Here is a 57671-nt window from a genome sequence, read left to right on the forward strand (position 1 = left end):
GCCTGATGGTGCGCCTGTTCGATGAGATCGCCGAGGCCAACATGCCCTGGATGCTCGCCGCCAGCGAACGCCTGCGGGCGGTGTTTGCCGAGGATCTGATCGACCTGGTGCCGTCCTATACCACGTTGATGATGCACTACGATTTGCTCGCCCTGACCCCGGCGCAGGCGCGTGATCTGGTCGGCGAGGCGCTGAATAATCTTTCACCGGATGCCCAGGCTGCCGGCCAGTGTCACGTGCTGCCGGTGTGGTACGACCCCCGTGTCGGACCTGAGCTGGACCTGCTGGCGAGCCGCAGTGGCTTGACGGTCGCCCAGGTGATCCGCCGCCATAGCGAGCGCGAGTACCAGGTGTTTGCCTTGGGTTTCGCCCCCGGCTTCGCCTTCATGGGGCTGGTGGACGAGGAACTGGCCGCACCGCGCTTAGGCACGCCGCGCAAACGCGTGGCGGCAGGCAGCGTCGGCATCGCCGAGCGCCAGACTGCGGCGTATCCGGTGGTGTCGCCCGGCGGCTGGAACCTGATCGGTCGCACCCCGGCCAAACTGTTTGATCGCGAGCGCGACGGCTACAGCCTGATGCAGCCGGGGGACACGGTGCGTTTTGCTCCGGTGGACCATGGCGAATTCATCGCGCTGGGTGGCGACGACACACCGTTGGAGGCCCAGGCATGAGCCGCTTGTTGATCGAGGCCAGTACCCCACTGTGCCTGTTGCAGGACGCCGGTCGTTTTGGCGTGAGGCATCTGGGCGTGACCCAGGGCGGCGCGGCGGACTGGTTGTCGATGGCCTGGGCCAATTGGATGCTTGGCAATGCCCTGGGGGCGACGGTGGTGGAAATTACCCTCGGCGGCTTCACCGTAGTGGCCGAAGAGGATTGCGTGCTGGCGCTGGCCGGTGCGGACCTGGGTGCACGGATAGACGGCCAGGCGGTGGCGTCCTGGCGCTTTTTCAGCTTGCGCAAAGGCCAGGTGCTGGCGCTCACCCAGCCCGTGCTCGGTGCCCGGGCCTACCTGGCAGCCCCCGGCGGTTTCAACGCGCCGGCGGTGCTGGGCAGCCGGGCGACGGTGGTGCGTGAGGAACTCGGTGGCCTGGATGGACGAGGGCGGGCGTTGAGTCGCGGTGCGCACTTGAGCTATTCAGGCTCGGCGATGCCTCGGCCCATGCCGCACGCGCTGATTCCGGATTTCCAGCCAGCACAGCCGCTGGACCTGATCCTGGGGGCGCAGAACGGGGCGTTCAGTGGACGGAGCCTGTTCGATGCGTTTAACGCGCCGTGGACGCTGGACAGTCGCGCCGACCGCATGGGCATCCGCTTGCTGGGCACGGCCCTGGAGTATCAGGGGCCGGCGATGATTTCCGAAGGCATCCCCCTGGGCGCTGTGCAGGTGCCGCCGGACGGCCAGCCGATCGTGCTGCTCAACGATCGGCAAACCATCGGTGGCTACCCACGTCTGGGTGCCTTGACCCCATTGGCCCTGGCTCGGCTGGCGCAATGCCTGCCGGGGACGCAGGTGCGCTTGCGGCCAGTGATGCAGGAGGTTGCGCATCGGCAGCAGGTGGAGTGCCTGCGGGGGCTGTTGAAGAGCTGAAAAGCTTCGCGAGCAGGCTCGCTCCCACACTGGATCTTCGTCGTACACAAGACCCCTTGTGGGAGCGAGCCTGCTCGCGATGAGGCCCTGAAGGGCACCAATAAATCTTATTTGGAAAGAAACCGCATTCCTTCCTCCAACCCCCGCAAGGTCAGCGGATACATCCGGTCTTCCACCAACTCGCGCACGATATTGGTCGAGGCGGTGTAACCCCAGGTGTCCTTGGGATAAGGGTTGATCCAGATAAGCTTCTTGTACTTTTCCATGAAGCGCTGCATCCACACATAACCGGCTTCTTCGTTCCAGTGTTCGACGCTGCCGCCGGCCTGGGTGATTTCATAGGGCGCCATGGCGGCGTCACCGATGAAGATCACTTTGTAGTCGGCGCCGTATTTGTGCAGCAAGTCCTGGGTCGAGGTGCGCTCCGAAGTGCGGCGCAGATTGTTCTTCCACACCGATTCGTAGACGAAGTTGTGGAAATAGAAATACTCCAGGTGCTTGAACTCGGTCTTGCAGGCCGAGAACAGTTCTTCGCAGATCTTCACGTGGGCATCCATCGAGCCGCCGATGTCGAACAGCAGCAACAACTTGACCGTGTTGCGTCGCTCCGGGCGCATCTGGATGTTCAACAAGCCGGCGTCCCGGGCGGTGTGGTCGATGGTGCCGTCGATGTCCAGCTCTTCGGCCGCACCCTGGCGGGCGAACTTGCGCAGGCGGCGCAGGGCGATCTTGATATTGCGTGTGCCCAGTTCCACCTGGTCGTCGAGGTTCTTGTACTCACGCTGGTCCCAGACCTTCACGGCCTTGCCCTGGCGCTTGCCGGCGTCGCCGACACGAATGCCCTCGGGGTTGAAGCCGCCGGAGCCGAATGGGCTGGTGCCGCCAGTGCCGATCCACTTGTTACCGCCGGCATGGCGTTCCTTCTGTTCCTCCAGGCGCTTCTTGAATTCTTCGATCAGCTTGTCCAGGCCACCGAGGGACTGGATCTGCGCCCGCTCTTCATCGGTCAGCGAGCGCTCGAACTCCTTGCGTAGCCAGTCTTCGGGAATCAAGGCCTGGAGATGATCGTCGAGTTTTTCCAGGCCATTGAAGTACGCGGCGAAGGCCCGGTCGAACTTGTCGAAATGCCGTTCGTCCTTCACCAGGATCGCCCGGGACAGGTAATAGAACTCATCCATGTCGGCGAAGGTCACCCGCTGTTTCAGCGCGTTGATCAGGTCCAGCAGTTCACGCACCGACACGGGCACCTTGGCGGCGCGCATCTCATTGAACAGGTTAAGCAGCATGGCAATCGCCCTCGCTCTTGTTAAACGAAGAGGATCAGCGAGTGCCGCGACGGCTCATGAACGCCAGGCGCTCGAGCAATTGCACGTCCTGTTCGTTCTTGACCAGGGCACCGGCCAGCGGCGGGATGGCCTTGGTCGGATCTCGCTCGCGCAGTACCGCTTCACCGATGTTGTCGGCCATCAGCAGCTTGAGCCAGTCCACCAGTTCGGAAGTGGAAGGTTTCTTCTTCAGGCCCGGCACTTTGCGCACGTCGAAGAACACGTCCAGCGCTTCGCTGACCAGGTCTTTCTTGATGTCCGGGTAATGCACATCGACGATTTTCTGCAGGGTGACGCGGTCGGGGAAGGCGATGTAGTGGAAGAAGCAGCGGCGCAGGAACGCGTCCGGCAGCTCTTTTTCGTTGTTGGAGGTAATGATGATGATCGGCCGCTGCTTGGCCTTGATGGTTTCGTCGGTCTCGTAGACGTAGAACTCCATCTTGTCGAGTTCTTGCAGCAGGTCATTGGGGAATTCGATGTCGGCCTTGTCGATTTCGTCGATCAGCAGGATCACCCGCTCTTCGGACTCGAAGGCTTCCCAGAGCTTGCCCTTCTTCAGGTAGTTGCGTACGTCGTGGACTTTGTCCACGCCCAACTGCGAGTCCCGCAGGCGGCTGACCGCGTCGTACTCGTACAGGCCCTGGTGGGCTTTGGTGGTGGACTTGATGTGCCAGGTGATCAGGCGCGCGCCGAAGGACTCGGCCAGTTGTTCGGCCAGCATGGTCTTGCCGGTGCCCGGTTCGCCCTTGACCAGCAACGGCCGCTCCAGGGTGATGGCGGCGTTCACGGCCAGTTTCAGGTCATCGGTGGCCACGTAGGCGCTGGTGCCTTCGAACTTCATCTGCAATTTCCTCGAACGTGTCGCCGGCCCGGCGAGGCGGGGCGCGCGAAATAAATATCGTGCCCGACTATAACGCGACGCCCCGCCGACTGTGAACGCAGACGCTGTATTCAGTCTCTGACTGATCGGTACACTTGCAAACTGTCGAGTCCGTTGGAAGCCTTGTAGAATAAGGTTCGCAGCGGTTCTGTCCTGTGACACATGCCCGAGCATTCAGCGCTTGGATGCGTCCCGCGCCACCACCACACGACCGTACCACGTGCCCCGGAGAATCCTGCATGTCCTATTTGTCCCGCCGCGATGGTCGCTACCACTACCGCCGCCGCTTCCCCGCCGATGTAGCCGAACTAGTGGGGCGTGCAGAGTTTCGCAAGGCGCTGGGTACTGCTGATAGGACCGAGGCTCTGCGGCTTGCTCGGCAGGTATCAGTCGAGTTCGACCGCATCTGTTCTGATGCCTTGGTACCCGTCTCCCGGATGCTACAGGGGCAAGCCAACCCTACACCGCCCATGGACGCTCGGTCCGTTTTGAGGGGCTTGCAGGACGTCGTGGACAGGGTGACTACCGTCGCCGTTGAGGCGATGCACCCAAGAGGGCGACGGGTAGCTAAGGACTGGAAGACGGAGTTCGATTGGCAGGAGAGGGCGCTGCTAGCGATCATCGACGGCACGCACCCAGGCGCCGCAGAGACTCACGTGCTTGAAGCAATGACCGCTTTAAAAGCGTTGCGGGCTGTACGTGACGGTTCGCCTTTGGTTGTGACGACAGATGCACACGCGCCAGTTGAACCGAAGTTGCCGCAAGAAAGCCCCGCTACCCCCGGTCCTGATAGCCGTACTGCTGCTGAGTTCGCGGAGGCACTCGACGGTTACTGTGAGCGGGTCAGCTCTGGTCGCGTTGCAATCATGCGCAAGCTTTGCAAGGACGTGTTGCGCTGGCCGAGTACCCAAGCGGAGCAGGTCGAAAGGATTATGCGGTACGCCGAGGGTAAATTATCCGGCGGTGGTAAGGCGTCCTCCGTGCATACCCAGGCTGCGGGACTTATCACTATTCTCCGGGAGGTGCCCGGCTGGTCTGGTATCAGCTTGCCAAAGACTGGCGCGGTAGCACGAGCGGTACGCGCTGGTGGTGCGTTATCCAAGGAGGCCCGCGACCCTATGCCGTTGGATGTGGTGAAGGTGGTACAGGCAAGCCTTGATGCTCGCGGCGATGTTGTAGACGCGACGGCAGCCAAGCTACTGGTTCGGTACGGTTTACGCCCCATTGAGTTATTGCAGGAGGGGCAGGCAGCATTAACGGAGAGGGTGGATATCCTCGGCAAGCGGGAGCTAGTGTTTCGTGCGGGATTGTCCGGCGCAAAGAACGCAGCCAGCCGCCGCGATTTGCCAGTACATGCGGATGATGTGAAAGCCTTCGAACTGGTGCTTGGTGGTATCGGCATTCCCGACTCGGCAACTAAAACGGAGCGCGAGCGAAGGGCTAGGCAACGAGTCTCACGACTGAGCGCAGCGGTTCGTATCGGATTGCGCGGCCAACCTGAGCGGTTGAGCTTGTACAGCCTTCGGCATACCTGCGCTGATCTTCTGCGCGCCGTGGGTGCATCTGGTGAAGAGGTCGGCGGCATTCTTGGGCATACCGCTGGAGGATCGAAGGCCACTAGCATTTATGGCGGAACTGCACCGCTTGACCGGCCACGGGCATTACTCTCGGCGGTTCGTGACCTGCTGCCCTGAGTTGGGAAGTGGAGTTCTATACGCGGCCTAAAAATGCTGACTCCGTGCGCTAGGGCTTCTCCGATTCAATCACGTGTTTCTCCCCCGTAGGGGTGTTGGCGCCATGGGCAGCTCAGCGACTGCCGGGAATATCCACTGTGGCAAAGGCCCATCCAGAGCCGCAATGGGCCAAACAGCGGTTACGGTCTCAATCGGTCGTAATCATCGTCGCCGATAACTGGGCCACTTGGTCCTTGTTCCTTGAGCAATTTAACAGAGTGCTCACAGTCCACTAGGTTGTTATAGCCCTCAGAGCTCACGGCGATAATCTTTTCATTCTTGGCCGTGAATCGCCAACGCCACTCGCTGCTCTTGTCCTTGTAGATGTAGAAGTACGCGACATCTGCCATGCGATTTCTCTCCTTGGATTATCGCTACCGGGTGTAGCGATGGCGACACGCTATCAGTCGCGTTGAAGACGTGTCTATGGATCGAAAGTCGCAGGGCTCGATATGGCTCATAAGGTACACCCTGTGAACTATTAGTAAATCATCTGCGTAACATGGCTCATAGGTGTTGACATGCATTGAGCTATGTATGATTATTTGAGCTATAGGTTCTGAGCTATTCAGGCCAACCACTCAGGTATTAGGCATGGCTACCATCGGATATGTACGCGTCTCCACTCACGACCAAAGCGTCGATGCTCAAAAGCACGCACTGACCGAAACATACAACGTTGATGAATGGTATGAGGACAGTGGTGTATCTGGCGCTGTGAAGGCGCTAGAGCGTCCTGGCTTTGCTGCCCTGGCTGCGTACGTCCGGCGCGGCGATACGCTCGTGGTCAGCGCCGTAGACCGCTTGGGGCGCGATACCCTGGACATCCTACACACCGTCGAGGTATTGCAGGGTAAGGGCGTAGGCATCATTTCCAAGCGCGAGGGTTTCGACCTAGGCACGCCCATGGGGAAAGCGATGTTGACCATGCTGGCCGCTGTGGCGGAGCTGGAGCGTTCGAATATCAAAGCCCGTCAGATGGCGGGTATTGAACGTGCAAAGGCCGAAGGTAAGGCCCTGGGGCGTGAGAAAATTATCAACGACGCGCAGGTCAGCGAGTGGCGTAAGGCCAATAGCGCCAGCATCAAGGCCACTGCGGAGCACTTCAATATCTCAGTAGCGTCGGTCAAGCGTGCCTGTGCAGCGGTTTGAGGTTGGCAATAAGCACTCGATACACCCTGTATGGTTTGAAGTTACATACAGTGGTAAGGACGCAAGCGCTATGAACTGGGCCGGATGGTCTCACGAGGCTTCGACGAGACGATGAACGTAGCCCAGCGCAAAATGGATGGCACCTTCTTGTTCGGGCATTAGGGAAATGTCTCATACAGCGGAGAGGGGAACCCAGCCTCGACCGCCGTCCAAGTTTAGGTGCACCGCTGTCATGGGTGGTTAAGCAGCAGTCGTTGTACGTTCGGCTGCTGTCGCACCACCTAATCCTAAGCCCGATCACGTGACCGTCTGCACTCGCAAGCTCTTTCGCTCGTGTCGTGAACGCGTCAGCACCAATCCTCGCACCACCCCGTAAACAAGCCGTTCCTGTACTGCTACATCTCTCGTCCGCGCCCTGTGGACAACCTGCATTGAACCTATCACCACTCGCTTGGAGGACCCAGCCTGTCTGGTGATTCCCTTTTGCCGTTTCTGTAGCTCACGTATTCCAAGGAGTACAACAAGATGAAAGCGAACTACCTCGCTGGTGGGCGCAAACCCATCGGCCAAGCAATGATTATCCGGGCGTTGCGTGCTTTAAACGCACGTCAGGAACCAGCAACAGCCGGTGCCATCCGCCGCCAAGAACCAAGCTTGTCCCGCAGCACACTTATGGCCGGGCTGGCCTCGTTGGTTCGTACCGCTGGCCTGATCCCCAATCCGTTGGATGGGGCACCATCAATCAACACGTACACCCTGGCGACGTATGCCCACCGGGTAGGTGTCAATCTCAGCGATACCGATCTGCGTTACTACACCAAAATGGAGAACACCGCCTTGCTGATGCTCTCCGAACATGAACAAGCTAAGGCGGTATTAACTAATGGCGCGTAAACGGAAGGTGACGACCGAGACAGTAAAGACAAGCGCATTAGAGCTTCTAGACTTAACACTTCGGGCAACTAATAAGCGGTTTGAGGATGCCATGCGAGATGACTATCCGTGTGAAGCTGCCCTTATCAGTGCGTCGGTGTCATTGCTAAAACTTGTCGAGGCGAAAGGCTCTTTGACCGAGGATGATCAAACATTAGATTTGGCTGCCCAGCGCAAAGCATTTACCGAGCGCAGGTCGATTGGCACAACACAAACTCCCGAAGATATCGCTGCGTTGTACGGGAATGGTAACTGATGGATTGATGATGACAAAGCTAGAAGAGTTACAACAGCAAGCCCACGCTGCGACACCTGTACTCCCGGCCTGTAAGTGGCACGAACAAACTGATGTCTCTTTTGTAATACGGGCATTGAAAGACGCGGGTATCTCACTGGCGCAGCTCAGTCACTACGTAGCGAAGGCTGAACAGTACAAACTCAAGCATGGCGAATTGGCGGGCTGGACAGCGCGCGGTGGTGGTGATGCTCAGTCCGTTTACCGCGAACATTTCAAGCGCGAGCAGGCGTCACGTAGACAGGCACAGAAAGAGCTGACTGCCATTGGGCACAAGGCGTTGTATCCGACCTACCATGCAGTTAAAGACATGTTGACGGCAGCCCACGATAGCGCGTTCGAAGCGGTGCGCCCAAGTGGTCGCGAGATACTGCGTGGCTTGCACACTGATCAAGAGGTAGTTGTCACGTTTGCCAAACGTGTCCCTAAGAAGCACACCCGGCGCGCCCTGAGTGAACTACAGAGCCACCCCACGAGTAAGCGTCTAGAGAAGCAGGGGTTACGTGGCGCACGTGATATTGCCGCGATTACCGGAGCGTCTATGGCAGGCAGCGTTGCAGAACTATACCGGCGCGCAGATGTAGCCAAGCGTCTGGAGCAACAGGATGTACTGGTACTGGAGGTGGCCGACCTCAAGGCTCGCTTGGCCGCACTGGAAGCCCGTGCAACCGCATCTGAGGCTCGACATGAAATAGCCGAGGCGGGTGGTCATTGGCATGAGGTAGCGGCCCGTATGCGTGCTGATGGCGCTTCCTATGGTGCTATCGCCAAATCTACTGGGCAGGGCCGCAGCACTGTTAGCCAATTTATTCTTCGCCAGCAATCGGCAAAGCAAGGGTGAGGCTTTAAGTACGTAGTACTAGAGGAATCCGCCCAGATCGGCTGTACACATATGTACACCTGCCGTGTACAGCCTTAATAAAACAACGCCAATAGTTACCACCCATCCGGGAGGTGGCACGGTGGGCAACATAAAGGAAATATATGGAAGCCTCTTATCCCTTCTTGACTGCTGATCAGCGCCTTGTAGTTGTACTCAGTCATTATCTCCGTGAACAGCCCTATCGAACCGCCCACTACGCATTGAAGAGTGCGAACAAGTGGGTGGGGCGAGGGCGAAAGTTCGAAGACTTACCTTTGCTCCGATAACCGACCTTGACTTGATGTAATCGCTGTACTCCCGATTCAAATACTCCCGAACTTTATCCGCGCATCTTGCGCCAATCAAAATGGAACCCCCCATGACTATCAAAAAGAACTCTACCGTAACCGCTATCGACAACGAACGTGCTCGCGCACTCGTGGCGTTGATGTCCACCACCATCGAACTGACCCGCGATACAGCTCCTGATATTGTCGTGCCGGATATGCCTGCTTCATATCCTGATATCCAACGCGGAGTCGAGCGCATGACGGCCCAGTTCACCGACCCAGCACGAGCAGAGGGGCGCCGCACCAGCGTCGACGATGTGGAACACGAACTGTTGCAGGTTCTTTCCAGTGCGCAGGATGCCGGCTTTGACTTCGCGGAATTGGCAAAAGTGCTGACGTACCGTAAGGAGCGCGACCGCGCCCGTAACATGCAGGACAGCTACGTTCGCTCGTCCAGCGCCAGGGCAGAACGCCTCGGCGAACAGGTCCGCGAGTGGCTGCAAGACCTACTCGACGTACTAGCCATCCGTGATGTTGTCGGGGTTGATGCTGTTAAAGACGCTGCCGAGGCCAGCAACAAGACCTTGGCGGCTGTGGCCCTGGACTTGATGGTACGGGAGACCGTCAACGCTGCTGCCGCATCGGAGTTGAACACCGTAGCTGCTGGCCGTGGGTTGATGACCTTGGCGCAGGCTGGTATCCCGCCGGCTGACCTTGAACATCGGGACCTTGAACAAGTCGCCGCCCTGGCAGGGTTCGCGGTCTATCCCGAAGGTCTTAAAGGCTTTGGACAGCGCCACGCCCCGCTGAGCATTCGCGTGGGGCGTAGCCTTATCCAAGTGGATACCCAAGCCGCTGTGCTTTGTACCGAGGCAACAACACCGCAACAGGGAACTACGCTCCTGGCGCGGCTGGCGTTGGTGGCAGGTTCGGAGGCCGCGCTTATGAGCGCGCAGGCGATTATTGACGAGCGCTTGGCCGGTATTCCTCACCGCTTCCACGACGCCGTAGACGACGGTTCCAGCAGCTTGGACGCTGCACGCCGCCGTACCATCTAACAAACACTTTCAGGCGGTCGCCATCACCCTACATGCTGGGAGGCAAGCGGCTGCCCGAGATTTGAGGCAAACCAATGAATCATCATCCAATCCCATTGGACTGGGTGCGAAGGTACCTCACCATCGACACCACATCACCTACCGGCCTACGTTGGAAGGCTCGGCCAAATAATAGCGTCAGGTTGGGGAGTGTTGCGGGCAGCTCAAACGGGCGCGGTTACTACCAAGTGCGATGCGGCGGAGTTTCCCTGCGGGCCAATCGGGTCTTGTACACGCTGCACTATGGCGTAGACCCTGGCCCAGCTTTGGTGGACCACCGAGACGGCAACCGGGCGAACAACTGTCCGTTGAACCTGCGGCTATCCTCCGTCGCTCAGAACACCCAGAACCAGACACTTGCCCGACACAATCGGAGCGGCATCAAGGGTCTGAGCTACTGGGCAGTGCGCAACCGCTGGCGCTGTGAGGTAGGTATCAATGGCGAACGTGCTACCCGGTCGTTCCCCGCCGATCAGAAGGCTGAGGCTATCCAGTGGCTACGCACCACTCGTGAAGCATTACACCATGAGTTCGCCAACCACGGTGACAGGCTGACGGCGGCCTGAATCACCGCCTACACCCCGCTTTGGGCCGCTTTACTTCTAGCCCTGGCGCGGAGCTTGCCACCACCCCAGATTGATAGCCAAGCTAGGCCAAGGGTTAGTGAGCCCGTTATGAGATGTACGCCGCTGCTGCCGGGCAATGCTCCAACTACAGCGGCAATGATGCGTACCACACCTGAAAAGGCCCATAGCCAGCCTAGCGCTGTCAGTATCCATCCCATTATTCGCATGCTTTCCCCTGTTTTAATTGCTTAGATTGGTGCGCCAATGTAGCTGAGGTGGCTAAGTGCTGCCATCTAAATGACAACAGGGCGAGGCCAACCATCCACGCACTATTGGGGCACATGCAGCGGGCGCAAGTGTGCAGCGCCAGCCCTGAACACGTCCGAAAGCCCCGGTTTAGAAGGGCTCCACGAATATCCCTTGTTCAGTCTCTGAATGGAGCGTCACATGTTGACTCAGTCTTGTGGCGAGGGGATTTATCCCCGTTGAGCTGCGCAGCCCAACGGGGATAAATCCCCTCGCCACAAAAAAGCCACGGACACCTAGTCGGTCGCCGGCGGTGGTTGTTCATAACGGGCATTGAAGGCCTGGACGAAACCGTTGCGCAAAATCTGCAGGAAGGCTTCGAAGGCGCTGATGTCCTGCTGGTGAACATTGCCGCTGAGTTCCACCCGAGTGGCGAATTGGTTCTTGCGCTGGTTCTTGAGGGCCGTTTCGCCTGTGCCGACCAGCGCTTCCCAGACCGAGCGGAAGATGTTTTTGTTCTGGTTTTCCACGTCCTGCTGCCAGTCGAACACATCGACATCACGCAGCAATGGCTTGATGTAGCCGCTGAGCCGGGCATTGTCGGCTTCGGCCTCGACCACCAGGTCGCCGCGGCCGGCGTTGAAATCGAATTTGCCATAGGCCGCGGCGAAGTCGTTAAGGCGCCTGAGTTCGATGTTCCTGGCCCGCAGGCGAAAATCGAAATCTTCGAAATTGCTCAAGGGGTCGAAGGTGGCCTGCATTTCCAGGGGCGCATGTTCGGCCACCAGGGCCTTGCCTTCGAAACGGGCGTCGCGCTTGCCTTTTGTGTCGACCACGTTGGTCAGGTTGTAGAAGCTGGCGTTGACGTCGGTGGCCCGCAGGTTGACCGGTGGCTTGGAATTGAAATTGCGAAAGGTGACCTTGCCATCCCTGATGCGCACTTCGTTGAAGGTGATGGGCAGCAGTTTTTCCAGTTGCTCGCGCCAGTTGGTGCCTTGACCGGTCTGGGAGTTCTGTCGGTTGGCCCCACCGTCGACGAAGTTCACTTCGGGACGGGCAAACTCCACTTCGGCCACCACCGCATGGTCGTACCACAGCGAATGCCAGCTCACGGACAAGTCGATCAACGGCGCATCGACGAACGGCACCGGGACCTTGCCGTCGACCTTGACGATTTTCAGGCCATTGATCCGGTAGGCCCCGCGCCAAAGCGCCAGGTCTACATCGAGAACCTGGCCGCGGTAGTCGCCCATGTCGGCCAGTTTGTCGTTCAGATAGTTGCGCACCAGATAAGGCAGGGTGAAATGCAGGGCCACCAGCACCGCGACGATGGTGGCGAAAACCCACAGTGGCCAGCTGTATCGACGCTTCATGTCAGTCAGTCTCCAGCGTTTGTTGGGGGAGCGCCTTCTACTGCCATTGACTGTCGCAACAATGGGAACGTTCGGTGAAACTGGACGCCCATGGGCAACAGGCATACCTTTAAAGGCTTAAATTCCCGCCGCATTAAGGACCCAGCCATGAGCCGTATATTCGCTGACAACGCCCATTCCATCGGTAATACGCCACTGGTACAGATCAACCGCATTGCGCCGCGCGGTGTGACCATCCTGGCCAAGATCGAGGGGCGTAACCCGGGGTATTCGGTCAAATGCCGGATCGGCGCGAACATGATCTGGGACGCTGAAAGCTCGGGCAAACTCAAGCCTGGCATGACCATCGTCGAACCGACTTCGGGCAACACCGGTATTGGCCTGGCGTTCGTCGCCGCCGCCCGTGGCTACAAGCTGATGCTGACCATGCCCGCTTCCATGAGCATCGAGCGGCGCAAGGTGCTCAAGGCCCTGGGTGCTGAGCTGGTGCTCACCGAGCCGGCGAAGGGAATGAAGGGTGCCATCGAGAAAGCCACCGAGATCCTGGCCAGCGATCCATCCAAATACTTCATGCCGCAGCAGTTCGATAACCCGGCGAACCCGGCGATCCACGAAAAAACCACCGGACCGGAAATCTGGAACGACACCGATGGCGCGGTGGATGTGCTCGTCGCGGGCGTGGGCACCGGCGGAACCATTACCGGGGTTTCGCGGTATATCAAGAACACCTGTGGCAAACCGATCCTGTCGGTGGCGGTAGAACCCGAGGTTTCGCCGGTGATTACCCAGGCGATGGCGGGCCAGGAGATCAAGCCCAGCCCTCACAAGATCCAGGGGATCGGTGCCGGGTTCGTGCCGAAGAACCTCGATCTGTCGATCGTCGACCAGGTCGAGCGGGTCTCCGACGACGAGTCCAAGGCGATGGCCCTGCGCTTGATGCAGGAGGAGGGAATCCTCTGCGGGATCTCTTGTGGCGCGGCGATGGCCGTGGCCGTGCGCCTGGCGGAGAAACCGGAAATGCAGGGCAAGACCATCGTCGTGATCCTGCCGGACTCGGGCGAGCGGTACTTGTCGAGCATGTTGTTCAGTGATCTGTTTACCGAGCAGGAGATTCAGCAGTGACGGTGGATTCACTGCGGTGGTGAGTGGACCTTTGCGGTGGTGAGTGGATCTTGTTGTGGCGAGGGGATTTATCCCCGTTGGACTGCGTAGCAGTCCCTCGGAGGACCAGTTACTCTCAATAGACGAGGTGTCAGGTTTGGGGGCTGCTTCGCAACCCAACGGGGATAAATCCCCTCGCCACAGGGTAATACAAGGTCTAAGAAGAGGGTTGTTTGACCCGGCGTCAGCCAAGGTTCAGGCGGCCCCTGTTAGAAAGTGATTGTTGCGTTTCACTCAACAGAAAATGTTGCGTCAGACGGTTTTTACCTGGGCCATGAGGCTTTACCATGGCCCTCGGCTACGTCGGGCAGTTGGCGTTGCGTAAGTTGTTTTTGGACAAGGAGTTGTAAAATGACCGTTTCGTTTGCCGCCAAGGCCTCAGTGTTGCTGCTGTTTTTGGGCAGTACGCTTTATGTGCATTTGCGTGGCAAGGCGCGTTTGCCGATGTTGCGCCAGTTCGTCAACCACTCGGCGCTGTTCGCCCCCTATAACACCTTGATGTACCTGTTCTCCGGCGTACCCTCGAAGCCTTACCTGGACCGCAGCAAGTTTCCCGAGCTGGATGTGCTCAAGGATAACTGGCAAGTCATTCGCGACGAGGCCATGCACCTGTTCGACGAGGGTTACATTCGTGCCGCCGAGAAGAACAACGATGCCGGTTTCGGCTCGTTCTTCAAGAAGGGCTGGAAGCGTTTCTACCTCAAGTGGTACGACAAACCGCTGCCGTCGGCTGAGTTGCTGTGCCCCAGGACTGTCGAGCTGGTCAACCGGATCCCCAACGTGCGGGGCGCGATGTTTGCCCTGCTGCCGGGTGGCAGCCACCTGAACCCACATCGAGACCCCTTCGCCGGTTCGTTGCGTTATCACCTGGGGCTGTCCACGCCCAATTCCGATGATTGCCGGATCTTCGTCGACGGCCAGATCTACGCCTGGCGCGATGGCGAAGACGTCATGTTCGATGAAACCTATGTGCACTGGGTGAAGAACGAAACCCCGCAGACCCGCGTGATCCTGTTCTGTGATGTCGAGCGGCCCTTGAAAAGCCGCTTGATGACCCGCCTCAACCGTACCATCAGCGCTTTCCTCGGCCGCGCCACCGCGCCGCAGAACCTGGACGATGAACACGTCGGCGGCATCAACCGGGCGTATGCCTGGAGCAAGTCGTTCAGCGACGGCATCAGTGGCCGGGTCAAGCAATTCAAGCGCAAGCATCCCAAGGCGTACCGGGTGATGCGGCCCGTGTTGGCGGTGGTGGTGCTCACGGCGCTTGGTTATTGGTTGTTCGTTTAAATATTGCATAGTCCCTCGGGCGCTGGTTATAGTCAGCGCTCTTCGGGTTTTCGAACCCACTCTTCAAGAGATCGGCTCATGCCTGCATCCCCTGTCATCGCGGTCGTGGTTCCAGCGTTCAACGCTGGCGTCGTGCCGTGTGGGAATCAGCAGCCTGCGCAGATCGGTCAATACCCCCCACCTGTCCGTAGCTCATCGGTGTACGCCGTCGTATCACCGCCGGGTGTTGGCATTCAGGGCTGATCGGCAACTGTTGCCATCCCCTGTGCCCGCCTGAAAAAAACTACTGGACTTCAGCCTCGGCTGAGTTGGCTTTTTGCCTGACTACAGGTGGTATCCATGTTTTCCCTTTCCAAAAACGCCTTATTGGCGGCGGCTTCCACGAGCCTGTTCGTTTTGCTGTGGAGCAGTGGGGCGATCTTTTCCAAGCTGGGCCTGGCCCACGCTTCACCCTTCGCCTTTTTGCTGATCCGTTTTGCCATTGCGCTGTTTGCGTTGGTGCTGTTGATTCCGTTGCTCAAGTTCAAGCTGCCCAAGACCGGCAAGCCGATGCTGTACGCGGCAACCACCGGGTTGGTGCTGCTGGGCGCCTACCAGATTTTTTATCTGCTGGCGCTGCAAATGAGTGTCACGCCCGGGGTCATGGCAACCCTGATGGGCGTGCAACCGATCCTGACCGTGGTGCTCATGGAACGTCAGCGATCCTGGTCGCGGATGTTCGGCCTGGTGCTGGGGTTGGTCGGATTGGTCATGGTGGTGTACCAAGGCATTGGCCTGGCGGGCATGTCCCTGGCGGGGATGGTGTGCGGGTTGCTGGCACTGGTGAGCATGACGGCCGGTTCCATCATGCAGAAGCGCATCATCGACAACCCACTGGGTACGCTGCCGGTGCAATACCTGGCCGGATTGTTACTGTGCGCGGTGTTCGTGCCGTTCCAGCCGTTTCACTTCGAATACAGCACGGGGTTCTTCGTGCCGGTGTTGTGGATGGGGCTGGTGGTATCGGTGCTGGCGACGTTGCTGCTGTACCGACTGATCGCCCGTGGCAACCTGGTGAATGTCACCAGCCTGTTCTACCTGGTGCCGGCGGTGACGGCGATCATGGACTACCTGGTGTTTGGCAATCGGCTGGCGTTGTTGAGCTTGCTGGGGATGGTGCTGATCATCGTGGGATTGGTGTTTGTGTTTCGTAAAAGTCGCTGAGCCTTGGATGCTCGCTGACTGAACAACCGCTATCGCGGGCAAGCCTTGCTCCCACAGGTTATGTACAAGCCTGCTCCCACAGGTTATGTGTAGTCCTTGTGGGAGCAAGGCTTGCCCGCGATGGCATTTTCAGCCACACCGATGAACTACCGGGCAGACACTTCAGCCGGTTTCGCCGCAGCGGGCTTGAGCACCAACCACAACGCCGCCGCAATCAACACCCCGCCATACAAATGCGCCATCCCCAACGGCTCATCCAGCAGCAACGCCCCCCACAACACGCCGAACGGCGGAATCAGGAAGGTCACGGTCATCGATTTGACCGGACCGATGGAACTGAGCAAGCGGAAGTAAAGAATGTATGCCAGGGCGGTACACACCAGGCCCAGCCCCAGCAGTGACAGCCAGACGCTCCAGCCACCCCAGCTGGCCGGTGGCTGGCTGATGACGCTGTACCCAAACAGCGGCAGCAAGAACACCGTGGCACCGAACATGCTGCCCAGGGCCGAGAGACGGCTGTCCAGGCCTCCTTGGTGATCGAGCCAGCGCCGGGTGAGGAAACCGGCAAAGCCGTAGCAGGTCGTGGCCAGCAGGCAGGCGAGGGCGCCCATCAACAGCTGCAGGTCGAACGCCACCGGGCCGGCGCGGGTCAGGATGCCAACACCCAGCAGCCCCAGGCAGACACCGCTGACCTTGGCCAGGGTGAGTTTTTCGCTGAAGAACAGGCCGCCGATCAACACCCCCATCAACGGCGTGGTGGCGTTGAAGATCGCCGAGTAACCGGCCGGCAGCACCTGGGCCGCCACTGAATAGAACGTTGCCGGAATGCCCGAGTTGATCAGGCCCAGCCCCATCACGACTTTGAGCTTGCCGCGAAAATTCCAGTCGACGCGCATCAGGGCCAGGATCACCAGCAACCCGACGAAGGCGATGGACACGCGAAAAAAAGCAGTGGGGATTGTGCCAATGACGGGGGCGATAATGCGCATGAACAGGAAACTGGCCCCCCAGATGGCGGCCAGTGACAGTAAACGCAGGATATCGACGAGGTTCACGAGTCATTCCTTCCTTGATCGGGCGGCAAGTGTCGCCGTCCTGAATAGCGATGGCAATGGTTGCGTTGCCGCCTGATTGGCCTCTAAGCTCAGTCGCCAATAACAAGCATGACCCGCCGAGGTTTACCTATGCCGCAGCCATGGCCCGCCATTGAAATCGCCCGTTCGATCCTCGACGGCTTCGACGATTATCGTGAGCATTTCCGGCAGATTACCGATGGCGCCCGCGCCCGGTTCGAGCAGGCCCTGTGGCTGGAGGCGCAAGCGGCTTCGGCGGCGCGCATCAACTTGTATGAAGAAAAAGTCTTCGAAACCGTCGCCAAGCTGCACAAGGCCTTCGATGCCGAAACCCTGATGGATGTGGGCTGCTGGCCGCTGGTCAAAAGCGCCTACATCAGCCTGATCGACCTGCGCTTCGACGATGAGCTGTCGGAAACCTGGTACAACTCGATCTTCTGCGGGTTGTTCAGCCACGACCTGATCAGCGACGGCACCATGTTCATCCACACCACCCGGCCCAGCCTGCGTCGGGCCCGCGCTGCCCAGACCCGCACCTACAAGCCTCAGGGGCAGTTGGACCGGATACTGGCGAGCGTGTTCGCCGACTACCGTTTCAGCGAGGACTACGCCGATTTGCCGGGCGACCTGCAACGCCTCGAAGCGCAGTTGCGCGAGAACCTGCCGGACTGGGTCTGCAAGGATCCGGAACTGACGGTGGAGCTGTTTTCTTCGGTGCTCTATCGCAACAAGGGGGCCTATCTGGTGGGGCGGATCTACACCCGCGACGATCAATGGCCGCTGGTGATCCCGCTGTTGCACCGTGAGGGCCGGGGTATCCAGATCGATGCGCTGATCACCGACGAGGCGCAGGTCTCGATCATCTTCTCGTTCACCCGCTCGTACTTCATGGTAGACGTGCCAGTGCCGGCGGAATTCATCGGCTTTCTCAAGCGCATCCTGCCGGGCAAACACATCGCCGAGTTGTACACCTCCATCGGTTTCTACAAGCACGGCAAATCGGAGTTCTACCGGGCACTGATCAATCACCTGGCGAACACCGACGACCAGTTCATCATGGCCCCCGGTGTGCGTGGCATGGTCATGAGCGTGTTCACCCTGCCGGGCTTCAACACGGTGTTCAAGATCATCAAGGACCGGTTCTCGCCGTCGAAAAACGTCGACCGGGCCACGGTGATCGAGAAGTACCGATTAGTGAAAAGCGTCGACCGGGTCGGGCGCATGGCCGATACCCAGGAGTTCGCCGATTTTCGTTTTCCCCTGAGCAAATTCGAGCCGGCGTGCCTTGAGGAACTGCTGGAAGTGGCGCCGTCCACGGTGTCGGTGGAAGGCGATACGGTGCTGATCCGTCACTGCTGGACCGAACGCCGGATGACACCGTTGAACCTGTACCTGGAAAACGCCAACGACGCCCAGGTGCGCGAGGCCCTGGAAGACTATGGCCTGGCGATCAAGCAACTGGCGGCGGCGAATATCTTCCCCGGCGACATGCTGCTCAAGAACTTCGGCGTGACCCGCCACGGCCGCGTGGTGTTCTACGACTATGATGAAATCTGCTTCCTCACCGAAGCCAACTTCCGCCACATCCCCCAGCCCCGCACGCCGGAAGACGAAATGGCTTCCGAGCCCTGGTATTCCATCGGCCCGCTGGACGTGTTCCCCGAAGAATTTCCGCCGTTCCTGTTCGCCGACGCCGGGCAGCGCAAGCTGTTTGACCAGTTGCACGGTGAGTTGTACAACGCCGATTACTGGAAAGGCCTGCAGGAGGCGATTCGGGCGGGGAAGGTGATCGATGTGTTCCCGTATCGGCGCAAGGATCCGGACAACGAATAATCCGGTAAGGGCCCTCAAAAAACCTGTGGGAGCAAAGCTTGCTCGCGATGCAGGCGCCTCGGTCCCCTGGGAGACCGCGTCATCTTCATCGCGGGCAAGCCTTGCTCCCACATGTGCGCAAATCTGCGACAATCGGCCCCCTGCACAAAACCGACGACCCTTGCGTACCTGATGACTGACCAAGCCCCCGCTATCGACAAGCTGCTGAAAAACCTCGACCACGCCATGCTCGCCGACCGTCACCGGTTGCGGCGGCAGTTGCTCGAGCTGCGCAAGAAGCCCGACGAGGCCAAGCTGGCCCAGTGGGTGACGCGCATGCAGGCGTCGTGCGATCAGGTGCTGGCGCGCAAGGCGAGCTTGCCGGTGATCCGCTATGACGACAATTTGCCGATTGCCGCCAAGCGCGACGAAATCAAGCAGGCGTTGCTCAAGCATCAGGTGTTGATCATCGCCGGCGAAACCGGCTCGGGGAAAACCACGCAGTTGCCGAAGATCTGCCTGGAAATCGGTCGCGGCCAGCATGGCTTGATCGGTCACACCCAGCCGCGCCGGATCGCTGCCCGCAGCGTCGCCAGTCGGGTGGCCGAGGAACTGGCCACCCCCTTGGGGGCGCTGGTGGGTTATCAGGTGCGGTTCGAGGACCAGAGCGACGCCAACACCCTGATCAAGTTGATGACCGACGGCATCCTGCTGGCCGAGACCCAGAACGACCGCTACCTCGAACGCTACGACACGATCATTGTCGACGAAGCCCACGAGCGCAGCCTGAACATCGACTTCCTGCTCGGCTACCTCAAGACCCTGCTGCCGCGCCGCCCGGACCTGAAAGTCATCATCACCTCGGCGACCATCGACCTGGAGCGCTTTTCCAAGCATTTCGATGACGCGCCGATCGTGGAAGTCTCGGGCCGCACCTTCCCGGTGGAAACCTGGTATCGCCCGCTGACCCTGGAGCAGGACGAAGAAGGCAACCGCGTCGAGGACGACTTGACCGTCGACCAGGCGATTCTCGCCACCCTCGATGAAATCGCCGCCTACGAGCGCAGCGAGCGCCGCAGCCCCGGGGATGTGCTGGTGTTCCTGCCGGGCGAACGGGAGATTCGCGACGCAGCCGAAATGCTGCGCAAGGCCCAACTCAAGCACACCGAGATTCTGCCGCTGTACGCGCGCCTGTCGCCGGCCGAACAGCAACGGATCTTCCAGTCCCACCCAGGCCGTCGCGTGGTCCTGGCGACCAACGTCGCCGAAACCTCGCTGACCGTGCCGGGCATCCGCTACGTGATCGACAGCGGCACCGCGCGCATCAGCCGCTACAGCTATCGGGCCAAGGTCCAGCGCCTGCCCATCGAAGCCATTTCCCAGGCCAGCGCCAACCAGCGCAAGGGTCGCTGCGGACGGGTCGAGCCGGGGATTTGTGTGCGGTTGTACAGCGAAGAGGATTTCCTCGGTCGGCCGGAATTCACCGACCCGGAGATCCTGCGCACCAACCTGGCGGCGGTGATCCTGCAGATGTTGCACCTGCGCCTTGGCGAGATCACCGATTTCCCGTTCATCGAGCCGCCGGACGGCAAGGCCATCAGCGACGGTTTCAACCTGCTGCAAGAATTGTCGGCGGTGGACCGCAACAGTCAACTGACCCCACTCGGTCGCCAGTTGGCGCGCCTGCCGGTGGACCCGCGCATGGGCCGCATGCTGCTGGAAGCGGCGAAGCTGGGCAGTTTGCAGGAAGTGCTGATCGTCGCCAGCGCCATGTCGATCCAGGACCCGCGCGAGCGCCCGCCTGAGCGTCAACAAGCGGCCGACCAGGCCCACGCCCAGTGGAAGGATGCGGACTCGGACTTCGCCGGGCTGGTCAACCTGTGGCGCGGTTTCGAAGAGCAGCGCCAGGCCCTGACCGCCAGCCCGCTGCGCAACTGGTGTCGCAAGAACTTCCTCAACTACCTGCGCCTGCGTGAATGGCGTGATTCCCATCGCCAGTTGAGTCTGATCTGCCGCGACATGCAGTTGAGCCTCAACAAAGAACCGGCCGATTACCCGAAACTGCACAAGGCGGTGCTCTCGGGCCTGTTGAGCCAGATCGGCCAGAAAACCGAAGACGGCGACTACCTCGGCGCCCGTCAGCGGCGGTTCTGGGTCCACCCCTCGTCGGGCCTGGGCAAGAAGCGTCCGCAGTGGTTGATGACCGCTGAGCTGGTGGAAACCACCAAGCTCTACGCGCGCATGGTGGCCAAGATCGAGCCGGACTGGATCGAGCCGCTGGCCGGGCACTTGATCAAGAAAAACCACTTCGAACCCCATTGGGAGAAGAAGCGCGGGCAAGTGGTGGCGTATGAGCAGATCACCCTGTTCGGGCTGATTGTCGTCGGTCGGCGACCGGTGCATTACGGGCCGGTGGACCCGGTGGTGTCGCGGGAGCTGTTCATCCGTGAGGCGTTGGTGCGCGGTGAGATCCAGTCCAAGGCCAAGTGCCTGGACGCCAATACCAAGTTGCTGGAGCAGCTCGACGAACTGGAAGCCAAGGCCCGCCGCCGTGACATCCTGGCGGACGAAGAAACCCTGTTCGCTTTCTACGATGCGCGTTTGCCGGCCGAGATCCACCAGACCGCGACCTTCGACAGCTGGTACCGGATCAACAGCCAGAAAGACCCGCAGCTACTGATCATGCGCGAAGAAGACGTGCTGGCCCGCGAGGCCAGTGAAGTCACGGCCGCGTACTACCCGGACACATTGCGCGTCGGCGATCTGACCTTGCCGCTGAGCTATCACTTCGAGCCCAACCATCCTCGTGATGGCGTGACGCTGCGGGTACCAGCGCCGCTGTTGCCGATGCTGCCGCCGGAGCGCCTGGAATGGTTGGTGCCGGGAATGATCGAGGCCAAGTGCATCGCCCTGGTGCGCAACCTGCCCAAGGCCTTGCGCAAGAACTTCGTGCCGGTGCCGGACTTCGTCAAGGCCGCACTGCAACGCATCACCTTCGCCGAAGGCTCGTTGCCGCAATCCCTGGGCCGCGAACTGCTGCGCATGACCGGCGCGCGGGTCAGCGACGAAGCCTGGGCGGAAGCGGCGCAGCAGGTGGAAAGCCATCTGCGTATGAACCTGGAAATCGTCGACGGCCAGGGCAAGTTCCTTGGCGAAGGTCGCGACCTGGCCGAACTGACGGCGCGCTTTGCCGAAGCCAGCCAGGCGGCCTTGGCCGTGCCGCAAACGGCGAAGAGCCAGGCACCGGTGGAGGCGAAGGTTTTCGCACCGGTGGCGGAGAAAACCCAACAGAAGATCGCCGGGCTGTCGATGACGGTCTACCCGGCGCTGGTGGAAGAGGGCGGCGTGGTCAAGGAAGGGCGATTCCCGACCCCGGCCGAAGCCGAGTTCCAGCATCGCCGTGCCTTGCCGCGCTTGTTGATGCAGCAATTGGCCGAGTCGGCCAAGTTCCTGCGCGGCAAGCTGCCCGGCCTGACGGAGCTGGGCCTGTTGTACCGCGACCTGGGTCGCATCGACAGCCTGGTGGAAGACATCCTGCTGGTCAGCCTCGACAGTTGCGTGCTCGAAGGCGAAGCGAGCCTGCCCCGTGACGGCGCAGCGCTGGCTTCCCTGGCCGAGCGCAAGCGTGGCGGCTGGACCGAACACGCCGAACGCCTGGCGAAGCTGACCCTGGACATCCTCAAGCTCTGGCACGGCCTGCAAAAACGCTTCAAGGGCAAGATCGACCTGGCCCAGGCCGTGGCGTTGAACGACATCAAGCAACAGCTCAGCCACCTGGTGTATCCGGGCTTCGTCCGCGAAACCCCCCATCAATGGCTCAAGGAACTGCCGCGCTACCTCAAGGCCATCGAGCAACGCTTCGAGAAACTGGGCAGCCAGGTGCAGAAAGACCGGGTCTGGAGCGGCGAACTGTCGAACCTCTGGGCCCAATACCAGACCCGCGCCAGCAAACACCTCCAGGAAGGCAAGCGCGATCCGCAACTGGAGCTGTATCGCTGGTGGCTGGAGGAGTACCGGGTGTCGCTGTTCGCCCAGCAGTTGGGGACCAAGGTGCCGATTTCCGATAAGCGCTTGAGTAAGCAGTGGGGGCAGGTGGAGGCCTGATGCCACAAACCAGATGAACACTACTAACCCCTGTGGGAGCGAGCCTGCTCGCGATAGCGTTGTGTCAGTCGACATAAATACTGAGTAAACCACCGCTATCGCGAGCAGGCTCGCTCCCACAGGGTTAGTTGGTGTAGCTCACTGAGAATGGGCCAAACGCCAGCGTTTGTGGCAAACTTCGCGGCTATAAATGCCGGTCCCGTGGTTTTGAGCTTCAATGCCCCGGGCGGATCGGAATAAAGCGATGCCAGGACTGCTTCCCCGGATGGGAAAAGTCCCTTTGTGTATTGGTACGTCGGTGCCAATGCTTTCTGCCTGAACAGATCAGAGACACGACCATGCATAACGTCGTCATCAGCGGCACCGGCCTGTACACCCCGGCCAACAGCATCTCCAACGAAGAGCTGGTGCAATCTTTCAATACCTATGTCGCGCAATTCAACGCCGACAACGCCGAGGCCATCGAGCGCGGTGAAGTCGAGGCGTTGACCGAATCCAACGCCGCGTTCATCGAAAAGGCCTCGGGCATCAAGAGCCGCTTCGTCATGGACAAGGACGGCATCCTCGACCCGCAACGCATGACCCCCCGTTTGCCCGAGCGCTCCAACGACGAGTGGTCGGTGCTGTGTGAAATGGCTGTCGGCGCGGCAAAACAGGCGTTGGAACGCGCCGGTCGCACCGCCGCCGACATCGATGGCGTGATCGTCGCCTGCTCCAACCTGCAGCGCGCGTACCCGGCCATTGCCATTGAAGTCCAGGAAGCCCTGGGCATCGAAGGTTTCGGTTTCGACATGAACGTGGCCTGTTCCTCGGCCACCTTCGGCATCCAGGCCGCGGCCAACAGCGTGCAACTGGGCCAGGCCCGGGCGATCCTGATGGTCAACCCGGAAGTGTGCACCGGCCACCTGAACTTCCGCGACCGTGACAGCCACTTCATCTTTGGCGACGCGGCCACCGCCGTGATCATCGAGCGTGCGGACCTGGCGACCTCGCCGTACCAGTTCGACGTGGTCAGCACCAAGCTGCTGACCAAGTTCTCCAACAACATCCGCAACAACTTCGGCTTCCTCAACCGCGCCGCAGAAGAAGGCATCGGCAGCCGCGACAAGTTGTTCGTCCAGGAAGGCCGCAAGGTGTTCCGTGACGTCTGCCCGATGGTGGCCGAACTGATCGGTGCCCACCTGGAGGAAAACCAGTTGAACGTTGGCGAGGTCAAGCGCTTCTGGTTGCACCAGGCCAACCTGAGCATGAACCACCTGATCGTACGCAAACTGCTGGGGCGTGAAGCCACCGAAGAGGAAGCCCCGGTGATCCTCGACCGCTATGCCAACACCAGTTCGGCGGGGTCGGTGATTGCGTTCCACAAGTACCAGGACGACTTGCCCAGCGGTTCGGTCGCCGTGCTCAGCTCGTTCGGCGCAGGGTATTCGATTGGTAGCGTGATTTTGCGCAAGCGTTGATCCACTGTTGCTACGCCGAAATTTTTTGTGGAGCAAGGCCATGTGGGAGCAAAGCTTGCTCGCGAAACAGGCGACTTGGTTTATGGAAGACCTCGTCGCCTGTATCGCGGGCAAGCCTTGCTCCCACATGAATTCCCATGCCACAACAGCGATCTATCCAGCCATAGGGCGTTGAATGACGGTCACCGACGACACCCACCTGCTCCAACGCCTCCTGGCCGGTGAGCAGCAGGCCTTCAAGGAACTGGTCAGCACCTACCAGAGCCCGATGCGCGCCGTGGCCTATGCCATCGTTGGCAGCCGTCATGCCGACGAAGTGGTGCAGGACGCCTGGCTGTCGGTGGTGCGCAATCTCAGCAGTTTCCAGGGGCGTTCCAGCCTCAAGACCTGGTTGTTGACCATCACGGCCAATGCCGCCAAGGGCCGCTACAAACAGAACCGTCGGGAAGTGCTGCTCGACGATCTGCCGTCGCCCCACGGCACCCTTGGCGATGATCGTTTCGCCGCCGATGGGCATTGGCTGCTGGCGCCGTTCGCCTGGCACCAGGACACGCCCGAAGCGTTGCTCACCGAGCGTGAGTTGCGTGATTGCCTGGAGCATACGTTGCTCAGCCTGTCGGAACTGCAAGGCAGCGTGCTGACTCTGCGGGAACAACAGGGCCTGGAACTGGACGAAATCTGTAATCTGCTGGGCATTTCGCTCTCCAATGTCCGCGTGCTGCTGCATCGCGCCCGACTGAAGGTCTTCGCGACTGTTGAACATTTCGAGGAAACCGGCGAATGCTGACCTGCAAGGAACAAGTGGCGCGCTCCAGCGATTATCTCGACGGCCAGTTAAGCTTTCGTGAACGCCTGATGGTGCGCCATCACCTGATGTTCTGCCCCAATTGCCGACGATTCATCCGCCAGATGCGCCTGATGCAGGCGACCCTCAGAAAACTGCCGCATCCGCCGGTTCCCGACCTGGATCACCTCGCCGAGAAACTCGCCGCCGAGCGTCGCAAAACATCTAAGTAATCTTCGATACACCACCGACCCCCTGTGGGAGCGAGCCTGCTCGCGATAACGGCGGATCAGCCAGCGTTGTGTTGACTGACCCACCGCTATCGCGAGCAGGCTCGCTCCCACAGGGGTTTATGTTTGTGTTGGTTATATTCCCATTCGAAGTAAAAAGTTCCGCTGTCATAAAATCTTTATGTGATAGCAACTCGCCTGACACAACCGGCCGCCAAGATCCCCTCCCAACACCAGCGGGCCCAGTTCCGCGTGTTTTCTAACGCATAGACTACCAACAGGGGAATTCTTCGATGATCCGTAAGCACTTCGCAGGTGTTGCCGCCAGCGCACTGGCAATGGCAGTAACCGCCCAGGCTTTCGCCGGCACCGTCACCACCGATGGCGCCGATATCGTGGTCAAGACCAAGGGCGGCCTTGAGGTCGCTACCACTGACAAAGAGTTCAGCTTCAAGCTCGGTGGTCGTGTGCAGGCTGACTACAGCCAGTTCGACGGTATCTACACCGACAACGGCAAATCGGCCGACGCCGCTTACATCCGCCGTGCGTTCCTTGAACTGTCCGGCGTGCTGTACACGGATTGGGCCTACACCATCAACTACGACATGTCCCACAACAGTGGCGACTCCGATAACGGCTATTTCGACGAAGCGTCCCTGGCCTACAACGGCTTCAAGCCGGTGTCGATCAAGGTCGGTCGCTTCGACCCCGACTTCGGCCTGGAAAAAGCCACCAGCTCCAAGTGGGTGACCGCGCCTGAGCGTAACGCTGCCTACGACCTGATCGACTGGGCCAACAGCCATCAGAACGGCCTGGGCATCCAGGCGTCCAGCACCTTCGCCGATTCGTTCTATGCTTCGGCCGGCGTGTTCAGCAAGGACACCGACGACACCGACGGCGACAGCGTCAAGCAAGTCAACGGTCGCTTCGTGTTCGCCCCGATGCACGAAGCGGGCAACGTGCTGCACTTCGGTTTGAACGTAGCCTCCCGTGACGTTTCGGATACCGCGTTCGATGCGCGTTATCGCTCCCGTCTGGGCATGCGTGGTGTTGAAACCCTGGGTGGTAACGACGCCGGTCCTAACGGCAACCGTCCGGTACTGGGCGGCGCCAACAACTCGCCAGCCGGCTCTTACGACACTGATACCGCTTTCGGCCTGGAAGCCGCGTTCGCCATGGGGCCTGCGTCGATCCAGGGTGAGTACATCTCCCGTAAGACCAAGGCTGACAGCGACGCCTTCGAAGACCTCAAAGGCCACGGCTTCTACGTCCAGGGTGCCTACACCATCACCGGTGAGTCCCGTGGTTACAAGGTCGGCAAGTTTGACGCGATCAAACCTCAGAACAAATCCATTGGCGCCTGGGAAGTGTTCTACCGCTTCGACAGCATGACCGTCGAAGACGACAACATCACCACTGCCTCGGCGACCCGTGAAGTGGGCGATGCCGAAGCCAAGGTGCACAACCTGGGCGTGAACTGGTACGCCAACGAAGCGGTGAAAATCACCGGTGCCTACGTCAAGGCCAAGACCGACAAAGTCACCAACGCCAATGGCGATGACGATGGCGACGGTTTCGTAGTCCGTGCCCAGTACGTGTTCTGAATCGCGCTGACTTGATACACCGCTCTGACTTCATCCGTTAAAGCGCTCCTTTGAACCCCGCCCCTGGCGGGGTTTTTTTTGTGCCCGGCCGCTCAGGATCGGCGATACTCGCCCCATCCGCCGTCTGGATATCGAGGAACCGCATGCCGCTTCACGTCTTGGATAGCCTGTCCGCCATCGCCCCGCACGAGTGGGACGCGCTGGTGCCCGCCAATCAACCGTTCCTGCGCCACGCCTTCCTCGGTACCCTGGAAGACAGCGCCAGCCTGGACCCGCAATCCGGTTGGCAACCCGAGCATTTGCTGCACATTGAAGACGGTCGTCTGCTGGCAGCCTTGCCCAGTTACCGCAAGTGGCATTCCTATGGTGAATACGTGTTCGACCACGGCTGGGCCGACGCTTGCGCCCGGGCCGGGATCGAGTATTACCCCAAGCTGCTGACGGCGGTGCCGTTCAGTCCGGTCAGTGGCCCGCGGTTGCTGGCGGCGCGCGCCGAAGATGGCTTGGAACTGCTGGGCAGCCTGCCGGGTTATCTGGAAATCGAAGGGCTTTCCAGCGCCCATATCAACTTCACCGATGCTTTCACCGATTCGGCGCTGGCCGGGCAGGAAGGTTGGCTGCAGCGGATCGGCTGCCAGTACCACTGGCAAAATCGCGGTTACCGGGACTTCCAGGACTTTCTCGATGCGCTCAGTTCCCGCAAGCGCAAGCAGATGCGCAAGGAGCGTGAACAGGTGGCGGGGCAGGGCATCGAGTTCGAATGGCTCGAAGGTCATCAGTTGGACGAGGCGCAGTGGGATTTTGTCTACGCCTGTTATTCCAACACTTATGCGATACGACGGCAGGCGCCCTATTTGACCCGGGCATTCTTCAGCCTGCTGGCCGAACGCATGCCCGAGGCCATTCGTGTGGTGCTGGCCAAGCAAGGTTCGCGGCCAGTGGCGATGGCGTTCAGCCTGGTGGGCGGCGACAGTTTCTACGGGCGCTATTGGGGCTGCCTGGCGGAGTTTGACCGTTTGCACTTCGAGACTTGTTTCTACCAGGGCATGGACTACGCGATTGCCCATGGCTTGCAGCGTTTCGATGCCGGTGCCCAGGGCGAGCACAAATTGATTCGCGGGTTCGAACCGGTGATTACCCGCTCATGGCATTACCTGCGTCATCCGGGGCTGAAAGCAGCGGTGGCGGATTTCCTCGTGCGCGAGCATGAGGGGGTGCTGGCATATGCCGAAGAAGCGAAAACAGCACTGCCTTATCGGCAGTGCTGATCCTTGAAGGCGTGACTCAGCGGCTTTCCTGGCCTAGCCAGCGGTACGAGACTCCGCCGATGACCGCGCCCAGCAGCGGCGCCACCCAAAACAGCCATAGTTGCTCGATGGCCCAACCACCGACGATCAGCGCCGGACCGGTACTGCGGGCCGGGTTGACCGAAGTGTTGGTGACCGGGATCGAGATCAGGTGAATCAGCGTCAGGGCCAGGCCGATGGCAATCGGTGCCAGCCCGGCCGGCGCACGTTTATCGGTGGCGCCGAGGATGATCAGGATGAACATTGCCGTCATGACCAGCTCGGTGACAAAGCCCGCCGCCATCGAGTACCCACCGGGCGAATGCTCGCCGTAACCGTTCGCTGCCAGGCCGGAAGCGGCCAGGTCAAAGCCTTCCTTGCCGCTGGCGATGAAGTAGATCAACGCGGCGGCCAGCCCCCCCCCGATAACCTGGGCGATGATGTAGGCAGGCAACTCCCTGGCCGGAAACCGCCCGCCCACGTACAAGCCCAGTGAAACGGCGGGGTTCAAATGGCAACCCGAGATATGACCGATGGCGAATGCCATGGTCAACACCGTCAGGCCGAACGCCAGGGCTACCCCCAGCACGCCGATCCCGGAAGCGGCCAATACCGCGCTGCCGCAGCCGCCCAGTACCAGCCAGAACGTACCCAACAACTCAGTCGTTGAACGTTTGAGTAAAGACATAAGCATCCTTGATAAAACAGTCGTGATGATCGGTTATGCATCCAGCAGAATTACGACAGGTTCATCTCCAGAACCTGAGCTGAGTACAGCAGGGTTTATCGACAAATCCAGCGGCACAAAAAACCGCCAGCGTCAGGGACTGTGGCGGTCTTGGCCGTGGTCGGCGGGGAGTATGTCGTTGCTATGTGGGCTAAATGGATTCTGGACAGAATTTTTCAGTATTGCTGATTCAAACCGGATCCCCGTGGCGAGGGAGCTTGCTCCCGCTGGGCTGCGCAGCAGCCCCAATAAGGCTGGGTGTCCAACCTATTGATTGCGTTGGGGCGCAGATTTGGGGGGCGCTTCGCGCCCCAGCGGGAGCAAGCTCCCTCGCCACAGGGTTTGGCTGTGTCAGGTAGAGCTCAGTCGATCCCCACAAACCCACCCGTCTGATGCTGCCACAACCGTGCATACAACCCGCCATGGGCCAGCAGTTCAGCATGGCTACCCGTTTCGGCGATACGCCCATTCTCCAGCACCACCAAGCGGTCCATCCGGGCGATGGTGGAGAGGCGGTGGGCGATGGCGATCACGGTCTTGCCTTGCATCAGAGTCTCGAGACTTTCCTGGATCGCGGCCTCGACTTCCGAATCCAGTGCTGACGTCGCTTCGTCCATGATCAGGATCGGCGCGTCCTTGAGCAGCACCCGCGCGATAGCGATGCGCTGGCGCTGGCCACCGGACAATTTCACGCCGCGCTCGCCCACATGGGCATCGAAGCCGGTGCGGCCTTCGGCGTCCGACAGCAGTGGGATGAACTCGTCGGCCCGGGCCTTGCGCACGGCTTCCCAGAGTTGCGCGTCGGTGGCGTCGGGCTTGCCGTAGAGCAGGTTGTCACGAATCGAGCGATGCAGCAGCGAGGTGTCCTGGGTGATCATGCCGATGCGCTCGCGCAGGCTTTCCTGACCAACTTCGGCGATGTCCTGGCCGTCGATGAGAATACGCCCGCCTTGCACGTCATAGAGGCGCAGCAGCAGGTTGACCAAGGTGGATTTACCCGCGCCGGACGGGCCGATCAGGCCGATTTTTTCGCCAGGCCTGATGGTCAGGTTGAGGTCGCCGATCACGCCGCTTTTCTTGCCATAGTGGAAATCCACATGCTCGAAGCGTACCTCGCCCCGGCCCACGGCCAGGGGCTTGGCCTGGTCGCGGTCAGTGACGCTGACGGGCTGGGAAATGGTCTGCAGGCCGTCCTGGACCATGCCGATGTTTTCGAAAATGCCGGTGACGACCCACATGATCCAACCGGACATGTTGACGATGCGGATCACCAGGCCGGTGGCCAACGCGATAGCGCCGACGCTGATCAGCGACTGGGTCCACAACCACAGCGCCAGCGCCGTGGTGCCGACGATCAGTAACCCGTTCATGCTGGTGATGGCCACGTCCATGCTCGTCACCACGCGGCCGGCCAGTTGGGCCTTCTCGGTCTGTTCCTCGATGGCTTCGCGGGCGTATTGCTGTTCGAAGTTGGTGTGGGCGAACAGCTTCAGGGTGGTGATGTTGGTGTAGCCATCGACAATCCGTCCCATGAGCTTGGAACGGGCGTCGGAAGACACCACAGAGCGTTCCTTGACCCGTGGCACGAAGTAATAAAGGGCGCCGATGTAACCGGCGATCCAGAGCAGCAAGGGAATCATCAGGCGCCAATCGGCTTCGGCAAACAGCACCAGGGAACTGACGGCGTAGATCAGCACATGCCACAGGGCATCCACGGCCTGGACCGCCGAGTCGCGCAGGGAGTTGCCGGTCTGCATGATGCGCTGGGCGATGCGCCCGGCAAAGTCGTTCTGGAAGAAGTTCAGGCTCTGCTTGAGCACGTAGCTGTGATTCTGCCAGCGGATCAGGCTGGTCATACTGGGGCTCAGGGTCTGGTGCACCAGCAGGTCATGCAGGGCCACGAAAATGGGGCGGAAGATCAGCGCCACCACGGCCATCCAGGCCAGTTCCAGGCCATGGATCTTGAAGAAGTCGACATTGGGCGTGCCCTGGGTCAGGTCGATGATGCGGCTCAGGTAGCTGAACAGTGCCACTTCGATCAGCGCGCCGATCAGGCCGACCACCAGCAGCACGGCGAAGCTGGGCCAGACCTGTTTCAGGTAATACGTGTAGAAGGGCAGGACGCGGTTCGGTGGGGCCGAGGTCGGGGCGTCGCGGAAGATATCGATCAGTGTTTCGAAGCGGCGATAAACCATTTGTAAATGCCCTGGCAGGGGCTCTCCTTATTGCTATGGGCGGCACGGGATCACCGCGCCGCCCAGGCTTGCCGTGTGCCTCTTCAGTCGATGCGCTTGGCCGACTTGATGATCACAGGGTCGACCGGCACGTTTTGCATGCCTTGTTTAGTGGTGGTCTGGGAGTTGACGATGATGTCCACCACATCCATGCCTTTGACCACTTTGGCGAACACCGCGTAACCGGCGTCGCGGCCCGGGTCGAGGAAGGCGTTGTCGGCGACGTTGATGAAGAACTGGCTGGTGGCCGAGTCCGGGTTGGAGGTGCGAGCCATCGACAAGGTACCGCGAACGTTGTGCAGGCCATTGCTGGCTTCGTTCTTGATCGGTGCCTTGGTGTCTTTTTGTTGCATCTGTGCGGTAAAGCCGCCGCCCTGGGCCATGAAGCCCGGGATCACGCGGTGGAAAATCGTGTTGGTGTAGAAACCACTGTCCACGTACTCAAGGAAGTTCTTGGTACTGATGGGGGCCTTGACGGGGTCCAGTTCGATTTCGATCTGGCCGTTGGTGGTGTCCAGCAATACATGGGGTGCCTTGGCAGGCGTGGCGGCCATCAGGTTGGCAGCAAACAGTACGGTGCCGGCGGCGAGGGCGATTTTTTTCAGCATGGGGTCAGTGATCCTGAGTGGTGGAATCGGTTGCAGTCAAAAATTCGAGCAGGGTCTGGTTGAAGCGTTCGGGTTGATCCAGCGGGGTAGCGTGCCGTGAATCGGCGATGACCGCCAGCCGTGCATCGGGCAGCAGCTTTACATAGGCTTCTTTCAGCGCCACCGGGGTGTAGTCGTGGTCGGCGCAGATGACGAGGGTTGGACAGGCGACCTGTGAAAGTCGTTCCTGAACGCCCCACCCTACGATCGCATCGAAGCTGGCGAGATAAGCACGTTTGTCGTTCTTTGCCCAGCGTCGGGCCATTTCCAGGCGTAACTCGGTTTGCTCTGGCTTGGGGAACAACTTGGCGCCCAGGGCCTTGCCGATGGTTTTCAGGCTGAGCAGACGCATCAGGCTCCAGCGCTTGAACCACTGCCAGCAGTCGTCGGGCGTGCGGACCTTGACTTCAGGGGCGCTGTTGACGATGCACAGGCTCTTGATTCGCCCGGGTTCATCCACGGCCAGTTGAAAGCAGATCATGCCGCCCATGGACCAGCCCACCAAGTGCACCGGGCCAAGGTCCAGGTGTTCGATCAGGGCGCTCAGGTCGGCGCTGAAGCCTTTGATGCTGTAGCGCTCCCGTGGTTTGTCGGAGCGACCGTGACCGCGCACATCCACTACGATCAGATGGTAATGGGCGGACAGCACCGGGATCTGCTTTTCCCAGTCCCGAGTGCTGGAGCCCAGCCCGTGGACCAGCACCAGGGGCGTGCCGTGGCCGTATTCCTCGTAGTGCAGGTTGCAACCTTCGTGTTCGAAGTAGGCCATCGGCGAAGTCCTTGTCAGGCTTGTTCAGGGGCGGCGAACGGCGCATCCAGCGGCGCGGTGTCGAAGGTGCGCAGCAATTCGATCAGGATTTGCGTGGCCGGGCCCAGGGGTTTTTCCTTGTTTGAAAAAAGATAGAAGGTCGAATTGCGGCTGCCTCCCTGTTCCAAGGGTAGACGCTTGAGCAAGCCTTCCTTGAGTTCCCGTTCGATCATGTGCCGGGGCAACCAGGCGAATCCCAGGCCGCTGCCGACAAAGGAGGCGGCGGTGGCCAGGCTGCCCACGGTCCAGCGCTGTTCGGCGCCGAGCCAGCCGACGTCCCGGGGTTGCTGGCGGCCGGAATCGCGGATAACCACTTGCAACTGGCTTTCCAGGTCCTGGAAATTCAACTCGCGATTGAGGCGGTGCAAGGCATGCTCGGGGTGGGCCACCGCAATGAACTCCACATCGCTCAGTTCCGCGCCCAGGTAACCGGGAATGCTGAAGCCACTGATGGCCAGGTCGGCCACGCCTTCGAGCAGCACTTCTTCGACACCCGACAACACTTCTTCGCGCAGCCGCACCCGGCAGCCACGGCTTTGTGGCATGAACGCGGTCAAGGCGCGAACGAGGCGGGCGTTGGGGTAGGCCGCGTCGACCACCAGGCGCACTTCCGCTTCCCAACCTTGCTCCATGTGGTGGGCCAGGTCTTCCAGTTGGCTGGCCTGTTTCACCAGTTGCCGCGAGCGGCGCAGCAGCACGCCGCCGGCTTCGGTCAACACGGCCTTGCGCCCATCGATGCGCAGCAGCGGTACACCGAGCTGATCCTGCATGCGGGCCACGGTGTAGCTCACTGATGACTGGGAGCGATGCAGCACTTCGGCGGCCTGGGCGAAACCGCCATGGTCGACCACGGCCTGCAGGGTGCGCCATTGATCAAGGGTCACGCGGGGCGCTTTCATAATGAGCTCCTCTTGTCCTAAGCTGGCGGTCCCTTGGTGGAGACTGCCGAATGAAAAAAATCTGTTGTGCGGTGCTGGCCTTGCTGCCGCTGACTGCGTTTGCCTACCCGATCGATGTGGAAAAACACCTCAACGGCCTGAGCATCGACTACAACGCCTATGACACCGATGCCGACATCGGCTCTATCCAGGTGAACAACTACGGCAACGTCGACGCGGCCTGTACCGTGGTCTTCAACAATGGCCCCGAGGCGCCTCGTACCCGCAAGATCGAAGTCGCCGCCGGCAAGTTCAAGAACGCCACGGCCAAGTTCAACCGCAACATCATCAAGTTGCGCATCAAGCTGACCTGCCAGCCGAAATAACCCGGCAGCGGGGCAAGCGACATGGCTTGCTCCGCTTATAAACGAAATTATCGATGCTTTACAGCAGTTATTTGCGCTTTTTCATCGATAAGCTCGCGTTTAACCTTCACTCCATCGACTGACAACATTCTCAGATGGAGCCTACAAGCCATGTCCCGCGTTCTGATCATCGAAAGCAGTGCCCGCCAGCAAGACTCGGTTTCCCGTCAACTGACCCAGACCTTCATCAGCCAGTGGAAAGCTGCACACCCGGCCGACGAAATCAGCGTTCGCGACCTGGCCATCAATCCGGTGCCGCATCTGGATGCCAATCTGCTGGGTGGCTGGATGAAGCCTGTCGAGCAGCGCAACGAGGTTGAAAATGCCTCGCTGGAGCGCTCCAACCAACTGACCGATGAGCTGCTGGCCGCCGACGTACTGGTGATGGCTGCGCCGATGTACAACTTCGCCATCCCCAGCACTTTGAAAGCCTGGCTCGACCATGTACTGCGTGCCGGCGTGACGTTCAAATACACTCCAACCGGTCCCCAAGGCCTGCTGGCCGACAAGCGCGCCTTCGTGCTGACTGCCCGTGGCGGCATTCATGCCGGTGGCAGCACTGACCACCAGGAACCCTACCTGCGTCAGGTCATGGGCTTCATCGGGATCCACGACGTGACCTTCATCCATGCCGAGGGCATGAACCTGGGCGGCGACTTCCAGGAGAAGGGCCTGAATCAGGCCAACGCCAAACTGTCCCAGGTCGCCTGATCCGTTAATCCTCGGGTAATCGCCAGGTGGTCTAGTGTCCTGGCGCTTCCCTTCAAACCGTTTTGCGCATCGAACCTCCCTTTGCACTTATTGCTCCTGAGTGCATCAGCCCGATTGAACGCGTTAGCGAGATCGGGCTTTTTTTTGCCTCGATGATCTGCGCCTGACTGGGCTCAGGGTACAAACGCCATGACGGAAACAGGAGAGCCCGAACCCTTTTTCAGTCGAAGCACGCCAATCACCAGCGTCGTGCCTTTCGCGGGCAACTGATCGAGATTGGTCAGGCATTCCAGGACGATGCCCTCATTTGCCAGGATCTGGCTGTTGGTGGCGTAAACCGTGTCCTGGCCCGGATCGGCGCCATGGGTATCGATACCAACGCCAGCTATACGGCGTTGCTCAAGCAGAAATGTGGTGGTTGCGGCACCTATGCCGGGAAAGTGCGGGCCCTTGTCATCCGCATTGATAAAACGCCTGGGGTCGTCCCACAGGGTCTGCCACCCCGTGTAAAAAAGCACGACGCTGCCCTGATCGATGCGTCCGTGAGCCTGTTCCCATTTTTCGATGTCTTGGATGCCGATCACGTAATCTGGATTGTCCCGCGCCTGGATGCGTAGATCGATCACGACGGCCGGCCGGACCAGGGACGCCGGCTCATAGGCATCAATCCCGATGGCATTGGGGTGAAAGCTGTTCGGCGCGTTCATATGGGTTGCACTGTGCTCGCCCATGGCGAAACGGCGCAGGTAATACCCGTCCTTTTCCGGTGATGCCACCTCATCGAACGTCACCGGAGGATCGCCAGGCCAGAGCGGAATGTCCGGGCTGATGATGTGGCTGAGGTCGATGACTTTTCGAAACTCAATACGTTGCATGGAGGGGCTTCCTTATCCTTGGCGAAACTTTGAGCGATGCTGATCGGACAGTACTGCGCTCAGCCTTCCTGTGCATACCCGTGACCCGAAACTTGCGGCCCATCACGCTCGCGCCCATCCCTCAAAACCGCTATCTTCGCCGCCATTCGAAACGAGGAGCTTATGGGCTATCTACTTTTTGTGACGCTGATCCAGGCGTTTTCCTTCAGCTTGATCGGTGAGTACCTGGCCGGACATGTGGACAGTTATTTCGCGGTGTTGGTGCGGGTGCTGCTGGCCGGGCTGGTGTTCATTCCGCTGACGCGCTGGCGCCAGGTGGAGCCATCGTTCATGCGCGGCATGCTGTTGATCGGTGCCTTGCAGTTCGGCGTGACCTACGTATGCCTGTACTTGAGCTTCCGGGTCTTGACGGTGCCCGAGGTGCTGCTGTTCACCATCCTTACGCCTTTGCACGTGACCTTGATCGAAGACGCGTTGAACCGTCGCTTCAATCCCTGGGCGCTGATCGCGGCGCTGGTGGCCGTGGCCGGCGCGGCGGTGATTCGCTACGACCGGATCAACCCGGATTTCTTCATGGGCTTTTTGCTGCTGCAACTGGCCAACTTCACCTATGCGGCCGGACAGGTGCTGTACAAGCACCTAGTGGCCCGTCACCCGAGCGACCTGCCGCATTACCGGCGTTTCGGTTATTTCTATCTTGGTGCGCTGATGGTGGCGTTGCCGGCTTTCCTGCTGTTCGGCAAGGCGGATTTCTGGCCCGAAGCGCCGCTGCAATGGGGCGTGCTGGTGTTCCTCGGCCTGGTCTCCACCGCGCTGGGGCTGTACTGGTGGAACAAAGGCGCGTGCCTGGTCAACGGCGGGACGCTGGCGGTGATGAACAACCTGCACGTGCCGGTAGGGCTGCTGGTGAACCTGCTGATCTGGAACCAGCACGAGGAACTTGGGCGATTGCTGCTGGGTGGGTCGGTGATACTGGTGGCGGTGTGGATCAGTCGGTTGGGCGTGCGCCAACCGCTAGTCACACGCTGACTCTCTGTGGGAGCGAGCCTGCTCGCGAAGGCGTCATATCAGTCGGTATATCTGTTGTCTGGCACTCCGCTTTCGCGAGCAGGCTCGCTCCCACAAGGGATCTTGGATGGTTGAGGGTCAGACCACCTGCTTCTGCGGCTCCGGCAGATGGCTCGCCCCCAGCACCGCCGGCAGCAGTCCCGAGCGCAGGTCCATGCCGCTCGGCTGTTGGTACAGGTTCAAGCCGAACTCCGGCATCACCGCCAGCAGGTAATCGAAAATATCCCCCTGGATGCGCTCGTAGTCGGTCCACGCAGTGGTGCGGGTGAAGCAGTAGATTTCCAGCGGGATGCCTTGGGCGGTGGTCTGCATCTGCCGGACCATGCAAGTCATGTTCGGCTGGATTTCCGGGTGGCTCTTCAAATACGCCAGGGCATAGGCGCGGAAGGTGCCCAGGTTGGTCATTCGCCGACGGTTGGCCGACATCGCCGCGACGTTGCCCTGGGCCTCGTTCCAGGCCTTGAGTTCGGCTTGCTTGCGGCCGATGTAGTCGGTCAGCAGGCGAACCTGGGTCAGGCGCTGTTCTTCCTCGTCGTGCAGGAAACGCACGCCGCTGGCATCGATGAACAGACTGCGCTTGATCCGCCGTCCACCGGATTGCTGCATGCCGCGCCAGTTCTTGAACGATTCGGACATCAGGCGCCAGGTCGGGATCGAGACAATGGTCTTGTCGAAATTCTGCACCTTGACCGTGTGCAGCGTGATGTCCACCACGTCACCGTCGGCGCCGACCTGGGGCATCTCGATCCAGTCGCCGACCCGCAGCATGTCGTTGCTGGTCAACTGCACACTGGCGACGAACGACAGCAAGGTGTCCTTGTAGACCAACAGGATCACCGCCGACATCGCACCCAGGCCCGATAGCAACAACAGTGGCGAACGGTCGATCAGGGTGGCGACGATGATGATCGCCCCAAACACATACAGCACCATCTTCGTCAGTTGCACGTAGCCTTTGATCGAACGGGTACGCGCATGTTCGGTGCGTGCGTATACATCCAGCATGGCGCTGAGCAGGGCACTGAGGCTCAGCACCATGAACAAGATGGTGAAAGCCAGGGCGACATTGCCGAGGAAAATCATGCTGGTCTTGCTCAGTTCCGGCACCAGGTGCAGGCCGAACTGGATGATCAGTGACGGCGTCATCTGCGCCAGGCGATGGAACACTTTGTTCTGGCGCAGGTCGTTGACCCAGTTCAGGGCCGGTTGGCGCCCCAGCAACTTGGCGGCATGCAAAATCAGGTAGCGCGCCACGCGCCCAAGCACCAGGGCGATGACCAGCAGCAACACCAGGGCGAGGCTGGAATGCAGGAGCGGGTGCTGGTCAAGGGCACCCCAGAGGTCTTGGATGTTGACCCAGAGTTGTTTGATGTCCATGGACGAAACGGTTCTTCTATAAAGATGCGACGTGGCGATTAGAGCATTTAAGCCTGCTCAAGTGACCGTTGATGCAATAACGGCTGATAAAAATGCACTGATTTACCGCCGTTTGTATAAAGAAACTCGGCCTTCGCGCTCGAAACCGTTACCCTATGCAGCTGTTTTTTTGCATTTCTTCGAGGTAGCACCCGTGTTTTCCCAATTCGCCCTGCACGAACGCCTGCTCAAAGCCGTGGCCGAGCTTAAATTTGTCGAGCCAACGCCGGTGCAGGCAGCGGCCATTCCGCTCGCGCTCCAGGGGCGTGATCTGCGGGTGACGGCGCAGACCGGCAGCGGCAAGACCGCCGCGTTCGTGCTGCCGATCCTCAACCGCCTGATCGGCCCGGCCAAGGTCCGCGTCAGCATCAAGACCCTGATCCTGTTGCCGACCCGTGAACTGGCCCAGCAGACCTTGAAGGAAGTGGAGCGTTTCTCGCAGTTCACCTTCATCAAGTCCGGCCTGATCACCGGCGGCGAAGACTTCAAGGTCCAGGCCGCCATGCTGCGCAAGGTGCCGGACATCCTGATCGGCACTCCTGGGCGGATGATCGAGCAGTTGAACGCCGGCAACCTCGACCTCAAGGAAGTCGAAGTACTGGTGCTGGACGAAGCCGACCGTATGCTCGACATGGGCTTTGCCGAAGACGTGCAGCGCCTGGTGGACGAATGCGTCAACCGCCAGCAGACCATGTTGTTCTCCGCCACCACCGGCGGTTCGGGCCTGCGCGAGATGATCGCCAAGGTGCTGAACAACCCCGAGCACTTGCAGCTCAACGCGGTCAGCCAACTGAACTCCACCACCCGCCAGCAGATCATTACCGCCGACCACAACCAGCACAAAGAGCAGATCGTGAACTGGTTGCTGGCCAACGAGACCTACGAAAAAGCCATCGTGTTCACCAACACCCGGGCCATGGCCGACCGTATCTATGGCCGCCTGGTGGCCCAGGAATACAAGGCGTTCGTCCTGCACGGCGAGAAAGACCAGAAGGACCGCAAGCTGGCCATCGACCGCCTCAAGCAGGGCGGGGTGAAAATCCTCGTCGCCACCGACGTCGCCGCCCGCGGCCTGGACGTGGAAGGCCTGGACATGGTCATCAACTTCGACATGCCCCGCAGCGGCGACGAGTACGTGCACCGCATCGGTCGTACCGGTCGTGCCGGTAACGATGGCCTGGCGATCTCGCTGATCTGCCACGGCGACTGGAACCTGATGTCGAGCATCGAGCGCTACCTCAAGCAGAGCTTCGAGCGCCGCACCATCAAGGAAGTCAAAGGCACCTACGGCGGACCGAAGAAGGTCAAGGCCTCGGGCAAGGCTGTTGGCGTGAAGAAGAAAAAGGTCGACGCCAAGGGCGACAAGAAGAAAACCGGCGCCAAGGCCCCGACCAAGCGCAAGACCGCCAACCGCCCGAAGAGCGACGCTCCATCGCTGGTCAGCAAGGACGGCATGGCCCCGCTCAAGCGCCGCAAGCCAGAGGCACCGGCGGCTGAGTGAGTCGGCGTTAGTGCTTGATAAAAAACCGGACGTTGAGTCCGGTTTTTTTATGGGTAACTGAATCTGACGCAAAACCCCGTGGCGAGGCAGATTTGTGGGAGCAAAGCTTGCTCGCGACACAGACGCCTCGATTTCTGAAAGACCGCATCGCCTTCATCGCGGGCAAGCCTTGCTCCCACAAATCCCCTCGCCACCAAAGCGGGTTGTGCGGCTTTGGCTGATCACCCAGCCTTCTTCTCTGCGTTCTTCAACTCTTCCAGACGCTTATCGATCAACTGGCACTTGTCCGGCAAATCCTTGCTGGCGGTTTTCAGGTCCATGTTCTGCAACTCGTCGTTGATCTCCTTGGCCTTGGCCGGGTTCTGCTCGGTGAGTTTGCTCACTTCCTGGGCCAGTTGCTCTCGCTTGGCGGTGGCTTCCTCGGGGGTGCAGGCCCAGGCGGGCAGGGCGCAGGTAAGGGTGGCGGCCAAGGTGAGTTTCAAGAGGGTTTTCATGGCAGGGCCTCATATTCCTTGTTGGGCAGGTAATGGGTTGAGGCCCGGGTTGGCTGGAAAGTTCATCTTGAGTCGCCACCGCTTGAGGTCTTTTTTGGCGTTCTCCTAGCCGATATTAAACAGTCGACTACCATGGAGGATGCGCCTGCCGCACATCCGCTGCAAAACACGGAGCGTGCCTGCAGTCGATGCCTTCCACCCCATGCGTATCCCCGAATAACAACGGAGGTGAGTTGAACCTGGACACTTCGCTGTCGGTATCGATCACGCTTTAGCAATGGAATAATTACCCAGGCACACGTATGGCCTGGAGTAGCCACTCACTCAAGGAATGAATCTATGAGCGTTAAAGCAATACTCAGTCGGCTGATGTTGTGCTTGTGTGGTTTATTTATTATCTCCTCGGCCTATGCGGAGAGTGTGATTGTTGCGACGCCGCAACAAGGCGTGGGGATCGAAGTCAATGTATTTGATAATCCAGATGCCTCAAGTGGCAAACCCTCTTCAACGAGCGTGGTGCGCTACAGTTCATCGTACTTTGTCCCCGTGGTGCAGTCGTTCAAGGGCAAGGTCTACATGTTCTGGGCCAGCAACAATGATCAAAAAAATATCTATTTTTCCTCTTCAGCAGAGGGGAAGGTCTGGTCCGCGCCGAAGCCCATCCCGGTCGATAACATCTACAGTGGCGTCTCCGCCACCGTCTTCAAGCAAAAACTGGTACTGACCTTTGCCGACGCCCCGCGCCAACAGTTAAAGAGCATCAGTTCCGACGACGGCATCAATTGGTCACCTGTTGATTCGATCAATACTCGCCATACCGCCCTGAATAACAAAGCCGTCGTGTACAACGGCCAGTTGTTCGTTTTGTATAACGAAAACGGCGGCAAGGCTGTTTACTACGTGACCTACGATGGCCTTAAGTGGAGTCCGGAAAAAACAGCGTTTCAGGAAACCGCCGACACGATCTTGAACCTGGTACCCGTGGTCTATAACGGTGACTTGAGGGTCTATTACACTTTTTTTAACGGCGGCCTGTTCGAACGCACTTATGACCGGGGTGGTAACTGGGGTGCGAAGCAGGGGCTGACCGGTATACCTGAAAAGGGCTTCCTCAACAGCGCTGCGATGGTCAATGAGCGCCTGTTCATCAGCAGTGGCGCCACTACTTTTTATTCAACCGATGGCCTCAAATGGGCGCCCTATTTCGCTTTTTCCGGGCGTTCTGCCTATCCCTCGGGATTGGGCGTTTCCTATGGCATTACCGAAAACGATCTAACCGTACGCAACCCGCAACTACCGTCGGACCTGGCCACAGGCCTCAGCCATACCGACTATGCCACTTTCGCCTGGCGGAGTTTTTTCGCACTGAACAATACGGCCAAGGCGCCGTTGCCGGCCAACCGTGGCGTCGGTAACCCTGCCAGCAGCTTTGCGGATTCGGGCAAGGTGCCACAATCTCCAAGCCCCTTGTTGTGGCAAACCTTCGCCCACCGCACCGAGTTGTTTCCAGCGGGACCAGAAAAAAACACCGCAGGTGGTCCGACGCGCCCGTTTGGTTCTGACCCGCAATACAGCTATATAAAATTTCCCAAGGGTATTCGTTTGGCGCCAGGCGCCACCTTTAACCATTACAACAACCTGGATGAAGCAACCCAAATAGGACAAAACGCTATTTTCTTCCCGGTCAATCCGCCAAATGTGGCGAAGACAGGGAGCGATTATGCCCCTTCAAACGACAGCCAGATCCTGTTCGAGGCCAAGGCGAACCCCGTTGTCTACGAGTATGCGAAAGGCCTGAGCAGCTTCCCGGATACTCATGTAGTACTGCCCGACGGCGCGCTGGAGGTCAAGGCGACATGGCGCAAGCTGGCAGACATCCCGGTACAGAATCGTGGGCGCTACCATACGGCGACGGTGGTGACTTATAAGGGCCTCGACAGTGACCCTGTGGCGCAAAACGAAGACTACGCACTGGTCGCCTTGCATATCATCCATAAGACGCCCAACTACCCGACCTTCATCTTCGCCACGTTCGAGCACGAGGACGCCCTGACGCTGGCCGACGGTAAATCACCAACCGGGCTCTACTACATCGCCAACTACAACAAGATTGATTATCCCGGCTTCGCTATAAACAATCCCCCGACCGCCACCTTCTCTGACGGCAACAAGACCTACACGGTTTCCCTGCCGAAGGCGGGCGATGTCGCAAACGCAGCCCTTATTCCGCCGGTCTACTCCGGCCGTAACGGGATCCCCGAAGGGCAGGCCGGCCCGATCCGGGTCGTGCAACCGCTCACCATGCATTCCGAAGTTGCAGCGGTGAACAATCAGGTCAAGCAGCTGATGGACGGCAGCAGCGAATTCAATAATTCGGTCTGGAAGCACTATCAGCTCAAAGGGGTGCAGGCCATCCCGTCGAGCACTCAAACCGACCCGGATTATTACCTGGCCAATATCATGGTCGAAAGCAGCCAGCCGGGAATCCAGCTGTTTCGCGGGAGCAACGTATTCCCCATCCCGAATAACAACACCCTGACCAATGCGCGCAACCAACCGAACATCAAGGTGCCGGATTATGATCACAGCACTCAAAGCCTGACCATGGGCGGTTGCATGGGGTGTCACGGCATCGCCCAGAGCTCGCTCAAACAAGGTTTCAGTTTCCTGTTCGATGCCATCAATCCCACGCTCAGCAAAGGTGTCACCGGCTTTGCGGGCCCAGAGACCGTAGGTTTACCTGATCCGCGGACCTCGAAGGCAAGGGCCCTGAAATATTCGTTTGGTCCTCGGAATACGGAGGCAGTCGAGGAGGCAAACAAGTAGTCGTAAACCTCTTCGAAGCAGGAAAACCCCGCTTTCTGAGGCGGGCGCCATAGCCCTTTCGATAAAAAACCGGACCTTGAGTCCGGTTTTTTTATGGGATGGACGAGGGCTACAGCTGAAGCGCGAAACCGTGGACGAGTGCTGCTGGTACGTTTTGTAGGAGGTTTACAGATATGCCTCGGGACCTTTCGTACCTCCGTACCGGAGCCATCTGATTTCAGACGAATGGTTCCAGCAATAGCCTCAAAGCCAAATCCATTTAGTTGACGTCAAAATGATGGCTCACTAATATCGCGCCACTATTTTGATGTCACTTTCTGCTCGAGGGATCGAACATGTCCTCACCCGCCTTTTGGGCGAGGTTGTGCGTGGCTTTGCTGTGCCTTTCTCCACTTACCCAGGCTCACGCCGCCCCCACGCCTGGTGACACGGACCTGATCCGCGAGCGCCAGAACCGTTTGCTCGAAGAGCAGCGCCGTCGCCTGGAGGAACTCAAGGACCTGCCCGGCAAGGAGGCGAAGCCGACCCAGCCGAGCGCACCTGTCGATACCCGTTGCTTCCCCATCAAGACCATCGAGCTCAAGGGTGCCGACAGTCTTTCCGCCAGCGAGCGCGAGGAACTGCTCAAGCCCTACATCGGCCAATGCCTGGGCGTGCCGCAGCTTAACGAACTGCTCAAAGTCATCACCGACCACTACATCGAAAAGGGCCTGGTCACCAGCCGCGCCTATCTGCCACAGCAGGACCTGTCCGGCGGGCATTTGAGCGTGCTGGTGGTGGAAGGGCGGCTCGAAGGTTTGAAGGGCGCCGAGAATAGCCAGCTATCGGACCGAGAGTTGGCAATGGCATTTCCCGGCGCGACCGGCGATCTGGTCAACCTGCGGGAGATCGAGCAGATGGTGGACCAGCTCAACCGCCTGCCATCGAACCAGGCCAAGATGGAGCTGACACCCGGCCAGAACGTCGGCGGTAGCGAAGTGCGTGTCACCAATGAGCCACAAAAGCCCTGGCGGGTTGGACTGTCGCGCAGCAACGACGGCCAGCGCAGCACGGGCGAGCAACAGTGGGGCTCCAGCTTTGAATGGGACAGTCCGCTGGGCTTGGCTGACCAGTTGATGTTGCGTGGCGGTCACGATGGGATGACCGACCACCAGCACACTTCCAACAACGCCATGCTCTATTACAACTTGCCCTGGGGTTGGTGGAACGTCAGTTACACCTACAGCCAGAGCGAGTACCGCTCGCAGATCCCGGCCAACGGTTTCAACTTCAAGCAGACCGGCGACAGCCAGAACCATCAGTTGCGGGTCGAGCGGGTGATCCATCGCGATGCCCTGAGCAAGACCTCTCTCAACACCGGCCTGGCTTACCTGCGCACCAACAACTTCATCGAAGACAGCAAGCTGGCGGTGAGCAGTAACCGTCTCAGCGAAGCGCAGTTCGGCATCAACCATGGCCGGCGCATCGGCAGCGCCTTCGTCAACCTTGACCTGGGCATGCAGCAAGGCATCGGTGCCTTCGATGCCCAGGGTGACAACGATCCGGGGCCCGGCCAGGCCGATGCCCGTTACCGCAAATACACCGCCACCCTCAGCTATCTGCAACCGTTCCAGGTGTGGGGCGAATCGTTCAGCTTCAGCAGCCTGATGACTGGCCAACGCAGCGAGGACGTGTTGTTCAGTCCGCAGCGCATGAGCCTGGGCGGGCAGTCGTCGATTCGCGGCTACAAGGACCAATCCCTGTCCGGCGACAGCGGTGGCTACTGGCGCAACGACCTGCGTTGGAGCCGCCCGGTGACGCTGGAATGGCTGCGCCCGGTGTTCGCCGAATACGGCACCAGCCTCGGTTATGACCAGGGCGTGATTCGTGGTGATCGCTACAACGGCGACCAGCACGGGCGCATGTCGAGCAACTCGCTGGAGCTGTTCGCCCGCGGTGAGCACCTGAACACCAGCGTCACCTTCGCCCATTCCCTGGAACGTCCGGATGCCCTGACCGAGCGCGAAGCGCCGGTCTACTTCCGCGTGGATGTACTCCTTTAAACAAATTCTGCTGCAACGAGACCTGAACATGGACGATCGCCAATACACTTCCCTGGCCCGCCAACCCTCCGCTGCCCTGCAACCCCGCGAGCAGTTCTGGGGCATGCCCAAGCGCGGCCTGGCGTTCCTGTTGGCCAACGCCATGTTCTGGCAACCGATGTGGGCCCAGGCCGACGGCATCGTGGTCAGTGCGCCGGGCACCGGCCTCGACCGGGCGGGCAACGGCGTGCCCATCGTCAATATCGCCAGGCCCAATGGCAACGGCCTGTCTCACAACCAGTTCACGGATTACAACGTCGGCAGCAACGGCGTGATCCTCAACAACGCCACCGCCCGCACCCAGTCCACGCAGTTGGGCGGGATCATCCTCGGCAACCCGAACCTCAACGGCGTGGCCGCCTCCACCATCCTCAACGAAGTCAACGGTGGCAACCCCAGCCAACTGCGCGGCTACACCGAAGTGGCGGGGCAATCGGCGCGGGTGATTGTTGCCAACCCTTACGGCATCACCTGTAACGGCTGCGGTTTTATCAACAGCCCGAAAGTGACCTTGAGCACCGGCAAACCGATCGTGGAAAACGGCCGGCTGGAGCGTTATCAAGTCGACCAGGGCAGCGTTGCCATTGAAGGCGTAGGCCTCAACGCCAACAACGTCGATCACTTCGAAATCATCACCCGCAGCGCCAAGATCAACGCCGAGATCCAGGCCAAGAACCTGACCATCGTCGCCGGGCGCAACGACGTCAACGCCGACACCCTCAACGCCACTGCCCGCGCCGACGACGGCAGTGCCAAACCACAACTGGCCATCGACTCCTCGGCCCTGGGCGGCATGTACGCGGGCGCCATCAAACTGGTGGGCACCGAGGCCGGCGTCGGGGTGAAGCTGGACGGTAAACTGATCGCCAGCGGCGGCGACATCCAACTCGATGCCAACGGCCGCCTGAGCCTGGCCGAGACCTCGGCCAGCGGCGCCATCAACGTCAAGGCCGCCAGCCTTGACGCCCAGGGCGCGGTCTACGCCGGCACCACCTTGAACGCCCAGACCCAGGGCAACCTGAACAACCAGAAAACCCTCGCGGCGCGGGACAGCATCACCCTGAACGCGGGTGGGCAGTTGACCAACAACGGCATCATCGAAGCCGGGGTCAAGGCTGATAACACCCGTAACGCAACCGGTGATGTGAGCCTGACGGCGCAGAACCTCGGTAACAGCGGCAGCGTTATTGCCAGCCGCAACCTGACGGCCAATGTTGCACAGACGTTGAGCAACCAGGGCGGGACCTTGAGCGCTGGACAAACCGGCACGGTAAAAGCCGCGACCCTGGACAACCAGAACAAGGGACGGGTGTTGAGCAGCGGCACCCTGGATGTCACCGCCGATAAGCTCATCAACGCTCAGGGCCTGGTCAGCAGCAATGGCAACCTCACGGCCCATGTCGGGCAACTGAACAACAGCAGCGGCGAACTCAACAGCTTGAGTAACGTTAAGTTGCGCGTTGCGTCTTTGGATAACGTTGCGGGTTTGGTGGCGGCGGGGCAAGGACTGGATATCAATGCCAGTGGCCGGGTGAACAATAGAGGCGGGCGGCTTACCGCAAGCAAGAGCGTCCAGCTGAATGTCGGGTCGCTGGATAACACGGCAGGTCGCTTGCTCAGTGACGGCGCGCTCACCGCAAGCATCTCGGCGCAGTTGCTCAACCAGGCCGGGTTGCTGTCATCGGCCGGGCTGCTGACCCTCAACGCGGCGAGTCTGGACAACCGGCAGAGCGGCGTCGTCACCACAACCCAGGCCGCCAGCCTCAGCGTAGGCATGCTGGATAACCGAGGCGGCGAAGTGTCGAGCCAGGGTGTCCTGGCGCTGACCGGCACCGAACTGGACAACAGCAACAGCGGCAAAGTGATTGCCTATGGTGACTTGCGCCTGACGCTCGAACGCCTGATCAACCAGAGTAAAGGATTGGTCTCCACTCGTACCGCCTTGACTATCAACGCGGGTCAAGTGGATAACCGCCAGGGATCGCTATATGCCCGACAAGGGTTGAATCTGGACCTGCGCGGTCAATTGCTCAACGCCCAGGGCAGTGTGAAAAGCGACACCACGGCCAGCGTCAAAGCGGCCGAGATGAACAACGACGCCGGTCAGCTATCCAGTATCGGCGCACTGGCCATCGACAGCGCCTCAACCCTGAGCAACCTGGGTGGTAGCGTAATCAGCGGCGATACGCTGCTATTGAAGGCCGGCCAGGTGAATAACGCCGGCGGTCGCATCGCCAGCGCTAAAGCCTTGGATGCCAGCGTCAGCGGTCTGGATCAACAGAACGGTCAATTGGTCAGCAACACCAGTCTTTCCCTCGACCTTAACCATGGGCAGTTGAACAACCAGGGCGGATTGATCAATGCCCCAGGCAGTCTGCTGCTGAAAAACCTCGCAGCAGTGAACAACCGTGACGGCGAGATTTCCAGCGACCAGGCCTTCAGCCTGAACGCCACGAGCCTGGACAACAGCGCCGGTTCGATTGCCAGCAAGCAAAGCCTCAATCTGGTCGTTGCCCAGGCCTTGAACAACACCAAAGGCCTGATCTCGGCCCATGGCCTTGAGGTACGTGCCGCCAGTCTGGACAACGGCGGCGGTACCCTGGGCAGCGATGCCGACCTGACCGTGAATGTCGACGGGACCCTGACCAACCTCAATGGCGAAATTTCCAGCGCGGGCCTGACCCGGCTCAACGCGATGGCCCTGAATAACGGCAATGGCCAAGTCCTGGGCGACAACGCTTTGAACATTACCCTCGGCGGTGCGCTGGACAACCGCCAGGGTGTGCTGGGTTCGGGCAAGGCCGTGGATATCCAGGCGGCCAGCCTGAACAACAGCAATGGCGGGCAAGTGATCAGCGACGGCACCCTGACCGCGCGCATCAGCGGTCTTCTGAATAATCAGGGCCTGGGCGAAGTGGCGGCCAAAGGCGCGCTCGACCTGCAAACCGGCGCCCTCGACAACCGTAGCGGTCGCCTGTCCGGTAATGACCTGCTGACGTTGCACAGCGATTCGCTCGACAACCGGGGCGGGAATATCCGTGCCGACAAGACGCTGCAATTGACGGTTGATCAACTGGACAACCGGAGCAACGGCATCATCGCCGGCAAGGCTGGCACCTACTTCGAAGGCTCGCGTCTGGACAACAGCGGCGGCCTGCTGACAAGCGCAGGTCCGCTGACCTTGAAGGCCGGCGAAGTGCAGAACGGCCTCGGGCGCATCTCCAGCCAAACCGACCTCACTGCCGTTATCGATACCCTGCAACAACAGGGCGGTGCGCTAGTGGCCCAAGGCAACCTGAGCCTTACCGGCAACACACTGGATAACCGCAACGGCGGTTTGGTCGGCAGCACAAAAGCGCTGGATTTGCAGGTTGGGCAGATCGATAACCGGGCGGGCGAATTGTCCGCAGGGCTTGGCGTGAAGGTTGGCGGTCAACGGCTGGACAACAGCGCTGGCGGCAAACTCATCGCCGGCACCGATCTGGAATTGAAAGTCGCTCAACTCATCAACCAGAGCAAGGGGTTGATCCACGCTCAAGGCAACATGACGCTCAGCGGCGGCACGCTGGACAACACCGATGGCGCGCTCGCTAGCCTCAACGGCCTGGTGATCACTCTCGATAACGCACTGTTGAACAGCAAAGGCTTGATCAGCAGCGAAGGTGAACTGAGCGTCAACGCAGGCAGCGTCGATAACTCCGCTGGCAACCTGGGCAGCGCCGGGGCGTTGTCGATTGTGAGCAATGGCGGGTTGACCAACCAGGGCGGCTCCATCAGCACCGATGCCGCCCTGACGCTCAATAGCGCCAGTCTGGACAACAGCCAAAAAGGCATTATCTCGGGCAACGCCGCGACCCAAATCACTACCGGCGCCCTCAACAATAGTCAGGGCGGGCGCCTGACCTCAGGCAATACACTCAAGCTCAGCGCCACGCAGGTGAATAACGCCGCAGGCCGTATCGCCAGCAGCCAAGCCTTGACCGCGTCGGTTACCGGGCTGGATCAACAGCAAGGTGAATTGTTCAGCAACACCCGCCTGAGCCTGGACATGAACCAGGGCCAGTTGAACAATCAGGGCGGCCTGATCAACGCTTCGGGAGCGTTGCTGTTGAGCAACCTCAAGGACGTCAACAACCAGGGCGGTGAAATCTCCAGCCAGCAAGCCTTTACCCTGGCGGCGCAAAATCTCGATAACAGCGGCGGTAAATTGCTCAGCAACCAAGGCCTGGTGCTGAGAACCGCCCAGGCCCTGAACAATGCCCGGGGCGTCATTTCGGCAGCGTCGTTGGACAGTCGTAGCAACGGCCTGGACAACAGCGACGGCCTGATCAGCAGCCGCGCTCAACTCGACCTGAACGTGCAAACCGCATTCGACAACCAGCGCGGTTCGGTAATTGCCGACGGTGCGCTGCTGCTGGTCGCTGATCGCCTGGACAACCGCGCTGGCAGCATCGCCGGCAAGGCCGGGGTCAACGCTATCGTCACCACCTTGGATAACCGTCAAGGCACGCTGATCAGCTCCACCGATCTGACGTTGAAAGCGTCCAACCTCGACAACCGTCAAGCCGGTCTGATCGGCGCGACAAACGCGCTGGATCTGGACGTTGACGATCTCGACAACCGTGGCGGTGAGCTGTCGGCCAATGCTGACGTCACGCTGGTCAGCCAGAACCTCGACAACAGCGATGGCGGTCAGGTGTTCGCCGGGCAAGCGCTGAAACTGACCGTGGATAAACTGCTCAACCGCACCAAGGGCCTGCTCAGTGCCAAGACGCAGTTGAGCCTCGATGGCGGTTCCCTGGACAACAGCGGCGGTTACCTGATCAGCCAGCAGAACCAGCGCATCAACCTGAGCCGCGATCTGCTCAACGTCCAAGGCCAACTCAGCAGCGAAGGCACGTTGAGTGTCACCGCCGCCAACCTGACCAACACCGGTGGGAGCCTGTCCAGCGCGGCGGACCTCACGGTGAACAGTCTGGGCCGGGTCGAGAACCAGGGCGGCGAACTGATCACCGACGGCGCATTGCTGCTTACCAGTGCGGCACTGGACAATCGCCAGCAGGGCAACATCAGCGGCAAAGGTGCGGTGAGCGTCATCACCGGTGCTTTTGACAACAGCCAGAATGGCCGTCTCAACGCCGGCGGTACGCTGAACCTCACCGCAGCCCAGGTCACTAACCAGGATGGCGGCCGCATTGGCAGTCAGGGCGCGTTGACCGCCTCTGTTTCCGAGCTGGACCAGCAGGGCGGCCAGCTGTTCAGCAATACGTCGCTGAGCCTGGACATGAACCACGGCCAGCTCAACAATCAGAACGGTTTGATCAACGCCCCTGGCACGTTGCTGTTGAACAACCTCAACGGTGTGAACAACCAGGGCGGCGAAATTTCCAGCGCCCAAGCCTTCACCCTGGCGGCTGAAAACCTCAACAACGAAAGCGGCCGGCTGCTCAGCAACCAGGGCCTGACCCTGCGCATCACCCAAGCGCTGAACAATGTCAAAGGCATGATCGGTGCGGCCAGCGTCGATGCCCACGCCCAAAGCCTGAACAACAACGGCGGCACACTCACCAGCCGCGGCAACCTCGTCTTGGGGGTTGATCAACAACTGGATAATCAGGCCCAGGGGCTTATCAGCGCCGCGCAGTCGCTCACGCTCCTAAGTGGCGACCTTAACAACCAGGGCGGCAGTGTGCTGGCGGGCGGCGCCTTGCTCCTCGATGCCATGGCCCTGAACAACAGCGCCAATGGCCTGATCAATGCCCAGGGAAACCTCACCCTGGACGCCGATTCGCTCGACTCCAGCAACGGCGGCGAAGTGTCGGCCAAGGGCGACATGAACCTGACCCTGGCGGCGCTGACCCAGAACGGCGGGCGCCTGCTGGGCGAGAAAGCCCTTACGCTGAACCTGGGTGGCCATGACCTGAACAACCGCAATGGCCTGATCACTGCCAAAGGTCCGCTGACCGTCAACGGGTTGCGTGACCTGGATAACCAGGGCGGTGAAGTTTCCAGCGGGCAGAGCTTCACCCTGGCCGGACGCACTCTCGACAACACGGGCGGCAAGCTGATCAGCAGCAACCTGCTCAGCCTCGACGCCACCCGCCTGCTCAACCAGAGCGGCCTGATGTCCGGCTGGCAGGGGCTGGACGTCAGCGGTACCAGCCTCGACAACCGCAACAACGGCACGCTCTCCAGCCGCAATGGAGACGTCGGCGTAACCCTCAGCGGTGCGCTACTCAACAGCGGTGCCGGTGCGTTGGCCGGCCAGAACAAACTCACCGTCAGCGCTGCCAGCCTGGACAACAGCAGCGGCGGGATTCTGTCCAGCGGTGGTGACCAGACCCTGACCGTCACTGGCGGTCTGTTGAACAACGCCCAAGGCGGCCTGATCGACAGCGGCGCCCTCCTGGTCATGAACGCCATGACCCTGGGCAACGCCGGCGGCACCGTCAACGCGCAAAAAGCCTTGAGCTTCACCGGCACCTCCCTGGACAACAGCGGCGGCAACCTGATCGGCAATGCCGCCGTGACCCTGGACCTGCTCGGCGCCCTGACCAACACCAACGGCAAGATCGCCAGCGTTGGCCCGCTGCGGGTCGAACGGGCTACGCAAATCAACAACCAGGGCGGCCAGATCGTCAGCCAGGGCTTGTTGACCTTGCTCACCGATGGCCTGGACAACCGCAATCGCGGCACCGTCGCGGCCAATGACCTATTGGTCTTGAACACCTCCGGCACGGTGCAGAACGACGCCGACGGCTTGATCTACAGCCAGAACGGCGGCGTGCAAATCGACGCGGCCAGCCTTACCAACGGCAAGGGTGTAGTGCAAAGCCAAGGGGATTTGAAACTCACCGTCGATGCGGACATCGATAACCAGAGCGGTCGAATCCAAGCCAAGGGCGGCGATGTGACCGTAACGGGTCGCCATTTCGATAACCGTGGTGGCGTGCTCGCCAGCCTGCAAGGTCTGCTCTCTACGCAACTGACCGGCGTGCTGAAAAACGGCTACGACCTGAGCAACAACCGCCAGGGCGGCATCATTCAAGCTCAGCGCCTGGAACTGACGGCCCGGGGCGACCTCGACAACTATGGCGGACGGATTTCGGCGCAAACGGGCGATGCCATCGTCGACACCCGCAATTTCGACAACCGCAACGGCGGCCTGTACGCCAAAGGCAAGGTCAACGTTACCGGTAATAACTTTGATAACAGTGGCGACAACGACGGCCAGATCGCGGGCAGCCAGATCGGCCTGGACCTGACCGGCGCGCTGAATAACCGCCTGGGTATCATTGAGAGTGACAGCACCTTGGTGATCAAAGCCGCTAGCCTGGATAACCAGACCGGACAGCTACGAGCCTTGGGCTCCAGTGGCAAGACCAACTTCCAGATTGGTGGGCTGTTCGACAACCGCAACGGCACCCTGGAAACCGCTAACAGTGACCTGACCCTCAATGCCACGAGCTTCCAGAATCTGGGTGGCAACTTATTGCACGTGGGCGGCGGCACCTTTGATATTTCCACGGCCAACATCTCTAATGCCGGTGGCAGCCTCGTTACGCACGGCGGGCTGACGCTCACCGCCGACAACTGGACCAACAGCAGCGTGATCCAGGCGGGAAGGCTGACGATCAACGTCAACAACCTGACCCAGACCAGCACTGGGCAATTACTGGCTTCCACCCGTCTGGAGGGCAACGGGGTCAACTGGACCAACGAGGGGCTGATTGCCACTGATGGTACGGCCAGCCTTACGCTGAGCGGCAGTTATAGCGGTAGTGGGCGCTATAGCAGCCGGGGTGACCTGGCACTCACGGCGGCCTCGATGAGCCTGGGCAGTGCGGGCAGTGTTGCCAGCGGCGGGACCTCCACGATCGATGTCAGAGGGCAACTCAACAACTATGGTCGGATGACTTCCGCTTCTGGAATGAACGTCGATGCCGGCTCAATCAATAACTTCGGAACCCTGGGCAGCAGCGGCAATCTTCGCTTGGTAGCGTCCAGCCTGCTGAACCAGAACGGCTTGATCTTCAGCGGCGGTGACATGGCGCTGCGCGTCAACAACTTCACCAACCGTTTTGCCGATGTGTATGGCATTGGCAACGTCAGCATCAGCCGCGATGACAATAATGGCTGGAGTGCTTCGATTGCCAATATCTCGGCCTCGATTGAGAGCGGCGGTGACTTGACACTGGCTGCTGATCGTATCGAGAACCGTAAGGATGTGTTTGAGGCTACGGGTGGGTTGGTTTCGGGTTACATCGGGGTGCAGTGTTATTCGTGTTCATCGTTTGATGGTTTTCAACCCCATTTCCCCGCTTATCTGGTTTGGGAGGAAAATTACCAATCGCAGATCGTTCAAGATTCGGCATCTGCCAGTTTGACGGCCGGTCGAAATTTTATCGGTAACGGTCGGGAACTGCTGAATAATGCCTCCACTATCAGTGCAGCCAACGACCTGACGTTGAACTTGCAGAATTTCACCAACGAGGGAGCGGCAGTTGGCAATTACAGTGTAAGGCGCTCGTTCGGTGCACCTGACACAGAGATAAAGTACCTGCCTCTGTGGCTGGAAATTATGGCTTACAACGCCGCCAATGATCCTTCCTATGATCCCGGAGCCGCTGGGTATCGGAATGGCGACTTGGTCAGTCCTAACTTGCATGTATGGAACAACCAAGGTGTTGAGTCCATTTCCCGCGTAGGTGGGCGTCTCGCTGGCGGTGAAGCGATGCGTTACCTCAGATTCGGCTCGATATGGGTGGAAATTGATGGCTTCAACGGGTTCGCCCCCGCACATTACAGTGATGGCGTTCGGACCGACGCCCCAGCTTTTGTCCGAAACGGCGCTTTCTTCGAAAACACGATCACCTATGACAATCCCTCGAACTTCGCCAGCGCCGTTGTGCAAGCTGGCGGTACTGTTCACATCAATGCAACCCAGAACCTCACCAACAGCGTCGTTCGCGAAGGTGTCACTGTAAACAGTGGTGCGTCGAGGGTCGGCTCTACCCAAATTGGCGGCCAGGTAACGCCGGCCGTCATACAGATCAATGGCCAGCTCCCACCCAATCTCGCCCAACAACAGGTCAACCCACTGACCTTGCCGGGCTTCAGCCTACCCACGGGGCAAAACGGCCTGTTTCGTTTGAGCGGCCAAGGGGGATCGGCCCAGCAAGCGACCCAAGCTAATACCGGGCCACAAAGCTGGAGCATGAGCAGCGCCTCGATCAGCACGGCCCAGCGTCAGCAGGACTTGCCGGATACCCAGGCGCGTAGCGTGCAGATCGGTGCGAGCGCCTCAGTGGCCTCCAGCGACCGACAACTGAGCACGACCACTCGTCAAACCACCGACAGTAGTGTCAGCGCCAGTGCCCTCAATGTCAGTGCGCCCGTCGAAAGCGGCCACTCAACGCCAATGCCGGCCCACAACAGCGGCGCTGTCATCGTCACCCAAGTGGGTGCCGTCAATGTCGATGGCGCCAGCCCGACCCCAACCACCAACCTCGTCCCGCTGGCGGGTAATGTGGTCACCACGCCAACGGCCAGCCAGACCGTCACGCGGGTTCAGGGCTTGCCGGACACCTCGTTCAAAACCAACCCACAAAAATACCTCATCGAAACCAACCCGGTGCTCACCGACCTCAAGCCGTTCATGAGCTCGGACTACCTGCTGGAAAAGCTCGGTTACGACCCGGATGTCAGCGCCAAGCGTCTAGGCGATGGTTTCTATGAGCAGAGGATGATCCAGGAAGCCGTCGTCGCCCGCACCGGCCAGCGCTTCATCGACGGCCAGACCTCCAACGAGGACATGTTCAAGTACCTGATGAACAACGCCATCGCCAGCAAGCAAGAACTTGGCTTGTCGATGGGCGTGACGCTGACCTCAGAGCAAGTCGCGGCGCTGACCCACGATATTGTCTGGCTTGAAGAGCACGTGGTGAATGGCGAGAAAGTCTTGGTGCCAGTGTTGTACATGGCCCAGGTCAACAATCGCCTGGCGCCTAATGGGGCGTTGATTCAGGGGGCGGATGTCACCTTGATTGCCGGTCAGGATCTGAAAAACTCCGGTACTTTGCGTGCGACTAATAACCTCAGTGCCAAGGCTACCAACGATTTGGTGAACAGTGGTTTGGTCGAAGCGGGGGGCAGGCTGGATTTGTTGGCGGGTAATAACATCGTTAACAAGGCAGGAGGTGTCATTTCTGGACGTGATGTGAGCTTGGTCACCACGGCGGGTGATGTGGTCAATGAACGCACCATTACTGCAACAGGCGACAACACGCATCTGCATCGAGAGTACGTCGACAGTGCCGCGCGTATCGAGGCTGCTAATGATTTGAGTATCAAAACCGGCCGGGACTTCATCAGTAACGGCGGCGTATTGGTGAGTGGGCGAGACACTAGCATCAACGCTGGACGTGACGTCAGTATCGCAACGGCGGAGCAGCGCAACAGCTCAACTCTCGGAAAGCAGACCTCCAGCATCACTCAATACGGCTCTACGCTTGATGCCGGCCGGGACCTGACTATAAGCGCAGGTCGAGACCTCGCCGCAATTGCCAGTCAGATCGATGCCAAACGCGACGTCAGCATGAGTGCCAAAGATGATTTGACACTGGCTTCGGCTGCGGATGAACAGCACTCCCTTAGTAGAAGCAAACGGGTCACTACACAGGAAGACCACGTCAGACAGGTGTCCACTGTTGTGACAGCCGGTGGGAATGTGACGCTGAATGCAGGGAAGGATTTGGGGCTGATTGCCAGTCGGGTGAGTGCGGGGGATGAGGCTTATCTGGTAGCGGGTGCGAACCTGGTGCTGCAATCGGCTGAGGATTCGGATTACAGCTTCTATAGCAAGACCAAGAAGTCGTCGTCAGGGAAGAAATTCCAACTCGACGAAACCAGCTCTGTCACCAATGTCGCCAGCTCAGTCACATCCGGAGGCAACAACGTGCTGAGCGCTGGCAATGATCTGATGATCAAAGGCAGCAACGTAATCTCCGAAAAAGGCGGCGTAGGCCTCAATGCCGGTAATGATGTAGAAATTGTTGCCGTTACCGATTCCGAGAGCGCTCGTCACGAGCGCAGTAAAAGCAAAAGCAGTTGGGGCGGTTTGAAGTCGAGCAAGATCCAGGACAAGTTGGTCGAAACTCAGACAACCGCTATTGGCAGCCTGATCTCTGGCGACACCATCGCTGTCAACGCCAAACGCGATGCCACCGTCACCGGCTCGGCATTGGTCAGCACCAACGATCTGGCAGTACGTGCGGGACGTGACCTGACCATCGACGCAGCGGAGAACACCTTTTCCCGCACTCAGATGCACAAGGAGAAAAATCGCGACCTGACGGGTGCCTTGACGGGCAATAATCTGGGCCTCGACGACATTACCGGTAACCAGCACCTGTCGATCAGTAGCCAGAAACACAACGGCACGGCGTCGCAAACTACCCTGACCGGCAGCACCATCGGCTCCAGCAAAGGCAATGTCAGCCTCGTTGCCGGCGGGGACCTTAATGTCATCGCCAGCGATTTGGTCAGCACCAAAGACATGAGTCTTCGTGGTTCGAACGTCACCATCACCGCGGGCATGGAAACGGCGGCGCAAAGTACCGTCGATAAATCCAATAGCTTGGCTGTAGGGCGCGTTATTGGTGGTGCGATCATCGACACTGTCAATACCATTCGTTCCTCGGTCGAGGCCGCGAAGGACGCAGACGATCCTCGACTCAAAGCCGTAAAACTGGCCCAGGCCGCCCTGGCAGCCTATAACCTCGGTGGCATGGCATCGGACGCTGATGATCAGAAAACCGGCTTCGCCGACAAGCAAGGCGGTACCGCCAGTAATGGTTCGCTGATCAAAATTGGCACCGAGTTGGCCAATACCCACAGCAAAAGCACTAGCAATTACGCCAGCCAAACTGCCAAGCAAAGCACCCTTAACGCGGGCGCTACTTTGTCGATCATTGCCAATGGCAGTGCGGCGGAGAACGATGGTGATTTGCACGTCATCGGCAGCAGTATCAAAGCAGCTAATACCTCGTTGCTTGCCAGCAATAACATCATTCTGGAAAGCGCGCAGAACACGGCTGACTGGTCCAATCGCAACAGCAACAACAAAACCGCTATCGGTGCCAGCTTCAACATCGGCCAGCAGAACGGCTTTACCCTGGACCTTGGTGCCCAGCTTGCAAAAGGCATGGGTAACGGCAGTTCTGTCACGCAGGTCAATACGACGGTCGATACCGGTTCGCTGCTGTTGCGTAGCGGCGGCGACACCACGCTGGCGGGTGCTCAGGTTCATGCTGATGAAATCAACGCGCTGATCGACGGCAACCTCAACATCATTTCCCGTCAGGACACCCAGGACCAGAAAAGCAAGCAAAGCAGCGGCGGTTTCGGCGCAAGCATTTGCGTTCCACCGTTCTGCTACGGCACGACCGTAGCGGCCTCAGCCAACTTGGCTGCCGGCAAGATGAATAGCGAATACAAAGGCGTCACCGAGCAAACCGGCCTGTTCGCAGGTACCGGTGGCTACACCGTTGATGTCGGTAAGACCACCACCCTTGAAGGCGGTGTGATCGCCAGTGACGCCTCGGCGGATAAAAACACGCTGATCACCGACCG

General features: G+C 59.8%; 39 protein-coding genes (2 of these 39 cut by a window edge). 26 read left to right on the plus strand and 13 right to left on the minus strand.

The window, feature by feature from the left end; genetic code table 11:
* Both pxpB and PBDP_RS07365 read left to right on the plus strand, forming a co-directional pair.
* Nucleotides 1-671: the 3' portion of a 5-oxoprolinase subunit PxpB gene (pxpB, locus tag PBDP_RS07360; protein ID WP_212802024.1), read on the plus strand. The gene continues 34 nt to the left of window position 1, outside the view; 671 of the gene's 705 nt are visible here — the last part of the coding sequence; its start codon lies beyond the left edge, outside the window; the stop codon is at nucleotides 669-671.
* Nucleotides 668-1588 (plus strand): 5-oxoprolinase subunit C family protein, encoded by a 921-nt coding sequence (locus tag PBDP_RS07365; protein WP_212802025.1) that lies wholly within the window; start codon nucleotides 668-670, stop codon nucleotides 1586-1588. Before pxpB ends, PBDP_RS07365 begins: the two co-directional genes overlap by 4 nt.
* 107 nt (nucleotides 1589-1695) lie before the next feature.
* On the opposite strand, the gene PBDP_RS07370 is transcribed toward PBDP_RS07365, so the two are convergent.
* Complete coding sequence (locus PBDP_RS07370) at nucleotides 1696-2874, minus strand: vWA domain-containing protein (RefSeq protein ID WP_212802026.1); 1179 nt, start codon at nucleotides 2872-2874, stop codon at nucleotides 1696-1698.
* Between the two features lie 34 nt (nucleotides 2875-2908).
* A complete protein-coding gene (locus PBDP_RS07375) occupies nucleotides 2909-3754 on the minus strand; it encodes an AAA family ATPase (protein WP_003184225.1) in 846 nt (281 codons plus the stop codon).
* Nucleotides 3755-4032: 278 nt separating this feature from the next.
* On the opposite strand from PBDP_RS07375, the gene PBDP_RS07380 reads away from it, so the two are divergent.
* The gene (locus PBDP_RS07380) at nucleotides 4033-5487 is read left to right on the plus strand and encodes a DUF6538 domain-containing protein (protein WP_212802027.1); all 1455 of its coding nucleotides are present in this window, start codon (nucleotides 4033-4035) and stop codon (nucleotides 5485-5487) included.
* A gap of 179 nt (nucleotides 5488-5666) precedes the next feature.
* On the opposite strand, the gene PBDP_RS07385 is transcribed toward PBDP_RS07380, so the two are convergent.
* A complete protein-coding gene (locus tag PBDP_RS07385; RefSeq protein WP_212802028.1) occupies nucleotides 5667-5876 on the minus strand; it encodes a YegP family protein in 210 nt (69 codons plus the stop codon).
* Between the two features lie 244 nt (nucleotides 5877-6120).
* Here PBDP_RS07385 and PBDP_RS07390 point away from each other — a divergent pair, with 244 nt between their 5' ends.
* The 6 genes from PBDP_RS07390 (at nucleotide 6121) to PBDP_RS30260 (ending at nucleotide 10721) form a co-directional block, all read left to right on the plus strand.
* Nucleotides 6121-6678 (plus strand): recombinase family protein, encoded by a 558-nt coding sequence (locus tag PBDP_RS07390; protein ID WP_212802029.1) that lies wholly within the window; start codon nucleotides 6121-6123, stop codon nucleotides 6676-6678.
* Nucleotides 6679-7203: 525 nt separating this feature from the next.
* Entirely contained in the window at nucleotides 7204-7572 is a 369-nt protein-coding gene (locus tag PBDP_RS07395) for a hypothetical protein (protein ID WP_212802030.1), read from the plus strand.
* A 91-nt stretch (nucleotides 7573-7663) separates the two neighbouring features.
* On the plus strand, nucleotides 7664-7867 hold the full coding sequence (locus tag PBDP_RS07400) for a hypothetical protein (protein WP_212802031.1): 204 nt from the start codon (nucleotides 7664-7666) through the stop codon (nucleotides 7865-7867).
* A 7-nt stretch (nucleotides 7868-7874) separates the two neighbouring features.
* Complete coding sequence (locus PBDP_RS07405; RefSeq protein ID WP_212802032.1) at nucleotides 7875-8747, plus strand: hypothetical protein; 873 nt, start codon at nucleotides 7875-7877, stop codon at nucleotides 8745-8747.
* Nucleotides 8748-9147: 400 nt separating this feature from the next.
* Nucleotides 9148-10116 (plus strand): hypothetical protein, encoded by a 969-nt coding sequence (locus PBDP_RS07410; protein WP_212802033.1) that lies wholly within the window; start codon nucleotides 9148-9150, stop codon nucleotides 10114-10116.
* 74 nt (nucleotides 10117-10190) lie between these two features.
* Nucleotides 10191-10721, plus strand: coding sequence for an HNH endonuclease (locus PBDP_RS30260; RefSeq protein WP_502936860.1), 531 nt, complete (start codon nucleotides 10191-10193; stop codon nucleotides 10719-10721).
* Nucleotides 10722-11263: 542 nt separating this feature from the next.
* Here PBDP_RS30260 and PBDP_RS07420 read toward each other — a convergent pair.
* Nucleotides 11264-12340: a DUF748 domain-containing protein gene (locus PBDP_RS07420; RefSeq protein ID WP_212802035.1), complete on the minus strand. Its 1077-nt coding sequence runs from the start codon at nucleotides 12338-12340 to the stop codon at nucleotides 11264-11266.
* A 147-nt stretch (nucleotides 12341-12487) separates the two neighbouring features.
* Between PBDP_RS07420 and cysK the strand changes: the two genes are divergently transcribed.
* From cysK to PBDP_RS07435, 3 genes are all read left to right on the plus strand, one after another.
* Complete coding sequence (gene cysK / locus PBDP_RS07425) at nucleotides 12488-13462, plus strand: cysteine synthase A (RefSeq protein ID WP_109755841.1); 975 nt, start codon at nucleotides 12488-12490, stop codon at nucleotides 13460-13462.
* Between the two features lie 390 nt (nucleotides 13463-13852).
* Nucleotides 13853-14791 (plus strand): aspartyl/asparaginyl beta-hydroxylase domain-containing protein, encoded by a 939-nt coding sequence (locus tag PBDP_RS07430; protein WP_109755840.1) that lies wholly within the window; start codon nucleotides 13853-13855, stop codon nucleotides 14789-14791.
* 339 nt (nucleotides 14792-15130) lie between these two features.
* Nucleotides 15131-15994: a DMT family transporter gene (locus PBDP_RS07435; protein ID WP_212802036.1), complete on the plus strand. Its 864-nt coding sequence runs from the start codon at nucleotides 15131-15133 to the stop codon at nucleotides 15992-15994.
* A 146-nt stretch (nucleotides 15995-16140) separates the two neighbouring features.
* On the opposite strand, the gene PBDP_RS07440 is transcribed toward PBDP_RS07435, so the two are convergent.
* Nucleotides 16141-17049, minus strand: a complete 909-nt coding sequence (locus PBDP_RS07440; protein WP_176688460.1) for a DMT family transporter — start codon at nucleotides 17047-17049, stop codon at nucleotides 16141-16143.
* A gap of 129 nt (nucleotides 17050-17178) precedes the next feature.
* Between PBDP_RS07440 and aceK the strand changes: the two genes are divergently transcribed.
* The 7 genes from aceK (at nucleotide 17179) to PBDP_RS07475 (ending at nucleotide 28329) form a co-directional block, all read left to right on the plus strand.
* The gene (gene aceK / locus PBDP_RS07445) at nucleotides 17179-18900 is read left to right on the plus strand and encodes a bifunctional isocitrate dehydrogenase kinase/phosphatase (RefSeq protein ID WP_212802037.1); all 1722 of its coding nucleotides are present in this window, start codon (nucleotides 17179-17181) and stop codon (nucleotides 18898-18900) included.
* 171 nt (nucleotides 18901-19071) lie between these two features.
* A complete protein-coding gene (gene hrpA, locus PBDP_RS07450; RefSeq protein ID WP_212802038.1) occupies nucleotides 19072-22983 on the plus strand; it encodes an ATP-dependent RNA helicase HrpA in 3912 nt (1303 codons plus the stop codon).
* A gap of 338 nt (nucleotides 22984-23321) precedes the next feature.
* A complete protein-coding gene (locus PBDP_RS07455; protein ID WP_109755834.1) occupies nucleotides 23322-24443 on the plus strand; it encodes a beta-ketoacyl-ACP synthase III in 1122 nt (373 codons plus the stop codon).
* A 175-nt stretch (nucleotides 24444-24618) separates the two neighbouring features.
* A complete protein-coding gene (locus PBDP_RS07460; RefSeq protein ID WP_212802039.1) occupies nucleotides 24619-25230 on the plus strand; it encodes an RNA polymerase sigma factor in 612 nt (203 codons plus the stop codon).
* A complete protein-coding gene (locus PBDP_RS07465; protein WP_109755832.1) occupies nucleotides 25224-25460 on the plus strand; it encodes an anti-sigma factor family protein in 237 nt (78 codons plus the stop codon). Before PBDP_RS07460 ends, PBDP_RS07465 begins: the two co-directional genes overlap by 7 nt.
* A 290-nt stretch (nucleotides 25461-25750) precedes the next feature.
* Complete coding sequence (locus tag PBDP_RS07470; RefSeq protein WP_109755831.1) at nucleotides 25751-27061, plus strand: OprO/OprP family phosphate-selective porin; 1311 nt, start codon at nucleotides 25751-25753, stop codon at nucleotides 27059-27061.
* 143 nt (nucleotides 27062-27204) lie between these two features.
* On the plus strand, nucleotides 27205-28329 hold the full coding sequence (locus PBDP_RS07475; RefSeq protein ID WP_212802040.1) for a GNAT family N-acetyltransferase: 1125 nt from the start codon (nucleotides 27205-27207) through the stop codon (nucleotides 28327-28329).
* 16 nt (nucleotides 28330-28345) lie between these two features.
* On the opposite strand, the gene aqpZ is transcribed toward PBDP_RS07475, so the two are convergent.
* The 5 genes from aqpZ to PBDP_RS07500 all read right to left on the minus strand — a co-directional run bounded on the left by aqpZ (nucleotide 28346) and on the right by PBDP_RS07500 (nucleotide 33662).
* Complete coding sequence (gene aqpZ, locus PBDP_RS07480; RefSeq protein WP_212802041.1) at nucleotides 28346-29035, minus strand: aquaporin Z; 690 nt, start codon at nucleotides 29033-29035, stop codon at nucleotides 28346-28348.
* Between the two features lie 401 nt (nucleotides 29036-29436).
* On the minus strand, nucleotides 29437-31269 hold the full coding sequence (locus PBDP_RS07485; protein ID WP_176688456.1) for an ABC transporter ATP-binding protein: 1833 nt from the start codon (nucleotides 31267-31269) through the stop codon (nucleotides 29437-29439).
* Nucleotides 31270-31352: 83 nt separating this feature from the next.
* Nucleotides 31353-31916, minus strand: a complete 564-nt coding sequence (locus PBDP_RS07490) for a peptidylprolyl isomerase (RefSeq protein WP_109755827.1) — start codon at nucleotides 31914-31916, stop codon at nucleotides 31353-31355.
* A 4-nt stretch (nucleotides 31917-31920) separates the two neighbouring features.
* The gene (locus tag PBDP_RS07495; RefSeq protein WP_109755826.1) at nucleotides 31921-32724 is read right to left on the minus strand and encodes an alpha/beta fold hydrolase; all 804 of its coding nucleotides are present in this window, start codon (nucleotides 32722-32724) and stop codon (nucleotides 31921-31923) included.
* Nucleotides 32725-32738: 14 nt separating this feature from the next.
* Nucleotides 32739-33662 (minus strand): PA3225 family LysR-type transcriptional regulator, encoded by a 924-nt coding sequence (locus PBDP_RS07500; protein WP_109755825.1) that lies wholly within the window; start codon nucleotides 33660-33662, stop codon nucleotides 32739-32741.
* Between the two features lie 50 nt (nucleotides 33663-33712).
* Here PBDP_RS07500 and PBDP_RS07505 point away from each other — a divergent pair, with 50 nt between their 5' ends.
* Both PBDP_RS07505 and PBDP_RS07510 read left to right on the plus strand, forming a co-directional pair.
* Nucleotides 33713-34027, plus strand: coding sequence for a 3-phosphoglycerate kinase (locus tag PBDP_RS07505; protein WP_109755824.1), 315 nt, complete (start codon nucleotides 33713-33715; stop codon nucleotides 34025-34027).
* A gap of 150 nt (nucleotides 34028-34177) precedes the next feature.
* Nucleotides 34178-34777 (plus strand): FMN-dependent NADH-azoreductase, encoded by a 600-nt coding sequence (locus PBDP_RS07510; protein ID WP_109755823.1) that lies wholly within the window; start codon nucleotides 34178-34180, stop codon nucleotides 34775-34777.
* 173 nt (nucleotides 34778-34950) lie between these two features.
* Here PBDP_RS07510 and PBDP_RS07515 read toward each other — a convergent pair whose 3' ends face one another.
* Nucleotides 34951-35652 carry a cyclase family protein gene (locus PBDP_RS07515; RefSeq protein ID WP_116831709.1) on the minus strand — a complete coding sequence of 234 codons (702 nt, stop codon included), beginning with the start codon at nucleotides 35650-35652 and terminating at the stop codon, nucleotides 34951-34953.
* Nucleotides 35653-35814: 162 nt separating this feature from the next.
* Here PBDP_RS07515 and PBDP_RS07520 point away from each other — a divergent pair, with 162 nt between their 5' ends.
* The gene (locus PBDP_RS07520) at nucleotides 35815-36681 is read left to right on the plus strand and encodes a carboxylate/amino acid/amine transporter (RefSeq protein WP_109755821.1); all 867 of its coding nucleotides are present in this window, start codon (nucleotides 35815-35817) and stop codon (nucleotides 36679-36681) included.
* Nucleotides 36682-36798: 117 nt separating this feature from the next.
* Here the strand turns inward: PBDP_RS07520 and PBDP_RS07525 are convergent, their stop codons facing one another.
* The gene (locus PBDP_RS07525) at nucleotides 36799-38097 is read right to left on the minus strand and encodes a mechanosensitive ion channel family protein (protein WP_109755820.1); all 1299 of its coding nucleotides are present in this window, start codon (nucleotides 38095-38097) and stop codon (nucleotides 36799-36801) included.
* Nucleotides 38098-38290: 193 nt separating this feature from the next.
* On the opposite strand from PBDP_RS07525, the gene PBDP_RS07530 reads away from it, so the two are divergent.
* Nucleotides 38291-39637: a DEAD/DEAH box helicase gene (locus PBDP_RS07530; protein ID WP_109755819.1), complete on the plus strand. Its 1347-nt coding sequence runs from the start codon at nucleotides 38291-38293 to the stop codon at nucleotides 39635-39637.
* 221 nt (nucleotides 39638-39858) lie between these two features.
* Here the strand turns inward: PBDP_RS07530 and PBDP_RS07535 are convergent, their stop codons facing one another.
* Entirely contained in the window at nucleotides 39859-40131 is a 273-nt protein-coding gene (locus PBDP_RS07535) for a hypothetical protein (protein ID WP_109755818.1), read from the minus strand.
* A gap of 339 nt (nucleotides 40132-40470) precedes the next feature.
* On the opposite strand from PBDP_RS07535, the gene PBDP_RS07540 reads away from it, so the two are divergent.
* The 3 genes from PBDP_RS07540 to PBDP_RS07550 form a co-directional block, all read left to right on the plus strand.
* Nucleotides 40471-42957 (plus strand): sialidase family protein, encoded by a 2487-nt coding sequence (locus PBDP_RS07540; protein ID WP_212802042.1) that lies wholly within the window; start codon nucleotides 40471-40473, stop codon nucleotides 42955-42957.
* Between the two features lie 335 nt (nucleotides 42958-43292).
* A complete protein-coding gene (locus tag PBDP_RS07545; protein ID WP_212802043.1) occupies nucleotides 43293-44999 on the plus strand; it encodes a ShlB/FhaC/HecB family hemolysin secretion/activation protein in 1707 nt (568 codons plus the stop codon).
* A gap of 28 nt (nucleotides 45000-45027) precedes the next feature.
* Nucleotides 45028-57671, plus strand: the 5' portion of a protein-coding gene (locus PBDP_RS07550; protein ID WP_212802044.1) for a two-partner secretion domain-containing protein. The gene runs 1861 nt beyond the window's last position; the window shows 12644 of its 14505 coding nt (coding positions 1-12644); it begins with the start codon at nucleotides 45028-45030; its stop codon lies off the right edge, out of view.

Origin of the sequence: Pseudomonas sp. St290 (assembly GCF_018325805.1) — a bacterium.
In the GTDB taxonomy this organism is placed as follows: Bacteria; Pseudomonadota; Gammaproteobacteria; order Pseudomonadales; family Pseudomonadaceae; genus Aquipseudomonas; species Aquipseudomonas bijieensis.

Excerpts from the sequence above, each read along its gene's own strand:
- PBDP_RS07365 (WP_212802025.1), top strand. The coding sequence starts at position 668 with ATGAGCCGCTTGTTGATCGAGGCCAGTACCCCACTGTGCCTGTTGCAG.
- PBDP_RS07370 (WP_212802026.1), bottom strand. The coding sequence starts at position 2,874 with ATGCTGCTTAACCTGTTCAATGAGATGCGCGCCGCCAAGGTGCCCGTG.
- PBDP_RS07375 (WP_003184225.1), bottom strand. The coding sequence starts at position 3,754 with ATGAAGTTCGAAGGCACCAGCGCCTACGTGGCCACCGATGACCTGAAA.
- PBDP_RS07380 (WP_212802027.1), top strand. The coding sequence starts at position 4,033 with ATGTCCTATTTGTCCCGCCGCGATGGTCGCTACCACTACCGCCGCCGC.
- PBDP_RS07385 (WP_212802028.1), bottom strand. The coding sequence starts at position 5,876 with ATGGCAGATGTCGCGTACTTCTACATCTACAAGGACAAGAGCAGCGAG.
- PBDP_RS07390 (WP_212802029.1), top strand. The coding sequence starts at position 6,121 with ATGGCTACCATCGGATATGTACGCGTCTCCACTCACGACCAAAGCGTC.
- PBDP_RS07395 (WP_212802030.1), top strand. The coding sequence starts at position 7,204 with ATGAAAGCGAACTACCTCGCTGGTGGGCGCAAACCCATCGGCCAAGCA.
- PBDP_RS07400 (WP_212802031.1), top strand. The coding sequence starts at position 7,664 with ATGCGAGATGACTATCCGTGTGAAGCTGCCCTTATCAGTGCGTCGGTG.
- PBDP_RS07405 (WP_212802032.1), top strand. The coding sequence starts at position 7,875 with ATGATGACAAAGCTAGAAGAGTTACAACAGCAAGCCCACGCTGCGACA.
- PBDP_RS07410 (WP_212802033.1), top strand. The coding sequence starts at position 9,148 with ATGACTATCAAAAAGAACTCTACCGTAACCGCTATCGACAACGAACGT.
- PBDP_RS30260 (WP_502936860.1), top strand. The coding sequence starts at position 10,191 with ATGAATCATCATCCAATCCCATTGGACTGGGTGCGAAGGTACCTCACC.
- PBDP_RS07420 (WP_212802035.1), bottom strand. The coding sequence starts at position 12,340 with ATGAAGCGTCGATACAGCTGGCCACTGTGGGTTTTCGCCACCATCGTC.
- cysK (WP_109755841.1), top strand. The coding sequence starts at position 12,488 with ATGAGCCGTATATTCGCTGACAACGCCCATTCCATCGGTAATACGCCA.
- PBDP_RS07430 (WP_109755840.1), top strand. The coding sequence starts at position 13,853 with ATGACCGTTTCGTTTGCCGCCAAGGCCTCAGTGTTGCTGCTGTTTTTG.
- PBDP_RS07435 (WP_212802036.1), top strand. The coding sequence starts at position 15,131 with ATGTTTTCCCTTTCCAAAAACGCCTTATTGGCGGCGGCTTCCACGAGC.
- aceK (WP_212802037.1), top strand. The coding sequence starts at position 17,179 with ATGCCGCAGCCATGGCCCGCCATTGAAATCGCCCGTTCGATCCTCGAC.
- hrpA (WP_212802038.1), top strand. The coding sequence starts at position 19,072 with ATGACTGACCAAGCCCCCGCTATCGACAAGCTGCTGAAAAACCTCGAC.
- PBDP_RS07455 (WP_109755834.1), top strand. The coding sequence starts at position 23,322 with ATGCATAACGTCGTCATCAGCGGCACCGGCCTGTACACCCCGGCCAAC.
- PBDP_RS07460 (WP_212802039.1), top strand. The coding sequence starts at position 24,619 with ATGACGGTCACCGACGACACCCACCTGCTCCAACGCCTCCTGGCCGGT.
- PBDP_RS07465 (WP_109755832.1), top strand. The coding sequence starts at position 25,224 with ATGCTGACCTGCAAGGAACAAGTGGCGCGCTCCAGCGATTATCTCGAC.
- PBDP_RS07470 (WP_109755831.1), top strand. The coding sequence starts at position 25,751 with ATGATCCGTAAGCACTTCGCAGGTGTTGCCGCCAGCGCACTGGCAATG.
- PBDP_RS07475 (WP_212802040.1), top strand. The coding sequence starts at position 27,205 with ATGCCGCTTCACGTCTTGGATAGCCTGTCCGCCATCGCCCCGCACGAG.
- aqpZ (WP_212802041.1), bottom strand. The coding sequence starts at position 29,035 with ATGTCTTTACTCAAACGTTCAACGACTGAGTTGTTGGGTACGTTCTGG.
- PBDP_RS07485 (WP_176688456.1), bottom strand. The coding sequence starts at position 31,269 with ATGGTTTATCGCCGCTTCGAAACACTGATCGATATCTTCCGCGACGCC.
- PBDP_RS07490 (WP_109755827.1), bottom strand. The coding sequence starts at position 31,916 with ATGCTGAAAAAAATCGCCCTCGCCGCCGGCACCGTACTGTTTGCTGCC.
- PBDP_RS07495 (WP_109755826.1), bottom strand. The coding sequence starts at position 32,724 with ATGGCCTACTTCGAACACGAAGGTTGCAACCTGCACTACGAGGAATAC.
- PBDP_RS07500 (WP_109755825.1), bottom strand. The coding sequence starts at position 33,662 with ATGAAAGCGCCCCGCGTGACCCTTGATCAATGGCGCACCCTGCAGGCC.
- PBDP_RS07505 (WP_109755824.1), top strand. The coding sequence starts at position 33,713 with ATGAAAAAAATCTGTTGTGCGGTGCTGGCCTTGCTGCCGCTGACTGCG.
- PBDP_RS07510 (WP_109755823.1), top strand. The coding sequence starts at position 34,178 with ATGTCCCGCGTTCTGATCATCGAAAGCAGTGCCCGCCAGCAAGACTCG.
- PBDP_RS07515 (WP_116831709.1), bottom strand. The coding sequence starts at position 35,652 with ATGCAACGTATTGAGTTTCGAAAAGTCATCGACCTCAGCCACATCATC.
- PBDP_RS07520 (WP_109755821.1), top strand. The coding sequence starts at position 35,815 with ATGGGCTATCTACTTTTTGTGACGCTGATCCAGGCGTTTTCCTTCAGC.
- PBDP_RS07525 (WP_109755820.1), bottom strand. The coding sequence starts at position 38,097 with ATGGACATCAAACAACTCTGGGTCAACATCCAAGACCTCTGGGGTGCC.
- PBDP_RS07535 (WP_109755818.1), bottom strand. The coding sequence starts at position 40,131 with ATGAAAACCCTCTTGAAACTCACCTTGGCCGCCACCCTTACCTGCGCC.
- PBDP_RS07540 (WP_212802042.1), top strand. The coding sequence starts at position 40,471 with ATGAGCGTTAAAGCAATACTCAGTCGGCTGATGTTGTGCTTGTGTGGT.
- PBDP_RS07545 (WP_212802043.1), top strand. The coding sequence starts at position 43,293 with ATGTCCTCACCCGCCTTTTGGGCGAGGTTGTGCGTGGCTTTGCTGTGC.